Origin of the sequence: Micromonospora sp. WMMD967 (assembly GCF_029626165.1) — a bacterium.
GTDB classification, from domain to species: domain Bacteria; phylum Actinomycetota; class Actinomycetes; order Mycobacteriales; family Micromonosporaceae; genus Micromonospora; species Micromonospora taraxaci.
The window spans coordinates 7060869-7117191 of the sequence record NZ_JARUBK010000001.1 but is presented as its reverse complement, the minus strand read 5'-3'; the positions used below and the strand labels follow the sequence as shown (position 1 = coordinate 7117191).

Genomic DNA, 56323 nt, shown 5'->3' with positions numbered 1-56323 from the left:
GCCGAGCGTGACCGAGCATCCGAGTAACCGCCCACCGGGCGGCACCGACTCCAGACGGAACGGCACGACGCAGCGGTGAGCACTGTCGAACCGGACCCTGGCCGCAGTGCCGGTCGCCTCGTCCTGGCTGGTCGCGTAGATGTCCAGCTGGGCCCAGAGCCCGTCGGCGGGCTGCCACCGCACGAACCACAGTTTGCGGTCACCGGACGGGTCGAACCAGGCGACCCCCGAGCGCTCGCCGACCCGTGCCTCGGTGCGTGGCTGCGGTCGCCCGGCCGAGGACAGCGTCTGCTGCAACCCGTCCAACGCCGTCGTGCTGCGCGCCAACGCGAAACGGGCCTGCCCCTTCGGGCCCCGGAACTCGACGCTCTCGGTGCCGCGCCCGGCGCTCCACGTCGCCCACTCGGCGCCGTCGACCAGGGCCTCGGTCGAGAAGTGCACAGTTGCCGGATCGGCGCCGACCGCCTCGGGGCGTGCGATGGCACCGCTCTGCCCCGACGCCTCCGGCAGCATGAGCGCCGCCGCCGGCAAGATCGGGTCGTCGGCGCTCCGGCCGGTCGGGAACGCCAGGACGACCGACGTGACGGCGACGCATACCGCCGCCACGCCCCCGGCGATCAACCCACGGCGACGCAGCCTGAGCCGGCGACCGCGATGACGGGCCTGCTCCACGATCGGAGTGGGGTCGACGTCGCCGCCTGCGCGGTGCTGGAGAGTCGCGGTGAGCCGCTGATCGAGATCGCTGAACATCAGAACTCTCCTGTCCGTGCGGGGGTCAGTGCTTCCTGCCGCTTGCGCAGCGTCGCCAGGGCGCGCTTCGCGTGCGTACGAACGGTGCCGGCCGAACAGGCGAGGATCTCGGCGATCGACGTGTCGTCGAGATCCTCGTAGTAGCGCAGAACGATCACCGTGCGCTGGCTCCTCGGCAGCTCACGGACGAGCCGCCACAACGCGTCGCGCTCGGCCACCACAGCAGCCTCGTCCGCAGCGCCCGCCCGGTCGGTCACCGCCGCGACCGAGACCTCCCGACTGCTCCGCCGCCGCCACCACGAGTGGTGGGCGTTGACGAGCATCCGACGGACGTAAGCGTCGGGTCGGTCCGTCCGGGAGATCCGCCCCCAACGGGCGTACGCCTTGGCGAGGACCTCCTGAACCAGGTCCTCGGCTCGATGCTCGTCATCGGTCAGCAGCCGGGCGAGCCGCACCAGCGCCGAAGTGCGAGCGAACGCGTACTCCTCGAACGTCACGCCCTATTAACGCCGTCGGTCGGCCGGCCCGTAGACAGCGGCCGGGCGGTTCCTGCCCCGGCCGCTGCATTCAGGGGTAGCAGGTTCTGCGGCAGGCCGGGTGTAACCGGTCCACGTGGCACCTGTAGAGCTGCCCCACGAATGGGGCGGCGCCGTCGCGGGGACCGCGCTGCACTCCTGTTGAAGTCCTACGTCGGGCGCTCGTCGGGGCCGGTGGTCATGACCCTGCCGAACAGGTTGACCAGGCGGTACCTCAACACTCGGGCTTGCCCGAGGGAGAGCAGGAGCCCGGCTGCGGCATCACCCTCCACGCTCGTCAAGCTCACCATCGGCGAGGTTGCGGGGTGCAGCGGTTGCTCCAAGGCCACGTCAACGATGGAGGTCTCCGGTCGATTGGTGTCCAGGATCAGCGTTGGCGAGCGGTGCCGTCCCCTACGGTTGCAGCCACCCCGATCGCACCAGCGAGGGTGGCTCAGGTCGGCGGATCCGGTGGCAAGGGTGCCAGTCGGGAACACGTGTACGTAGCCGCAGGGCCGCTCGACGTCGGGGGCCATGCCGACCGGGTGGGCGTACATCCCGGCCCTGGTCGCCACGCCGTCACGTAGACGGTGTGAGCAGGGCAGGTGTACGCGCAGGCGTCGAGGGAGTCTGCCGTGTACAGCTCGATCCGTACCGTCGCAGGCTCTCCGCAGGCGGGCGGGGTGGGTAGGGTTCGCACGGGTCGCCTCCTAGCTAGGCGATCAGGCCCTCGGCTAGCGGCGCAATCGCTGGTCGGGGGCCGCTTTGCTCTGGCCATGACAAACGTACAGTCCATAGACGTCTAGTGAGTAGACGTCTAGAGCCTGTACAACCCTGATCACGTACAGATCATGTGCGTGTCTACGCTCCGGCCATGACGAGCCCGCTGTCCAATGTGCCGATCTACCGGCAGTTGGCGGACCTGCTCGCGAAGCAGATAGAGGAAGGCAAGCTGCGCCCCGGGCAGCCGTTGCCGAGCGAGCTGCATCTACAGCAGACCTACGGCGTGGCGCGGGGCACGGTACGGATGGCCATGCGCGAACTACGTGACAGAGGCCTGGTAGTCACCGTCCACGCGAAGGGCACCTTCGTTGCCGAACAGAGCTGACCTCGGCTGACGTGGGGTGTTCCGGGTGAGGCCCGCTTGGCTGTCGGGTGGCGTCGTCAGAGCCGCTGGACGATCTGGATCGGGTTGCCGTCCGGGTCGGCCACCCAGGCGATCAGCAGGCGATCGAGCCACCGATGCGGTGCGACCAGGGCGGGGGCACCGTTCGCCGTGAGTTCGGCGTACGCGGCGGCGGTGTCGTCGGTCCAGAGGATCACCGCAGCCCGTTGACCCTGGGGTACGGGGTCGAGCCCGTGGTCGTCGCGGGTGGAGGCCACCGAGGCGATGCCGATCTTGTAGCCGTCAAGCACGAGATCGATGTAAATGGGCTCGCCCTCGGTGGGAACCCGGAAGGTCTCGGTGAAGCCGAGGCCCGCGTAGAACCCGGCCGCGCGCGAGACGTCCTCGCTGAAGAGGATCACCTGAGGAGAGCGGAACATCGACACTGTTTGACGCTATCAGCGGAGCGGCCACCTGCCTGCTCGCGCTGGCACCGAGCAGGAGGACAACGGGTGGCGCTCAAGAAGCGGGGCAGTAGGCCGATCGTCGTCGACAAGATCGGTTACCGCTGGTTCGTGCGCCCGAAGCCGACGTACGGCCAGGGTTTGACGTGGTCGCCGCTGAGTTTCGCCGTTGAACGGGCGGACCCGCCTGGCTGTGCCACCCTCAACGTCCGGCTGGCGTCCCCTCATCCCGGCAACTGGATGAACGCTCCGGCACGGCCGGCGCTGCCCTCCGCGGTCGCCAGCGCCATACGACAAGCGCTCCACTGTGGTTGGCAGCCGGATCGTCCGGGATCGCCGTTCATTCTGGATCTCGGTGATGAGGACCAGATCCCGTAGCCGGATTCGCATCAACGTGGGGCGCGGCGATGGACCTGCGGCCTCGGGATGGGAAGGAGATTCGTGCCGGCTGGTCGAGTGGGATCAGTGCTGCTCGGCACGTCCGTTATCGTCCCGCGTTGTTCGAGCGCATTGGCTGTGCAAGTGGAGCGGGGGACAGGGTGAGTTGGGTCGCCAACGTGATGCTGTCGGTTGGTCCGGAGGACGGCCCCAACGCGGAGGCGTTCAGCGGATGGCTCGACAACGAGTGCCCCCGTCGCGAGCCAGGTATGAGCCCGGGCGGCTGCGGCCACCTGCGCCTGATCACCGCTGCGGACAACCAGTGGGGCGGACGTAAGAACCCCGAATGTGAGGTGTTCGCTGGGGCGCTCAACCACGCCGACCTCGCCGCTGTCGTGGAACACTTTGGGTCTGTAGCCTGGCGCAATCCCAATGCGGTGCAGCTCTTCCTGGTGGACCAGGAGGATTTCTTCTTCCGCCTCTGGATGATCCGCGACGGTGCTCCGCGGCAGTACGCCCCGTCGTCGCCGGACGAGGAGGACGACGAGTTCTGGCCCACCGCCGGGTCGTAGTCCCCGTAGTTCGGAAGGCCGCGCCTACGGGCTGTGATGCCGAAAACCTCTGCGCCTGGCGATGGGTCCGAATTCGTCCACGGTTACTGACCCGCGGATGGCCCGTCGTGGTCTACGGCGGGTTCCTTCATGTCGAGGGCCTCCAGCCAGCCGTAGTCGTAGCCGAGCTGGTCCAAGCGACTCCGGAGCCAGTTGCGTCTACGTCCTGGCGAGACCCGCCACACGTACCGCAACCCCTCCGCAGCCCGATGCCGCCGCTCGGGAGCGAGGTAGCCGGGCAGATTGTGGCAGAGGTCGGCGAGTTCATTGATCCGGCCAGCTCGCCTGGCCAGCGCCTCTGGCGACTGGTCGTCGGTCAAGGGCGATGTCTGGAGACGAATCTCCATGAACGCGAGATGCAGCAACATCGCCACCGCTTCCTGGGTTGCCGCCTCTGGTGGTTGCTGTGCAGGCATGGGCCCTCTTCGGGTGAGGAATGGCTGGGCTGAACGCCTCGACCGCGAGCAGAAGCCGCTGGACTGCGGCTGAAAAGGTGCGCCCGGCAGGATTCGAACCTGCGGCCTTGGGATTAGAAGTCCCCTGCTCTATCCGCTGAGCTACGGGCGCGTGCGGCGTGGGTGTCGCGCCCAGAGGGTACCGCCGTCCGGCTGCCCGGCGGCGTAAAGGGTGCCCGCGTCCACGTTGCCGAGCAGGGTCTCACGTCGGCCGTGCGGCGGGCATCCGGGTTACCCGGAACGGACGTGACCTTGGACCGTACCGTTGCCTGGTGTTGCTGGATTCCGACTCCGAGAGCGACGTCGCCTACGAGCTGTGCCAGGTCGTCGGCCGCGCCATCCTGCCGTACCGGTCGGGCGACGCCTTCGGCACCGCATTCTTCTTCCGGGACGGCGACGACCCGCTGGGGGAGTCGCTGCTGACGGCGGCCGACCTGGTCGGCGCGTCGGGTGGTGAGCTGGGGTTGCGGGCGAGCGTCACCGAGCCGGCGGGGGTCGCCCCGGCGGTGGTGTCCGAGGCCGAGATCGTGCCCGGTTGGGCCCGTTTCCCGGGTGACGGGGTCGCGGTGTTGCCGACAGGCGGCCTGCACCGCTACGCCGGCGACGGCGGCTGGCGCTGGCGCGTCCAGCCGGTGCCGGCGGGGATCGCCGCCGGGCCCGAGGTCGTCGCCCGCCTCGGCGTCGACGCCGGTTCCGCTTTCGTGCTGGCCCTGGGGGTACGCGAAGACGGCTCCCGGCCGCTCGAGGTCGCGATCGAGCGCGTGGTCCGCGACGCCGACGCCGTGCGGATCACGACCGAACTGCCACCTGGGTACGTCGGCGCGCCGGTCTTCGTCGTCCAGCCCGACGCGACGGGGGAGATCTCGCTGTACTGCCTCGGGATGGTGCTACCCGGCGTCGACGGTCACCCGGTGGCGACCTTCGACCGGATCCGCGCGGTCCTCCCCGTGACACCCGGCGACGTCTGAGCCGCGTCCCGGACCGCCGCCCACTCTGCTCAGCCGCGCTGGTTGGGCACACGCTTCTGGTCGGCGGGGGCGGTGGGGCCGGCGGCGAGGAACGCCTCGGCCCAACGGCCCACCTCGTCGAAGACCTTCTTCCGTACGGCGGGGCCGGAGAGGGTGAGGTCGTGCAGCCCGCCGTCGAAGCGGGCGAGGGTGACGTGGCGGCCGAGGCGGGGCGCGTACCGGACCATGTGTTCGACGTCCAGCACGGCGTCGGCCAGTGTCGCGTTGTCGTGCCAGCGGGTGCCCCGGAAAGAGCGGGTCGAGCAGGCCAGCAGGACCGGCACCTGAATGTCCAGACCGGCGCGGAGGCGGCGTTGACCGGTGCGGATCGCGTTCAGCCAGCCGGCCCGGACCGGGAACCCGGCGAGCGGCTTCCACGCCAGGTCATAGGTCCACTCGCCGCGGTGGTCGGAGTGGATGCTCTCGCCGTACACAGTGCCGAGCCCGAACGGCAGGATGCGGTGCGGCGCCCTGCGGCCCAGCCGGGAGACGGCGGCCGCGAGGGGTCGACGGACCGCCCAGGGTGCGTTCAGGTCGAAGAAGGGGCTGTTGAGGACCAGGCCATCGACGGTGCCGGAGTCGCGGCGGGCGTCCGCCCAGAGCGAGAGGATCAGGCCGCCGGTGGAGTGGCCCATCGCCAACAGGGTGTCGTGGCCGTCGTCCTTGCGGATGATCTCGGCGGCGGCATCCAGCTCGGGGAAGTAGTCGCTGATGTCGCGGCAGAAGTTCGGAGTCTGGCCCGGGAGCAGGCTGCGGCCGTATTTGCGCAGGTCGAGCGCGTAGAAATCCCAGCCGCGCTCGGCGAAGAAGTCAGCCAGGTGGGTCTGGAAGAAGTAGTCGACGAACCCGTGCACGTAGAGCACCGCCCGCCCGGTGGGGCGCTCGGCGCGCCGCCGGACCACTGTCGCGACGACCGGGCCCTCGTCGTCGGTGCCCAGGTCGATCGTCTGCCGCTCGTACGGCGGCCCCAACACGTCCGGTTCCACGAGCGCGACGCTACGCCGCCAACCTACCCAGCGGTAGCCCGCGGCCCGGCGTCCCGGAGCCCGTCGCTCCCTCTCCGGTCGATCATGGAGTTGTGGTGGGCCGCAAACGGGTTTAATGCGGATTTAACGCTCACCACAAGTCCATGATCGACTCGGAGGGGTCGGGTCAGACCGTTTCCGCGTCGGCGCGGCTCGGATCGGCGGCGGGAATCTGCTCCTCGTCGTCCGCCGGGTTCAGCTCGCTCTGCGGCTGCGGAATGTCGCGCAGGTGCTTGTTGTGCCGGGGCTCCTGGCGGGTCTTCGCGTCGTTGAGCCGGCGGCGCAGGTCGTCGCGGACGTCGTTGAGCGCGGCGTGCAGGTCCTCCTCGGCGGAGGTGGTGACGATCTTCTGTCGGCCGGCGATCCAGCACTCCAGGGTGACCTTCTGGCCACGGGCCTCCCGGTCCTTGACCGAGACCTCCAGCTCGGTGGCGTCAGCGTGGAAGCTGGCCAGCCGGGCGTCGAGGGTGACGAACTGCTCGGCGATCCAGTTGCGGTCGCCCTGCGAGAACCCGGCACCGACCCGCAGGCACTCGGCCACGGTGGCGGGGTTGGCCACGGCGCTCATCGCCGCGCCTCGGAAGCGTTCGCGGAGCCGATGGTAGTGATCATCATGGCGCTGACCTCTCGTCGACGTGGAGCTGTCGGTGGTGCGTTGATCAAATCCATACCCAGGTCGGGCAGCCCCGGAAACCGCCGACCTTCATTCGGGCGGGTCGGCCGTACCACATCCGGCCATGATCAGGGCTTTGTCCACAGCTGGGTTCGTCGTCCACAGGTCGCGGATGCGAGCTGGCGGCGGCCGTCCCGAGCACACAGGCTCGGTGTCGAGTCGACTCGCGCTGGCAGGCCCCGATCCCCTGGAGGGACGATGTTCGACACTTATGTAACTATCGTCGGTAATGTGCTGACCGTTCCCGAATGGCGGCGCACGACCCAGAGCAACACGCTGGTGGCCAACTTCAAGGTCGCCTCGACCGCCCGGCGGCTCGACCGCGACACCGGCCGGTGGGTGGACGGCAATTCGCTGCGTGTCCGCGTCAACTGCTGGCGCAAACTCGCCGAAGGGGTGGCCGCCTCGGTCATGGTCGGCGATCCGGTGGTGGTCTGCGGCCGGCTCTACACCCGCGACTGGACCGACGACGCCGGCAACCACCGCACCCTCTACGAGTTGGAGGCGGTCGCCGTCGGCCATGACCTGTCGCGAGGTCGGGCCCGGTTCCTGCGCAACCGGCCCAGCGTCACGACCAGCACCGTGGAGGACGCGGAGGCCGAGCGCCGGGTGCACGGCGAACCGACCGAGCCGGTGCCCACCGAGCAGGCACCCGTGCTGCCCGACGACCGTGCGCTGGACGACGAGTTCGAGCTGCCCGACTACGTCGCGGTGCGCACCAGCCCCTTCCTCGACGCCGATGTCGCCGTGACCGGCGGCCAGATCGGGCAGGCCAGCATCACGCCGGATCTCGACGACGAGTTCGCCCCTCCCCCGGGAGAGGACGACGACCACACCGACGACGACGCGGACGACGAGTTGGGCTCGGCACCCGACGAGGGCCAGCCGGAGCCGGCGCCGACCGGTCGGGGGCGGCGTGGCCGGGGTCGGGTGCCGCAGCCGGCCTGACCGGCTGGCGGGCGCGCGGCACGACGGGGGCGGGGTGGCGGCGCGAGCGGCGTCGTCACCCCGCGTGGCGGCAGCCGCGAAGCTGATCCGGCTTCGGCGCTGCACGGGCCGCTCAGGGTGGTGAAGCATCGCGGGCCGGGCTGGTTCACGGGATGCTCGTCTAGGCTGGCCGGCCGGAGGTGGTGCGGGTGCGACGGACAGCGCCGGTGGCGAACGCGGTGGGGCTGGTGGCCGGGTACGCGCTGGACCGGCTGGTCGGTGACCCGCGCCGGTGGCACCCGGTGGCCGGCTTCGGTCAGGCTGCCAGCGCCCTGGAGCGTCGCCTCTACCGACCGGACCGGGCGGCGGGTACGGCGTTCACCGCGCTGGCCGTCGGTGCTCCGGTTCTGCTCGGTGCCGCTGCCGTGGCGGCTACCCGGCATCGGCCGGTGACCCGCGCGGTGCTCGTGGCCGCCGGCACGTGGAGCGTGCTGGGTGGGCGCACGCTGCGCCACGAAGCCACCGTCATGGGTCGGACGCTGCGCGCCGGTGACCTGCCCGCCGCGCGCCGACGTCTCGGTCACCTCTGCGGGCGCGACCCGTCGACGCTGGACGAGTCCGAGCTGGCCCGCGCCACTGTCGAATCCGTCGCCGAGAACACCTCCGACGCGGTCGTCGCCCCGCTGGTCTGGGGTGCGGTCGCCGGCCTACCCGGGCTGCTGGGCTACCGCGCGGCGAACACCCTCGACGCGATGGTCGGGCACCGGTCGGCGCGCTACGCGCGGTTCGGCACCCCGGCCGCGCGCCTGGACGACGCACTCAACCTGGTGCCGTCCCGGCTGACCGGGCTGCTCACCATCGCCGTCGCGCCCGTCGCACACGGGGATCGGCAGCGGGCCTGGCGGGTGTGGCAGCGCGACCGCAACGACCACCCGAGCCCCAACGCCGGTCAGTGCGAGGCGGCGATGGCCGGAGCGCTCGGCGTCCGCCTCGGTGGCCGCAACGTCTACTTCGGGCGCTCGGAGGTACGGCCGTTCCTCGGTGACGGCCCCCGCCCCGAGGCGCGACACCTGAAGCGCGCCGCCCGGATCTCCGGCGCGGTCGGGCTGGCGGCGGTCGGGCTGGCCGCCGCGTACCCGGTGACCGTCGGCCGCCTGGCCGCAGCGCTGGGCCGGCACGGGCTTCGGGCCGTGCGCCGGCACGTTTCCGGTGTCGTGGGCCGACACGGGCCGGCTGCCATGGCCGATCGCGGGAGCGGGCGATGAACGGCGGCCTGCTGGTCGCCGGCACGACCTCCGACGCCGGCAAGAGCGTGCTCACCGCCGGGATCTGCCGCTGGCTGCACCGGCAAGGCGTCAAGGTCGCCCCGTACAAGGCGCAGAACATGTCGAACAACTCGGCAGTGGTCGTCGGGCCGGACGGACGCGGCGGCGAGATCGGGCGCGCCCAGGCCATGCAGGCCGCAGCCTGCGGGCTCGCACCCGACCTGCGGTTCAACCCGGTGCTGCTCAAGCCGGGCAGTGACCTGGCCAGCCAGGTGGTGCTCCTCGGCGAGGCCGTCGACACCATCACCGCCGGCACGTTCCGGCACCTGCGTCCCCGCCTCGCCGAGACCGCGTACGCGGCGCTGGCCGAGCTACGGGATGCGTACGACGTGGTGATCTGCGAGGGCGCCGGCAGCCCCGCCGAGATCAACCTGCGAGCCGGTGACTACGTCAACATGGGGCTGGCCCGGCACGCCAACCTGCCCACCATCGTGGTCGGCGACATCGATCGGGGCGGTGTCTTCGCCTCGATGTTCGGCACCGTGGCACTGCTCGACCCCGCCGACCAGGCGCTGATCGCCGGATTCGTGATCAACAAGTTCCGGGGTGACCTCGGGTTGCTCCAGCCCGGGCTGGACATGCTGCGGCACGTCACCGGCCGACCCACGTACGGAGTGGTGCCCTGGGCACTGGACCTGTGGCTCGACGCGGAGGACTCGCTCGCCTACGGCCGGGTGCTCGGCCGTCCCGCCGCCCCCCACGGCACCGACTGGCTGGACGTGGCCGTCGTCCGACTGCCCCGGATCAGCAACGCCACCGACGTCGAGGCGTTGGCCACCGAGCCGGGTGTCCGCGTACGCCTCACCATCGAACCAGCCGAACTCGCCGCCGCCGACCTGGTCGTCCTGCCCGGCTCCAAGTCCACCGTCGCCGACCTCGCCTGGCTGCGGGAGACCGGCCTCGCCGACGCGGTGACCGCGCACGTGGCGGCCGGCAAACCGGTGCTCGGCCTCTGCGGCGGCTTCCAGATGCTCGGCCGGGCCATCCACGACCAGGTGGAGAGCCGACGGGGCAGTGTGCCGGGGCTCGGTCTGCTGCCCATCGAGATCACCTTCGATCCGCGCAAGACCGTCCGGCAGTCCGTGGGTACCGCGTACGGCGGCCTCCCGGTGCGCGGCTACGAGATCCACCACGGGTACGTCTCGCAGACCGACCCCGATCTGACCCCGCTGCTGACCGGCGACGACGGTGTCGGCGAGGGTGCTGTGCTCGGCGCGGTGCACGGCACGCACTGGCACGGGGCGTTCGAGTCCGACGGGTTCCGCCGGTGGTTCATCACCGAGGCGGCGCGCCTGGCCGGCCGCACCGGCTTCCGGGTCGCACCGGCCACCAGCTTCGCCGCCGCCCGGGAACGCTCACTCGACCTGCTCGGCGACCTGGTCGAGGAACACCTGGACACCGACGCGCTCTGGCAGCTCATCGAGACCGGTCCACCCGCAGGTCTCCCGTTCATCCCACCAGGCCCGCCACCGACCTGACCGCGCGATATCCGGCCCGGCCAGGGTCTGACTGCGCGTTGTCCTGTCCGGCCCTGCGTTGTCCTGCCCGGCTGCGGTCTTGGGGGCATTCCGTCCCGCCTGGCCGCGCACCACCCTGACGGCCCGCTGTCCTGTCCAGGTTGCCGCCGTCCGGGTGGCGCTCCGTCCCATGCGGAGTGTGAGGCGGGGCAGCAAGGCATGATCGTGCTCGATCCTTGTCGTAGTGGCCTCGTCGCAACGGGAGGGGACTCTTCCCTGGATCGAGCACGATCTTGACCCGGTCGCCCGGCGGATGAGCCTGATCAGGTGGGCGATGGGAGTCCGAATCGGCCGCCACCGGACCGAGGAGACGCGGCCCTGCCCGACCTGTCCGGTTCGGCACCAGCGCAACGCCACCAGGTGGGGCGTACGCCCGGCGCGGTCGAGCAAAGGGGCATGATCTGCACACTTTCCGGGATGGTGCTGCCTCCTCCGGTCGTGACGCAGCAACTTCGGGGAAAGTGCGCGGCGCTACCTGCGTCGGCAGGCCCGACGTGCCTGCGCGGCGCGACGTGCGTCGGCAGGTGTGGCGCGACGTGCGGCGGCAGGGGTGGTGGGGCTTGGGCCGTGTGCGAGGGTTGAGCACGCCAGCCCTTGGGCGTTGCCAAATGCCGCCGTGGATCCGACCGGCTGGGTGCGGCGGAGGAATCAGGGGCGGACGTCGGCGGGGCGATCGGTTGTCGGAAGACCGGCGGCGAGCCAGGCGTCGACACCGCCGATCATGTCGGTGGCGCGGCGTAGCCCCAGGGTCTGGAGGCTGGCGGCGGCCAGGCTGGAGCTGTAGCCCTGCCGGCACACCAGCACGATCTCCCGGTCGTAGCCGGTGGCCTCGGGGATCCGCCAGGCGCTGGCCGGATCGAGTCGCCATTCCAACACGGTCCGGTCGATGACGACCGCGCCCGGCAGGTCGCCCTGTTCGCGGCGCTGTTGTTCGGTGCGGGTGTCGACCAGCAGCGCACCGCCGCGGACCGCCTCGACGGTCTGCTGCGGAGTCAGTCGGTGCAGCCCGGCTCGGGCCTGTTCGAGCAGGGCGTCGATACCGGGGCTCATCACGTCTCGGAGCACCACCCGATGATGCCGATTCGGTAGCAGCCACGACGGCGAACGGGCCGCCCGTCACCCGTCGCCGCCCCAATTCCCCCGGACGTGACGGTGGCCGGTCAGGGGCGGTCAGCCGGACGTGTCAGTCCGGGCTCCCAGGCCCCGAACACCGCATGATCCGTCCGGAATCCACAGGTATCGCGGTGCCCCGGTGAGAGGGATGCCGCGACGTCGATGATTCGGAGTCGACCCTCCTGCGCATCGGCCGTGACGGCATACTGCGCTCATGCACCACGCGACCCCGCACAACCCGGGGCTTCGCCACGCGAGGCCGCGCTGAACCCGGAACCTGGCCGGCCGACCGTGGCAGTTGTCGAGGCGTACGCCGAATTGGCTCGTCGGATCCTCGCGGGCCCGGCGCGGTTGGGGCGGACCCGGCTGGTCGCTGTCGACGGGCCGAGCGGCGCGGGCAAGAGCCGGTTCGCCGCGCGCCTCGCGGACGCCCTGGCGGCGTTGCCCGGCGGCCGGCCGCCGGTGGTGCACACGGACGACCTGCTCGACGGGTGGGACGACCAGGTCAGCTTCTGGCCTCGGCTCGACGAGTGGGTGCTGTCCCCGCTGCGGGCGGGGAGGCCGGGGGCCTACCAGCGGTACAGCTGGGTGCGGCACCGCTTCCTGCCCCGGCCGGTTCCGGTTCCGGTGGCACCGGTGCTGGTGCTGGAGGGGGTCAGCGCCGCGCGTGCGGTGATCGGGCCGGAGCTGACCCTGGCCGTCTTCGTCACCGCGCCCGCGCCGTTGCGGCTGGCTCGCGCGGTCGCCCGGGACGGGCCGGAGATCCTGCCCGAGCTACGTCGGTGGCACGCCGGGGAGCGGGCGCACTTCGCCGCCGACGACACGGCTTCCCGGGCGGACCTGCTGGTGGACGGCGCGCCGGCATTGCCGCACGACGCGGACCGGTACTACGTGCGCGTTCGCTGAGCGGGGCATGGACGTCCGCCATCGGCTACGGCACGATGCGAGATGGCCGCCATCGGCACGGCCCGGTGGGCACGGCACGGGAACACCCAGGGCACGGCGATCGGGGGACTCATCATGTCGGCAACGGACACGCCCGCGCGGCGCCGGATCACTCTCACCGGCATCAGCTCACGGGCCTGGGAGCATCCCGCCGACCGGGGTGCCCTGGTCGCGTTGCGGGAGCTGCGCGGCTTCGACGACGTGCTGCGGTCGTTCTTCGGCATGTGGAACGAGCGGGGCTTCCGACTGTCCGTGCTGGCCTCGGGGATCCGGGTCGACCACCGGCAGTACCCGGCGGTGTGGCAGCGCTACACCGAGGCCGCAGCGGCGTTGGACGTGGCCGAACTGCCCGAGCTGTACGTGACCCAGTCGCCCTGGTTGGGTGCCGAGGCGGTCGGCCTGGAACGGCCGTTCATCGTGCTGAACTCCGCGTGCGTGCAGCAACTCGACGAGGACGAGCTGCGCTGCCTGCTCGGCCACGAGTTGGGGCACGTGGGCAGCGGGCACGCGGTCTACAAGACCATGCTCATGATCCTCACCCGGTGGGCGGCCAACCTGAGCTGGTTGCCGGTGGGCGCGATCGCGTTGCGGGCGATCATCGCAGCGATGCTGGAGTGGTGGCGCAAGGCGGAACTCTCCGCCGACCGGGCCGGCCTGCTCGCCGGGCAGGACCCGGCCGCCGCGCTGCGGCTGCTGATGAAGCTCGCCGGCGGCGGCGACCTGTCCCAGGTCGACACGACCGCGTTCCTGGAGCAGGCCGCCGAGTACGCCGGCGGCGGCGACCTGCGCGACAGCCTGCACAAGATCCGGATGACGGCGTGGAGCACCCACCCGGTGCCGGTGGCCCGCGCGGCGCAGCTGCGGCAGTGGATCGACTCCGGGGCGTACGGGCAGGTGCTGGCCGGGGACTATCCGCGCCGCGACGACGACGACTCGACACGCCTCACCGAGGAGATCAAGGCGGCTGCCGATTCGTACCGGGAGGAGTTCAGCCGATCCACCGACCCGCTGGTCGGGTTGCTGCGTCGGCTCGGCGACGGCGCCAGCGACGTCGGGGAGTGGGTGGGCGGCACCGCAGGGCGGGCCCGCTCGTGGGTGGACGCCGCCACCGAGGCCGCCGGCCGCGCACACCGCGCCGCCCCCGGCACGCGGGCAGGCACCGGGACGGCGGGCGGCGGTGACGGTACGGGCTCCGGCGGCGCACCCCGGTAAGGCCGGCATACGATGCCGGTCATGACCTCACCGATCATGTCCGAGTCCGAGGTGCGGGCCGCCGTCGAGCGGGAGATGCCCGGGGTACGCGCCGACCTGGAACGCCTCGTCCGCATTCCCGGCATCGCCTTCGAGGGTTTCGACCACTCGCACGTGGAACGTTCCGCCGAGGCGGTCGCCGAGCTGCTGCGCGGCTGCGGCCTGGACGTCGAGATCGTGCGTTCCGGCGGCCAGCCCGCGGTGATCGGCCGTCGGGCGGCCCCGCCCGGTGCGCCCACCGTCCTGCTCTACGCCCACCACGACGTGCAGCCGGTCGGCGACCGGTCGCTGTGGGAGTCCGACCCGTTCGAGCCGGTCGAGCGCGACGGCCGGCTCTACGCCCGGGGTGCCGCCGACGACAAGGCCGGCATCATGGCGCACGTCGCCGCACTGCGGGCGTACGGGGACGCGCTGCCGGTCGGCGTGGTGCTCTTCATCGAGGGTGAGGAGGAGTACGGCTCAGACTCGCTGGAGCAACTGCTGATCGATCACCGCGACGAGATCGCGTCGGACGTCATCGTGATCGCCGACTCCGGCAACTGGGACATCGGCGTACCGGCGTTGACCACCTCGCTGCGCGGCATCGTCAACTGCTTCGTCGAGGTGCGCACGCTGGACCACGCCGTGCACAGCGGCATGTTCGGCGGTGCCGTGCCGGACGCGCTCACCGCGCTGGTCCGGCTCCTGGCGACCCTGCACGACGACGCCGGTGACGTGGCCGTGGAAGGGCTGGTCGCCAAGGTGGGCGCCACCGTCGACTACCCCGAGGACCGGGTACGGGCCGAGGCCGGGCTGGCCGACGGCGTGCAGTTCATCGGCACCGGCCGGATCACCGACCGGATCTGGACCAAGCCCGCGCTGGCGGTGCTCGGCATCGACGCGCCGTCCACCGGCGAGGCGCCGAACGCCCTGGTGCCGGCCGCGAAGGCGAAGCTCAGCATCCGCCTGGCCCCGGGCGACGACCCCAAGCGGGCGTACGCAGCGGTGCGCGCGCACCTGGAGAAGCACGCGCCGTGGGGCGCCCAGGTGACTGTCAGCTTCGAACACGACGGCAACCCGTGCGTGATCGACGCGTCCGGGCCGATGTTCGACGCCGCCCGTTCGGCCTTCCGGGCCGCCTGGGACGGCACCGACCCGGTGGACATCGGCATCGGTGGTTCGATCCCGTTCATCGCCACGTTCCAGGAGATGTTCCCGAAGGCGGCGATCCTGGTGACCGGTGTCGAGGACCCGCACGCCCGCGCACACGGTCCGAACGAGAGCCTGCACCTGGGGGAGTTCGCCCGGGTCTGCCTCGCCGAGGCCCTGCTGCTGGGCAACGTCGCCGCTGCGGGAGACGCGGGCCGCTAGGCAAGCCCCGCACCCGATCCACCCGACCCACCCGATTCCACCCGTCCCCACGCCCCACCCGCCCGCACGCCCCACCCGCCCGCACGCCCCACCCGCCCCCACGCCCCGCCCCGCCCCGACCCGGCCCCAAGATCCGCGCAACATCCCGGATGGTGCTGCCTCAGACAAGCGGGAGGCACCAACAACAGTGATGTTGCGCGGATCTTGGCATCGGGGCGGGGCGGGGCGGGGCGGGGCGGGGTGGGGCGGGGTGGGGCCCGTGTGGGCAGGTTGGGTACCGACACGGCAACTTTGCGCCTGATCTGGCGCTTTACGGCGTGTCGGACGGTCATCTGTTGTAGGTTTTCGAACATGAGTACGAACGAGGTGATGGCCCGGTTGGGGGCCGCTGTCAGCGCACTGGGGGACGTCGATGTCTCCGCATGGTCCGAGGACACGCTCAACGAGCAGCTCGGTGAGCTCTCCGCCGCACTGGTCGCCCTCGACTCGGTGCTCTCCCGCGTCGCCGGCGAGGTCCGCGCCCGGGGGTTGCGCATCGAGGAGCCCGTCTCCGCGTAGGGCCTGTTCCAGGAGGAGTGGCGGGTCCGGACGACGACCGGCGGCGTTGCGGTCCGTCCGGATACCGGTGTGGTATCCGAACGGACCGCCCCTTGCCGGATCGCCGCCCGGGACTCCGCCCGGGACTCCGCCCGGGACTCCGCCCGGGACTCCGCCCGGGACTCCGCCCGGGACTCCGCCCGGGACTCCGCCCGGGACTCCGCCCGGGACTCCGCCCGGGACTCCGCCCGGGACTCCGCCCGGGACTCCGCCCGGGACTCCGCCCGGGACTCCGCCCGGGACTCCGCCCGGGACTCCGCCCGGGCTCGACCGCCCTCGGGAGGCCGGCCCTGATCGTCGTCCGCGTCCGCGGACGGCACCCTCCCGACACCGCCCGGGCACGGCAATGCCCGGGCGGTGTCGGAGGTGACTGGCAGGATGAGCTGCGTGCTGTTCCTCGACCTGGCAGCCACCTCCGCCGCCGTCGCCGCCACCAGCGGCCGGCGCGCCAAGGTGGAGCTGCTCGCTGATGCGCTGCGCCGGCTCGACCCGGGTGAGGTCGAGCCCGGTGCCGGCTATCTCGCCGGTGAGTTGCGCCAACGGCAGACCGGGGTGGGCTACGCGAGCCTGCGTGACCTGCCGGCGCCGGCCGCCGAGCCGACGTTGACGGTAGCGGGCGTGGACGCGGCCATCGAGCAGATCTCCGCCGCGCGGGGTTCGGGTTCGCAGTCCCGGCGGCGGGCGCTGCTCGGGGCTCTCTACGCGGCGGCTACCGCCGACGAGCAGCGACTCCTCACCGGTCTGTTCAGCGGTGAGCTGCGCCAGGGCGCCCAGGCGGGGCTGCTCGCCGACGCGGTGGCCCGGGCCGCCGAGGTGCCGGTGGCGACCGTCCGGCGGGCCCTGCTGCTCGCCGGTGACCTGCGCGTCGTCGCGGTGGCCGCGCTCACCGGGGGAGCCGCCGAGTTGGCCGGGTTCGGCCTCCAGGTCGGCCGTCCGCTGGCACCGATGCTCGCGCAGAGCGCCTCCTCGGTCGACGAGGCGCTCGCCGCGACCGGCACGCCGGCGGTGGTCGACGTGAAGCTCGACGGCATCCGCATCCAGGTGCACCGTTCCGGCGCCGACATCGCCGTCTTCACCCGCAGCCTCGACGAGATCACCGAACGGGTGCCCGAGGTGGTCGCCGCGGTCCGCGCCCTGCCGGGCCGCGAGTTGGTGCTCGACGGCGAGGCGATCGGCCTGGACGAGACGGGCCGGCCACTGCCGTTCCAGCAGACGTCGAGCCGGGCCGCCCGACGCACCACCCCCAGCACCACCGGGCGCACACCTGTCGCCCCGGCGGTGCTCGCGGCAGCCGCCACCACCGGCGCGACGGTGCTCACCCCGTACTTCTTCGACCTGCTGCACCTCGACGGCGAGGATCTGATCGACCTGCCCGGTCGGGAGCGGTGGGCTGCCCTCGCCGGGGCGGTGGACTCCTCACTGCTGGTCGGCCGGATGGAGGTCGACGGCCCTGAGCAGGCCGCCGCCGCGTTCGCCGCCGCACTCGACGCCGGGCAGGAGGGCGTGGTGGTCAAGGCCCCGGACGCCCCCTACGACGCCGGCCGCCGTGGTGCGGCCTGGGTCAAGGTCAAGCCCCGGCACACCCTCGACCTGGTGGTACTCGCCGTCGAGTGGGGCAGTGGCCGGCGCAAGGGATGGTTGTCCAACCTGCACCTGGGCGCACGCGACCCGCAGACCGGCGGCTTCGTCATGCTCGGCAAGACGTTCAAGGGGCTCACCGACGAGGTGCTGCGCTGGCAGACTGAGCGCTTCCTCGACCTGGCGGTGGAGCGCGGCGACTGGGTGGTGCGGGTCCGACCCGAGCAGGTTGTGGAAATCGCCTTCGACGGGGTGCAGACCAGCTCCCGCTATCCCGGCGGCATGGCGCTGCGCTTCGCCCGGGTGGTGCGCTACCGCGACGACAAGTCCGCCGCCGAGGCGGACACCATCGACGCCGTAAGGGCCATCCACGCCGGCCGTCCCACCGGTTGACTGGAAACGCCCACCCGATTCACCTGACGGACAGCGACCTTGCGTAGTTCACCTGGTTGTTCAGGTGCTGCACCTGCATCTGATCGCTGACCGGGATCCGCGCCACGTACTGCTGCGCGCCGCTGGTGACCGTCACCTGCACCGTGCCGTGGTGCCGGGTCTCCTTCACCAGCAGGAACAGGAGACTGAAGAACGCCAGGCAGAAGAAGCCGACGATGGCGCAGACCAGCGCCCAGGTCGCCACCTTCTCCTCGCGCTGCCAGTAGTCGGCCACGTGCCAGGTGGCGCCGGCCAGCGGCAGCACCCCGGCAGGGGTACGGATAAGCGGTGGGCACACGGCGATCTCGGCGATCTGCACCGCCACCACCTCCGGCCCGCCCGGGTAGCCGGCCAGGGCCGGGTTCGAAGTCATCGGGGTCGGTGGGTACGGCCCGACCGCCGGCCACGCCCCAGCCGGCAACGCTGGTGGCCCGGAGAACGGCGCGGGCGGGCCGGAGAACGGCGCTGGTGGCCCGGACAGCGGCGCGGGCGGGCCGGACAGCGGGGCGGGCGGGCCGGACAGTGGTGCGGCCGGGAACGGTGTCGTGGGCGGTGGCGTGGCGAACGGCGCGGTCGGCTGCTCGGCGGCCCACGGGTCGGTCGGCGGCTGCGTCTGGTGACCCGGAACCGGCTCGGGCAGTGGCGCCGTGGGATCCACGCTCATCGGCACCCCCAACGTGACGTGATCACCCGGCGGAGACTACCGGCTGCCGTGGTGTCCCGGGTGCCCCCGAGTGTCCGGTCGAGACGCCGGCACGGGCCCGGTCAGACGGACGCGCTCGGCGCGGGCTCGGCCGCCCGGTCCAGCGGTGCCTCGGCAGCGCCGAGACCGGCGGCTCGACGTGCCTCGCGGCGGGCCACCCAGCCGTAGCCGAACAGGGCCATCACCGCGAAGAGCCACCACTGCACGACGTAGCCGAAGTTCTGCCAGTTGTTGGCGTGGCCGACCGGCACCGCCTTGAACACCGGGTCGGCCGCCGGCGTCTGTTCGTCCAACAGGAGGTACGCGCCGTAGACGGGGTAGGGCAGCTCGGCGGCCAGCCGCGACACCCCGATCCGTCGGATTTCCAGTCGCCCGTCACGCCGCTCGGCGGCGCGGGCCCCGCTCTCGGTCTCGTGCACCCGGCCGACCACCGTCACGTCGCCGGTCGGCACCGCCGGCACCGTCGGCTGGGCGGTGGCCGCCCCACCCGGCGCCGGGGGGATCCAACCCTGGTCCACCAGCAGCGCCGTGCCGTCGGCGAGCACCAACGGGGTGAGCACCTCGAAGCCGACCCGGCTGTCCACCGTCCGGCCGCGGACCAGCACGGTGTTCGCCGGGTCGTACCTGCCGGTGACGGTGACCCGGGTCCAGACCTTCTCCTCGGCGGGGGCCGGGCCGACCGTCCCCGCCCCGCCGGTGGGGGCGGACAGTGCGTCGGCGAGCGGCCTCGGAGCCATCCGCTGGCCCGCGTCGATGCGCTCGTTGACCTCGGTACGCCCCCGGTAGCGGTCCAGCTGCCAGTTGCCGAGGAACACCATGACGGCGGCCGCGACCAGGGTCAGCGCGAGAGCGCCCAGCCAGCGTGGGCTCAGCAGGAACCGGTACACGGCACCGAGGCTACCCGTATGACGGACGCCACTGACCTGCACCGGGCCGGATCGGCGGCACGGTCGCGTCGCCGGCCCCGGTTGGCGGTGCTCGCGTCCGCAGCCGGGCGGGTATCGTCACGCCGACGGATCGGCCCCGGTCGTCCCGTCGCGTACCCGCCGCCGCTCGCGAGGAGTCGATGATGACCGTCGTGCCGCGCCTGGTGCTCAGCGCGCCGTCCTCCGGGCACGGTAAGAACGCGCTGGCGATCGGGCTGCTCGCCGCCCTGGCCGAGCGGGGGGTCGACGTCGCCGGATTCAAGCTCGGGCCGGACCCTGTCGACGCCGCGTACCTCGGTCTCGCCGCCGGTCGCCCGGGTCGGGTGATCGACCCCAGGCTGGTCGGCGTGGACCGACTCGCCCCGCTGGTGGCGCACGGCGCCGCCGGTGCCGGGCTCGCCGTGGTCCAGGGCAGCATGGGGCTGTACGACGCGGTCGGTGGTCGCCCCGAGCAGGAGTCCACCGCCGCTGCCGCCGCCGCGCTGCGCAGCCCGGTCGTGCTCGTCGTCGACGTGGCCGCCATGGGTCAGTCGGTGGCGGCCCTGGTGCACGGTTTCCGCTCGTACGACGAGCAGTTGTGGCTCGGCGGGGTGATCCTCAACCGGGTGGCGTCGTCGCGGCACGAAGCGTTGTTGCGCGAGGCGTTGGACGACGTGGGAGTCCCGGTCTACGGGGCGTTGCGCCGTCAGGACCTGCCGGCGGTGTTGCCGTCGCGTCGGCACGGTGTGGCACCGGTGGTGGACGGGTCCGCCGATGCCGCTCGTGCGGTCCGTCGGCTGGGCGAGGCGGTCGCCGCCACCGTCGACCTGGAACGTCTGCTCGGGCTGGCCCGTTCCGCTCCGCCGCTACCCGCCCCGGCCTGGTCTCCCGAGGAGGCCCTCGGTGCGTTCACCGCCCCGGTGGACCGTCCGCTGGTGGCGCTGGCCGGTGGACCGGGCGGCAGCTTCAGTTACCCGGAGACCGCCGAGTTGCTCCGGGCCGCCGGTGCCGAGGTCGTCGTCGTCGATCCGCTGCGTGACGAGACGTTGCCGGTCGGCACCCGCGCGCTGGTCGTCGGTGGCGCGCTTCCCGAGGCGTACGCCGAGCAGTTGTCGGCCAACCGGCGGCTCTGCATCGCGGTGGCCGAGTTGGCGCGGACCGGGCGGCCGGTGGTCGCCGAGGGCGCCGGGCTGCTGTGGCTGGCCCGGGAGTTGGACGGGTTGCCGATGTGCGGCGTCCTGGACGCGGTGGGTGTCAGCCGGGACGGCCTGGTGGCCGGCTACCGGGAGGCCACCGCCCAGACCGACAGCGTGGTCGCCGCCCAGGGCACGGTGTTGGTGGGTCACAAGGCGCACCGGGCGATCCTCACCCCGCGCGCTGGTCAGCGCCCGGCGTGGAGTTGGGACGGCGGCACGCCCGAGGGTTTCGTCTGGCGCAACGTGCACGCCTCACAGCTCACTCTGCACTGGGCGGCTCACCCGGCGACGGCGGCCCGGTTGGTCGCCGCCGCGGCGGCCGATCCGACGGCCGAGGCGGTGCCCGCGCAACCCGGGGTGCCGGTGTGATCGGTCAGGTGGCGGTACGCCGCTTTCCGGCGTTGACCGTTTCCACGCCGCGCACCGAGGTGCGTGGGCTCACCGCGGCGGACGCGGAGGCGGCCGGGGAGATCTTCGCCGACAAGCTGACCCGCCGCTGGTTGCCGTTGCCCGACGGTTCCGGCCCGATCGACGGGCACGCGTGGTGCACGGAGTTGGCCCGGCAGCGGCGGGACAGCGGCGACGGTGACCACTACGCGGTGCTCCGCCGCGAGGACGACCAGATGGTGGGCTCGCTCTGGACTCGGCGTACCGACTGGGGTGCCCGTCTCACCGAGATCTCCTACGCGATGGCGCCGCACGCGCGGGGCTTCGGTTTCGCCGCCGAGGCCGTCGACGCGGTGGCCATCGCGCTGATCCTGGAGCACGGGTTCCAGCGGGTGGAGCTGCGGGTGGCGCCCGGCAACCTGGCCTCGCGTCGGGTCGCCGAGAAGGCCGGGTTCAGCTACGAGGGTCTGCTGCGTAACGCCGGGCTGGTCGGCGGCAGCCGCGTGGACCTCGAACTCTGGTCGTTCGTCGCCGCCGACCTGCGCTGACCCGATCTGACCCGCGGGACCTGCGCCGGCCTGCGCCGGCCCGCGCGCGGTCAGCCGACGATCGCGTCCGACGGTGGGGTGAACTGGCGGGTCGGTGTGCCCTTCAGACCGTCGCGCAGGGTCTCGGCGACCGCCGCGATGGGGATCTGGGACTGACCGTCACCGACCGCGTTGAACGGGTTGTCCGGGTCGGAGATGAAGCTCGCCGCGGCCAACTCCGGGGTGTAGCCGACGAACCAGGCGGACCGGGTGCTGTCCGTGGTACCGGTCTTGCCGGCCACCGGGCGTCCGACGGTGCCCCGCACGCTGTCGGCGGTGGACCAGCCGCCGCAGCTCCCGCGCGCCGGGGTGTCCCCGGTGGGACAGCGGGCCGCGTCGGTGGCCGCCCGGGCGGCGTCCGCGCTGACCACCTGCCGGCACCGTGGCTTGGCCACCTCACGGTGGATGCCGCCCGGGGTGGCGTACGTGGCCGGTGTGCCGTCCCGGTTCATGATCGCCGAGACGGGGATCGCCTCGCAGTAACGGCCGTCGGCCGCGATGGCGGCGTACGCGTTCGCCATCTCCAGCGGTGTGGCGTCGGAGACGCCCAGGGTGAACGCACCCCACTTCTTCGCCTTGTCCGGGGACGCGTGGTCCCGGTCCACGTCGGTACGCCAGCGCAGCCCGAGCTGCTCGGCCAACCGGACCGCCCGGTCCGCGCCGACCTTCTCCTCCAGCCACACGAAGTACGTGTTGACCGACTTGCCGAAGCCGGACCACATCGTCTGCTGGCCGGTCATCGCGCCGCTGGCGTTGGAGGGCGACCAGCCGTCGTAGACCTCGGACCGGTAGCGGTGCGGGGCGTTGAACGTGGTGGAGAGCGGCATCCCCGCGTCGAGCGCGGCGAGCATCGGGAACATCTTGAACGTCGACCCCGCCTGGTAGCCCGCCAGGTCACCGCCGCCGAGCAGCGGGGCCACCGTGTTCGGGTAGTTGGCCTTCACCTTCGGCCCGGCCTCGGGGTTGGAGCTGGGTGGGTTCTCGGCCAGGTCCAGTGAGTACGTCCGGTTCACCGCCATCGCCTTGACCCGACCGGTGCCCGGCTCGGAGACGACGATCCCGTTGGCGAACGGGCTGCCGGTGGCCTCCTTGGCCCCGACGTTCTTCTCCGCCGCCGCCTGGATCTTCGGGTCGAGGCTGAGCACGATCCGGTAGCCGCCCCGACGGAGCTTGTCCATCCGTTCGAGCCGGTTCGCCCCGAACGCGGGCTGCGCGCTCCACCAGTTCTTCAGGTAGTCGCAGGCGAAGCCCCAGCTGTTGTACTTCTCCGACACGGCGGCGCAGTCGTGCGGCGGGGTCGTCAGCTTCAGCCGGATGGGCTCGGACTTGGCGGCGGCGGCCGAGTCGGGTGAGAGGTACCCGAGTCGGCTCATCTGGTCCAGCACGTAGTTGCGTCGCCCGGTGGCCTCCTTCTGGTCGGAGTCCGCCGGGTCGTACTCGGACGGGGACTTGACCAGGCCGGCGAGGGTGGCGGCCTCGACCGGGGTGAGGTTCTTCGGGGTCTTGGAGAAGAAGATCTCGCTGGCGGCGTAGATGCCGTACGCCCGGTGCCCGAAGTACGCCGAGTTGAGGTAGCGCTCCAGGATCTGGTCCTTGCTCATCTCCTTCTCCAGGTCCAGCGCCATCCGCATTTCCTTGACCTTGCGCAGGCTGGTCTGCTGGGTGGCCTCCTGGACCTCCTTGGGGGTGGTCGCGCTGTCGCGCAGGGCCATCCGGACGTACTGCATGGTCAGGGTGGACGCGCCCTGGGAGACGCCGCTGGACCGGGCGTTCGCCACGAAGGCGCGCGCCACGCCCTTCGGGTCGACGCCGTGGTGCTGGTAGAAGCGGTTGTCCTCGGCGGCGACGATCGCCTGGAGGATGTTCGGCGACATGTCCGACAGCTTCGTGTACTGCCGGTACTCCTCGTAGAACATGGTCAGCACGGTCTTGCCGTCCGGCGCGTAGACGTACGAGGTCTCGGCGGGCAGGGCGGTGGTGAGGATCTTGGTCTTCTGCTCCACGGCGTGCGCGGTGGCCTTTGCGCCGAGCCCGGTGAGGGCGACCAGTGGGTACGCGGCGGCGGCGATCACGATTCCGGCGATCAGCCCGGCGCGGAGGAGAGGGACGAGTCGACCTGCGGCAGTAAGGGGTCGGTTACTCACATGGCCAAGTTATGACATTTCCGATTCGTACCTGAGAAGAACTCATAAACCGACGAGTGGTGACGTGGCTTACGTCGAGATCGTCTGTCCCACCGGCCGCCTTCCCGGAAGGATCGCGGACATGCCCGAGCCGATCGCCGCTTCCGAGCCCGACCTGGCGCACCACGGTGACGTCGAGGTCGGCGACGGCCTGATCGACCTCGCCGTCAACGTCCGCCAGGCACGGCCGCCCGCCTGGCTGGCCGACCCGATCGCCGCCACCCTGTCCGACCTGGCCCGCTACCCGGACCCGGCGCCGGCCCGGGCCGCGGTCGCCGCCCGACACCGCCGTCACCCGAACGAGGTGCTGCTCACCGCCGGTGCCGCCGAGGGCTTCGTACTGATCGCGCAGGCACTTCGCGGCGTACGCCGGCCGGTGGTGGTGCACCCGCAGTTCACCGAGCCGGAGGCGGCACTACGGGCCGCCGGGCACCCGGTCGAGCGCGTCCTGCTGGACCCTGCCGACGACTTCCGGCTCGACCCGTCCCGGGTGCCCGCCGACGCGGACCTGGTGATGATCGGCAACCCGACGAACCCGACCTCGGTGCTGCACCCCGCGCAGACGCTCGCCGCGCTGGCCCGCCCCGGCCGGGTGCTGGTCGTCGACGAGGCGTTCGCCGACACCACCCTCGCCACCGGGCACCCGGGCGAACCGGAGTCGTTGGCCGAGCGGCGCGACCTGCCGGGGCTGCTCGTGCTGCGCAGCCTCACCAAGACGTGGGGCCTGGCCGGCCTGCGGATCGGCTACCTGCTCGGTGCGCCGGAGTTGCTGTCCCGGCTGGCCGCCGTCCAGCCGCTCTGGGCCGTCTCCACACCGGCGTTGGCCGCCGCGTCGGCCTGCGCCACCACCGTCGCGGTCCAGGCCGAACGCGCGATCGCCGCCGACCTCGCCGCCGACCGCGACCACCTGGTCGCCCGCCTGCAAGAGCTGCCCGGTGTACGCGTCGTCGGCCGTCCCGCCAGCGCGTTCGTCCTGCTGCACCTGCCGGGCGCGAGCGCGGTCCGAGCCGCCCTGCGTGAGCGCGGCTGGGCGGTCCGCCGAGGCGACACGTTCCCGGGCCTCGGGCCGGACTGGCTGCGCGTGGCGGTACGCGACCGAAACACCACCGACGCTTTCACCGAGGTGCTGCGCGAGATCATGGAGGCATGATGTTGGAGACCACGATCGCGGCGATCCGCCCGGCTGACGAGACGGCCATGGCCGCCGCCCGTGAGCTGCACGGCCGGCTCACCAAACCGGCGGGCTCGCTGGGGGCCCTGGAGGACCTCTCGGTACGCCTCGCCGGCCTGGCCGGGGCCTGCCCGCCGCCGTTGCCCGAGCCGGCCGCGGTGGCGATCTTCGCCGGTGACCACGGGGTGCACGCCCAGGGGGTCAGCCCGTGGCCGCAGGAGGTCACCGCGCAGATGATCGGCAACTTCCTGGCCGGCGGGGCAGTGGTCAACGCGTTCGCCCGGCAGGCCGGCGCGTCGGTCACAGTTGTCGACGTCGGGGTGGCCACCCCGCTGTCCGCCGGACCGGTGTCCGACCCGGCTGTGCTGGACCCGGCCGTGCCCCGGTTGGTCGTCGCGTCGGTCCGCCGGGGCACCCGCGACCTCGCGGTGACCGCCGCGCTGACCCGGGACGAGGCGCTGGCGGCGGTGCAGACCGGCGTCCGGATCGCGGACGAGCTGATCGACGCGGGTGCCCGGATCCTGCTCACCGGTGACATGGGTATCGGCAACACCACCCCGGCCGCCGCCCTGATCGCCGCGTTCACAGGTGTCGACGCGTTGGACGCCACCGGTCGGGGCACCGGGGTCGACGACCCGACGTACGCCCGCAAGGTGGGAGTGGTGCGGGCGGCGTTGGCCCGACACGCACCCGACCCGAGCGACCCGCTCGGTGTGCTGGCCGCTGTCGGTGGCCTGGAGCACGCCGCCCTGGCCGGGCTGATCCTGGGCGCGGCGGCCCGCCGTACCCCGGTGCTGCTGGACGGCGTGATCGCGGTGTCCGCCGCGCTGGCCGCCGCCGCGTTCGCCCCGGACGCGGTCGGCGCCATGGTCGCCGGCCACCGTTCGGCCGAGCCGGGTGCGACGGTCGCACTGCGGCACCTGGGTCTCGTACCCCTCGTCGACCTGGGGCTGCGCCTCGGCGAGGGCACCGGTGCGCTACTGGCGTTGCCAGTGGTCACCGGTGCCGTCCGGGTGCTGCACGAGGTCGCCACCTTCGACTCCGCCGGTGTGGCCGAGAAGTGACGACGCGCAGCGGACGAGCCGCCCGCCCCGGTGGTGCGGCGTGACCTCCAACCCGTACCCCCTCGGTCTGCGGCTCGACGGGCGGCGGGTGGTCGTGGTGGGTGGCGGCGCGGTCGCCACCCGACGCGTACCCGCGCTGCTGGACGCCGGTGCGGACGTCCTGCTGGTGGCACCGGAGCTGACTCCGGCGCTGCGTGCCCGGGCCGACGCGGGTCGGCTGCACTGGGTGCCGCGCCGGTTCGCGCCCGAGGACCTGGACGGCGCCTGGCTGGTCCAGGTCGCCATCGACGACCCGGTCGCGGCGGCCTCGGTGAGCGCCCTCGCCGCCGAGCGACGGATCTTCTGCGTCCGGGCCGATGACCGGTCGGCCGCCACCGCCTGGACTCCGGCGGTGACCCGCCACGGCCCGGTCACGGTGGCGGTGCTCGGCGGCGGTGACCCCCGTCGGGCGATGACCGTCCGCGACGCGATCCGCGACCTGCTCGCCGCCCGCCTCGCGCCGGGCGGGAGTGCTCGGCCGCAGAGCCAGTCCGACACCGAGGTGACGAGCGCGGCGATCGGCGCTACTGCGGCCGGGACGCCCGGCGCGACCGGTGCCCCCGGTGACATCGGGGCGCCCGCTGGGCGGCAGGTCGGGCGGGTGGCGCTGGTCGGGGCGGGGCCGGGGGACCCGGAGCTGATCACCGTGCAGGGCTGGCGGTTGCTCACCGAGGCGGACGTGGTGGTCGCCGACCGGCTGGTGCCCGGGCTGCTCCTGGACGAGTTGCGCCCCGACGTGGAGCTGGTGGACGCCTCGAAGATCCCCTATGGGCCGTCCCGGGCGCAGGAGGAGATCAACCAGATCCTGGTCGACCGTGCCCTGGCGGGCGCCTTCGTGGTGCGGCTCAAGGGCGGCGACCCGTACGTCTTCGGTCGGGGCGGTGAGGAGCTGCTGGCCTGCGCGGAAGCCGGTGTGCCGGTGACCGTCGTGCCCGGGGTGACCAGCTCGATCGCCGCCCCGGCGGCCGCCGGGATCCCGGTCACCCACCGTGGGGTGGCGCACGAGTTCACGGTGGTCTCGGGGCACCTGGCACCCGACGCGCCGGCGTCGCTGGTGCGCTGGGACGCCCTCGCCGGTCTACGCGGCACGTTGGTGATCCTGATGGGATTGAAGAACCTCGCCGCCATCAGCGAGACCCTGATCGCCCACGGCCGGCCGCCGCAGACGCCGGCCGCGGTGGTGCAGGAGGCCACGACGGGCGCCCAGCGGGTGCTGCGGTCCACGCTCGACGCGGTGGCCGCCGATGTGCTCGCCGCCGACCTACGCCCGCCCGCCGTCGTCGTGGTGGGCGACGTGGTGCACACCCTCGACGAGGGCCCGCGCCCCTCATGATCAAGTGATGAAAAGTAGCTACCCGGGCAGATTCTGAGCTACTTCTCATCACTTGATCATGGAAAGTGCAGAGGGGCTGGAGCGCTCGCGCTCCAGCCCCTCTGTCACGTCAACTACTGCTTGAGCATGTTGTCCAGCAGCAGGGCACAGCGGATCAGCCCGAGGTGGCTGTACGCCTGCGGGTGGTTGCCCAGGCCGCGCTCGGCGAGCGGGTCGTACTGCTCGGGGAGCAGGCCGGTCGGGCCGGCGGTGAGCACCATCTGCGCGAACAACTCCTCGGCGTCGGTGCGGCGCCCGGTGCGCAGGTACGCCTCGATCAGCCACGCCGTGCAGATGTGGAAGCCGCCCTCGCGGCCGGGCAGGCCGTCATCCCAGTGGTAGCGGTAGACGACCGGGCCGCTGCGCAGGTCCGCCTCGATCCGCAGGACCGTGGACAGGAAGCGCGGGTCGTCACCCGGGAGCAGGCCGGAGAGCCCGATCCAGAGCGACGAGGCGTCCATGTCCTCATCCCCGTACGCGACGCTGTACGCCTCGACGTCTTCGTGCCAGCCGTGCTCCAGCACGTTGGCGCCGATCCGGTCGCGCAGGTCCTTCCACTCGGGCCGGTCCTCGCCACCGTGCTCGCGCATCACGTGCAACGCACGGTCGACGGTCATCCAGCACATCACCTTGGAGAACACGTGGTGCCGGGGTGGCAGCCGCGCCTCCCAGATGCCGTGGTCGGGTTCGTGCCAGCGCCGACGGACCGCCTCGACCATGTTCTCCAGGACGCGCCACTCGTCGTCGCGTACCGAGCCGCGAGCGTCGGCGACGGCCGCGATCAGGTCGGCGATCGGCCCGAAGACGTCCAGTTGGAGCTGGTGGTTGGCGAGGTTGCCGACCCGGACCGGCCGGGAGCCGGCGTACCCGGGCAGCGTGTCGATGACCGCTTCCGCGCCCAGCTCGTACCCGTCGATGGTGTAGAGCGGGTGCAGCCGTTCGGGGTGACCGCCGGTGCGCTCGATGCAGCCGTCCACCCAGCGCAGGAACGCCTCGGCCTCCTCGATGGAGCCCAGGTCGACGAGCGAGCGGGCGGTCAGCGCGGCGTCGCGCAGCCAGCAGTAGCGGTAGTCCCAGTTGCGGACGCCACCCAGCTCCTCGGGGAGCGAGGTGGTCGCCGCGGCCAGGATCGAGCCGGTGGCCTCGTGGCAGAGCCCGCGCAGGGTGAGGGCGCTGCGCGCGACCAGCTCGCGGGAGGTGGACGGCAGCCGCAGCGAGGCCACCCAGTCCTTCCACGGCTGTTCGGCGGCGGCCTGCCGCTCGTGGATCGGCACCCGGTGGTGCTCCAGGCTGTGCGTGCCGAAGCGCAGCTCCAGCACGACCTGCCCGCCGGCGGCGGAGAGGTCGACGACCGCCTTGGCGGTCTCGTACCCACCGTCGTTGCGGACCTCCCACTGCAGGCCGGGAGCGTAGAGCGCGACCGGCTCGTTGGAGCCGAGCACCAACAGGCCGTCGCCGATCGGCTGCAACTGCACGGCGACCTGCCCGAACTCGGGCCGGGGCGCGAACTCGACCAGGGCCTTGCCGCTGCCGGTGAGCACCCGGACCAGTGTCGAGTCGCCGGTGATGACCGCCGGGCTGTCGTCCGGGGTGGTCTCCCGGGCCGGCTTGTCCAGCCAGTCGGTGACGGTGAGCCCGGACCACCGGGTCTCCACCGTCATCGTGCCGGAGCGGTAGCGCTGGCCCAGCGGGATGCCGCCGCGCTCCGGGGCGACGCTGAAGTGACCGGCCGGGCTGCCGCCGACCAGGTCGGCGAAGATCGCCGCCGAGTCCGGCTTGGGGTGGCAGAGCCAGCTCACCTTGGCTTCGGGGGTGAGCAGGGCGACGGTACGACCGTTGGACAGCATCGAGTGCCGTTCGATCGGCACCGCCCGCTCGCCGAACAGCCAGTGCCGGCGGGTCTCCAGCAGCAGCGCCAACGCCCGCGCGGCCTCCAGCGGGTCGCCGACCCGGTAACCGGCCTGGGTGTCCCCGGGACCGATCTTGATGCCGAGGTCGGGGCCGTGCAGGTGGCCGAACGCGTTCTCGTCGGTGATGTCGTCACCGATGAACAGCACCGCGCTGGCGGCGAGCTGGGTCCGTAGCTGGTCGACGGCGGTGCCCTTGTGGGTGGCCACGACGGAGAGCTCGATGACCTCCTTGCCCTGGGTCACCGTGACACCGTCGAAGGTGGCCGGGCCGTTGCGGACCGCCTCGATGGCGGCGGCGGCCACCTCCGGGTCGATGCCGCGGGTGTGCATCGCGACGCTTGCCGGTTTGCGTTCCAACCGGATGCCCGGGTGGTCGGCGGCGATGTCGCGGAGCGCATTACGGACCCGGGTACGCACCGCGACCAGCTCGGGGGAGAGCCGCTCGACGAAGCCGATGTCGAACTCGGAGCCGTGGCTGCCGACGAGGTGCACCTCGCTGGGCAGCCGGGAGAGTGCGGCCAGGTCCCGCAGTGCCCGGCCGGAGACCACCGCCACGGTGGTCTGCGGCAGCGCGGCCAGCGCGCGGACGGCGGCGACCGCCTCGGGCAGTGGGACGGCGGTGCTCGGGTCCTCCACGATCGGCGCGAGTGTGCCGTCGTAGTCGCAGGCGACCAGGAGTTGGGGGACCCGGGCGATCCGCCCGATGGCGGCGCGCAGCTCGGGGTCCATCACCCCGGTGGCGATCGCCGCCCCATCGTTGACGGACGTGTTCACTCGGCCTCCGCCTCCGGAACTCCGAGTTCGGAGAGGAAGGACTTGGCCCAGTGGCCCACGTCGTGGGTACGCAGGTGACGTTGCATTGTCCGCATCCGGCGGCGCGCCTCGGTTTTCTCCACGTGCACTGCCCGGAGCAGGGCGTCTTTGACCGCGTCCGGGTCGTGCGGGTTGCACAAAAATGCCTGGCGAAGCTCGGTGGCGGCGCCGGCGAACTCACTGAGCACGAGCGCGCCACCCTGGTCGGCACGTGATGCTACGTATTCCTTCGCCACGAGGTTCATCCCGTCTCGCAGCGGGGTCACCATCATGACGTCGGCAGCAACATACATCGCGGCCAGTTCACTGCGACTGTACGACTGATGCAGGTAATGCACGGCCGGCACGCCGACCCTGCCGAACTCGCCGTTGATGCGACCGACCTCGCGTTCCACCTTCACGCGAAGTGCCTGGTAGTGCTCCACGCGCTCGCGACTGGGTGTGGCCACCTGGACCATGACCGCGTCGGGGACTGTCAACTTTCCGTCAGCCAGCAGCTCGCGGAAGGCCTTGAGTCGCAACTCGATGCCCTTGGTGTAGTCCAGCCGGTCCACCCCGAGGATGATCGTCTTCGGGTCGCCCAGCTCGGCGCGGATCTGCTTGGCCCGCGCCTGGATGGCCGGGTCGGCGGCCATCCGCTCCATCTCCTGGGTGTCGATCGAGATGGGGAAGGCGCCGGCCTTCACCTGCCGACCGTCGACCTGGATCATCTGCCCCTCGTAGCGCAGCCCGAGCAGGTGCCGGGCCAGCCGGACGAAGTTCTGCGCGGCCAACCGCTGTTGGAAGCCGACCAGGTCGGCGCCGAGCAGGCCGCGCAGGATTTCGGTACGGAACGGCATCTGCATGAACAGCTCGATCGGCGGGAACGGGATGTGCAGGAAGAACCCGATCCGCAGGTCCGGACGCAGCTCACGGAGCATCGCCGGGACCAGTTGCAGCTGGTAGTCCTGCACCCAGACCGTGGCGCCCTCGGCCGCGACGTCCGCCGCGGCCTCCGCGAACCGGGCGTTGACCAGGCGGTACGCCTCCCGCCACCGGCGCTTGTAGGCAGGTGTCTCCACCGCGTCGTGGTAGAGCGGCCAGATCGTCGCGTTGGACTGGCCCTCGTAGTAGCGCTCCAGCTCCTCGGCGCTGAGCGGAACCGGGTGCAGCCGGATCCCCTCCAGGTCGAACGGGTCGGGGGCCGGGCCGGTGCCGCCGGCCCAGCCGACCCAGGTGCCCTGGTGCTCGGCGAGTACGGGATGCAGGGCGGTGACCAGCCCACCAGGGCTACGCCGCCACTGCCGTCCCTCGGGTGTGCTCACCTCGTCGACCGGCAGACGGTTCGCCACTACGACAAAGGAGCTACGGACGGTCACGATCGGCCACCTCCAGGTACTGACGGGTCCACCGCGATGAGCGTACTGAGCGTAGCTGCGGCGTCTTGTGCCTAGTGCCGGAGTCTCCTACCCGCCTCGGTCTGACCGAACCCCTAAGGTGATCTTCTCGACAGCCGAGCTGGTCAGAGGTCGATGATCGGCCACTCCTTGGGCAGCACCTCGCCCAGCAGTTCCCGCCGATCCGTCATGATCGGCGTGATCGCCCGAGCGGCCTCCATCGCAACCTGGGCCAGGTCCATGGCCGGCACATCGCGCAACCACAGACCCAAGGCGGCCGAGCAGTCCGCGCTCAGGGCTCTGGTAACCGTCGGACGTAGGGCGGCGAGGAGATCCAGCGCCCACCAGCCCTCCTGAGGAGTTTGCCGATAGTAGGTGGCCAGGCAGGCGGCCGGAATGATCACCGTGAGTCGGCGATCGGAGGCCGCCGAGATGCCAGCGGCGACCTCCTCATTGCCGCTGGCGAAGGCCAGTAGCGCCGGTGTGTCCAGCACGAATGCCGATCCGGTGCATGCCGACGCGGATGCGTCCGGTGTGCCCGCCCTGGATCCTGCGACGAGGGCACGCAGCTTCGTTGTGATCTGCGCCAGCGCCCTGTCCAATACCCGCTCGGCCTCCAGCAACCGAGCCGGCGAGAGCGCGAAACCCACCTGCCGAAGTGTGTGCAGGGTGCGCTCGCTGGCCATGTTCTCTCGTACGCACTCCACCACGAAGGTCGAGATATCCGGTTTCTCGGCCAGCCAGTCGGCCAGCTCGTCCGGCACTTCGATGTCGAACTCGGTGGACATCGAGCCACGGTAGAAAACGGACTGTTGAGGGGCAACGCGGCGCGCCCGCGTACTCCTGGGGCGGGGTGATGTGGGCGAAGCGCGCCGTACCTGTCAGGATTGACGATGGCGTGCGCGCGGCCGGCTCCCGGCCGGCGGCGGCGGGCGGTCCTCGCAGCCCGCGCCGCGCCGCCGATCAGCGACAGCAACCGACGGAGGTAGCCCGCACCGTGGCCCAGTTCATCTACGTCCTGGAAAAGGCGCGCAAGGCGCACGGCGACAAGGTCGTGCTCGACAACGTGACGCTGAACTTCCTGCCGGGGGCCAAGATCGGTGTGGTCGGCCCGAACGGCGCCGGTAAGTCCAGCCTCCTCAAGATCATGGCAGGGCTGGACAAGCCGAGCAACGGCGAGGCCCGGCTCATGCCCGGCTACACCGTCGGCATGCTGGCTCAGGAGCCCCCGCTCAACGAGGCCAAGACCGTGCTCGGCAACGTCGAGGAGGCGGTTGCCGAGACCAAGGCCAAGCTGGAGCGGTTCAACAAGATCGCCGAGCAGATGGCGACCGACTACTCCGACGAGCTGATGGAGGAGATGGGCAAGCTCCAGGAGGAGCTCGACCACCTCGACGCCTGGGACGTCGACTCCAAGCTCGAACTGGCCATGGACGCGCTGCGGTGCCCGCCGCCGGACGCCGACGTGACCCAGCTCTCCGGTGGTGAGCGCCGCCGGGTCGCGCTCTGCAAGCTGCTGCTGGAGGCGCCCGACCTGCTGCTGCTCGACGAGCCCACCAACCACCTGGACGCGGAGAGCGTCTCCTGGCTGGAGCAGCACCTGGCGAAGTACGCGGGCACCGTCATGGCGATCACCCACGACCGGTACTTCCTCGACAACGTCGCCAACTGGATCCTCGAACTGGACCGTGGCCGGACCTATCCGTACGAGGGCAACTACTCCACCTACCTGGAGAAGAAGGCCGCCCGTCTGGCTGTCGAGGGCCGCCGCGACGCCAAGATGAAGAAGCGCCTCACCGAGGAGCTGGAGTGGGTCCGCTCCAACGCCAAGGCCCGGCAGACCAAGTCGAAGGCACGCCTCGACCGGTACGACGAGATGGCCAGCGAGGCGGAGAAGACCCGCAAGCTCGACTTCGAGGAGATCCAGATCCCGCCGGGCCCGCGCCTGGGCAGCACGGTGATCGAGGCGCAGAACCTCAGCAAGGGCTTCGGCGACCGGCTGCTGATCGACAACCTGTCGTTCTCGCTGCCGCGCAACGGCATCGTCGGCATCATCGGCCCCAACGGCGTCGGTAAGACCACGCTGTTCAAGACCATCGTCGGGCTGGAGGAGCCGACCAGCGGCGAGGTCCGGGTCGGCCCCACCGTCTCACTGTCGTACGTCGACCAGAACCGCGAGGGTCTCAACGGCGACAAGACCGTCTGGGAGGTCGTCTCCGACGGCCTGGACTACCTGATGGTGGGCAAGGTCGAGATGCCGTCGCGGGCGTACATCGCCGCGTTCGGCTTCAAGGGACCGGACCAGCAGAAGCCGACGAAGGTGCTCTCCGGTGGTGAGCGCAACCGGCTCAACCTGGCGCTGACCCTGAAGATCGGCGGCAACGTGATCCTGCTCGACGAGCCGACGAACGACCTGGACGTGGAGACGCTGTCCAGCCTGGAGAACGCCCTGCTGGAGTTCCCCGGCTGCGCCGTGGTCATCTCCCACGACCGGATGTTCCTGGACCGGGTCGCCACGCACATCCTGGCCTGGGAGGGTGACGACCAGAACCCGTCCAAGTGGTTCTGGTTCGAGGGCAACTTCGAGGCGTACGAGAAGAACAAGATCGACCGCCTCGGCGCGGAGGCCGCCCGGCCGCACCGGGTGACCTACCGCAAGCTGACCCGCGACTGACCGGCGGAAACGGTGTCCGACCGGTTCGTCTACCACTGCACGCTGCGCTGGTCCGACCTGGACGCGTACGGCCACGTCAACAACTCGCGCTTCCTCACCCTCTACGAGGAGGCGCGGGTGGCGTTGATGTTCGCCGGCGGCCGGGCCTGGGGGGTCGGCTCGTTCGCCGACGGGGTGGTGATCCGTCGGCACGAGGTCGACTACCTGCGCCCGGTCGACTACGCGTTGGGTCGGGCCACGGCCGAGGCCGCGCCGACCGTCCGGATCGAGCTGTGGGTGGAGGAGATCCGGGCTTCCCGGTTCACCGTCGCCTACGAGCTGTACGACGGTGAGGTGCTGGCCAGCCGTGCCCGCTCGGTGCTGGTGCCGTTCGACCTGACCCGACAGGTGCCCCGGCGGATCACTCCGGAGGAGCGGGACTTCCTGCTCACGTACGCCCCGCAGGGCGGAGGTCCGGTGTGACCCGGCCGGGCACGGCGGAGCCGGGCCGGGCGGGGGTGACTCCGACACACGGGGTCGCCGGGGTGGCGGACGCCGGCGCCTTCCTGGCCCGTCTGGTCCGCTTGGATCCGCTCGCACCGGTCCGGCTGCGGCCGGCCGGCGGCCCGGCCCGGGTCGCCCTCTGGGCCCGGCTGCCCTGGCAGGTCCTGGTGGTCCGCACGGTGACCGGCGGGCCGGCCGAGGACGTCACGGTGGCCGCCACCGAGTTGCTGGCCGAGTTGGAACGTGGTGGCACGGCTCTGCCGACGCGTCGGGACGCGCAGTGGCGGTGGCCGCTGCCCCCGGCGCGGAGCAGGCAGGTGGAGGTGCTGCCCGTCGGCGAGCTGCGCCGGATCGCGCAGGCGGCGGCGGGCACCCTGCGGACGGCCAGCGAGCAGGGGGTCGCGGGCCGCGCGGTGGGCCAGCGTGCCCTACGCGACGCGCTGCTCGACCATGTGGCGGTGCTGGTCACTCCGGAAGACGCACCCGCCGTCCCGGTGGAGGTGCCGCAGCGGCTGGTGCAGGCGGTGGTCCGGATGGGCTTCCTCGGCGCCGCTGACGGCCTGTCCGCAGGCTCCGGCGAGCCCAACGTTCAGGTGCGGGTGGCGGGTCGCTGGGTGGGCCTGGTGGGACCATACGGAGCCGCATGGTCGCAGAAGGCCACGGATCTTGCCGTAACACCCCTGGGTACTCGTCCGAACGGATGACCCCTGGTCATTCTTCTGGGCTGGGGCGGTCGTTGGGGGGGTGCCTCAACTCGGCTGTCCGGGTACCGTCCATCCTCGGATCCAACGCACCGTAGGCGGCTGGATCCGCTGGGGAGTGAGGTGCGCGAGCGATGCCGTGGTGGTCATGGCGCCCCGGTCCCGCCGACGGCGGCGATCCGGAAACCCGAAGCGGGATCACGATGGAGAGCGCGGTCCGAATCGGGCCGCCCAGCCCTCGCCAACCGGGCGACGACTGCCCGGCCAACGAGCGGCCCCTACTGACCGAGATGCCCGCCACCGTCGAGCCGGTGAGTCTGCGCCGGGTCTGCGACGCACTCGACCTGCTCGACGTGCGCTATCTGGCCGATGGCGACGGCAACCTGCTGGCCATGTGGGAGCGGCACGCCGTGCTGGTCACCCTCGAAGGGCCGGAGGACGAGATCCTGGTCATGCGGGCACGCCCGCACGCCACGGTTCCGCCGGACTGGGCTGACCGGGCGTACCGGGTGGTGAACGAGTGGAACCACACCCGCCGGTTCTGCAAGGCGTACATCGGCGACCCGACCGAGCGAGGGCAGCTGCCGATCTACGCCGAGCTCCAGGTTCCGCTCGGTGCCGGCACCCACGACGCGCTGTTGGTCGAGATGCTCGACTGCGGCGCGGCGGTGGCCACCAGCTTCGTGGACTGGCTGCACGACGAGGGCGCGCTGCTCTGACGGAGGGGGCGCGCCGGCCGGGTCAGACCCCGTTGGCCGGGTCGTCCTCGACGTTGACCATGAAGTACGCGGCCCGCTCCAGGTAGTCCCAGAGCGTGGCGTCGATCTCCGGCTCCAGGTCGAGCCGGTCCACCGCACGGCGCATGTTCCGCAACCAGGCGTCCCGCTCGGCCGCGCCGATCCGGAAGGGCGCGTGCCGCATCCGCAACCGCGGATGGCCGCGCTGCGCGGAGTACGTGTTGGGGCCGCCCCAGTACTGCATCAGGAACAGGGTCATCCGATCCGCGGCCGGCCCCAGGTCTTCCTCCGGATACATGGGCCGCAGCAGGGGATCGGTGGCGATACCGGCGTAGAACTCGTCGACCAGCCTGCGGAAGGTGGGCTCGCCGCCGACCGCTTCGAAGAGGGTCATCGACGCACCAGGACGGTCGGATTCACCTGCGGGGTTCACCGTTCCATCCTGCCAGGTGCGCTCCGAGCCGACCCGACCCGCACGGCGTGCGTCGGATCACGCCTGTCGACGGATTCGGATGCCCGGGACCGCTGACCCGGCCGGCTCGCCTCGGCCCGGCGGATCAGGTGACCGCGTGGCGGCGGTGTCCGTCGCCGGAACGCGGCTCGGGAGCGCCGGTCGTGCCACCGTTGCCGGGGCGCCCCGTGCTGTGAGGTGCTTCGGTGTTGGCCGCCGACGCCTCGGCGATCGCGTCGTCCACGGTCTGCCGGTCCGGCCACCTCAGCGTGGCCACCGCCATGAGCACGACACCGGCCGCACTCCAGAGCCCGACCACCACCGGGATGGGGAACCGATCGGCGAGCAGCCCGGTGGCCAGCACCGCGAAACCTTGGATGACCTGCACGCCGGTGGCCATCACACCGAAGGCGCGGGCGCGGAAGCCATTGGGCAGTGCCTGGACGAACAGCCCGTTGGCCATCGGCAGCATGCCGGCGACCGCGAAGCCGCAGAGGGCGGCCAGCAACGCCACCACCAGCGGTGGCGGGTTCAACAGCGCCGGCACCAGCGCCAGCGGGGCGAAGACCGCGAGCGGCCGCATCAGCTTCATCCGGCGTGTCGGCCCGAAGAGCCGGCTCACCAGCAACCCGCCGAGGATGAAACCGACCGGGTTGGCCACCATGATCACCGCTTGGGCCGCACCCGTGCTCAGACCACCCTTGGCGCCCTCGTTGGCCCAGGCTGCGGCGAGGCCCTCGGGGACGATCGAGAAGAGCATGGCGCTGAACACCAGCACCGCAATCGACCGCAGCACCGGAGTGCCGAACACGATGGTGAAACCCTGGCGGGTCTCCCGCAGCAGATGGGTGCGGTGTGCGGGGGCCATGGACGCCGGCCGGTCCCGAACACCGAGGCGCACCAGCAGCGCCGACAGCGCGAACGTCGCCGCGTTGAACAGCAACGCGACCTCCGGGTCGATCGAGGCGACGGCGGCGCCGAACACGTACCCGACGACCTGGGCGGCCTGCCCGATGCTGCTGTTGAGGGACAGCCCGAGCACCAGCCGGTCACCGCTGAGCATCTGCGGCATCAGGGCGGACTTCGCCGCCTGGCTCGGCGGATTGGCCAACGTCGCCGCGAAGATCAGCGCCAGCACCACCTGGTAGGGCAGGGCGGGGATGGCGATGAGCAGCATCAACGCCATCCGGATGACGTCACACGTCACCATCACCCGTCGGTACGGGTACCGCTCCGCGAGCGCGGCGAGCACGGGACCACCGAGCAACCAGGGCAGGAAACTGACGGCGAAGGCGGTCGCGGAGAGCGCGACGGACCGGGTCTGCTGGTAGACCAGCAGGGTGACGGCCGCCTTCGCGACGTAGTCGCCGACCCAGGAGAGCGCGCCAGCAACGAAGACGGCCCGGAACTCGTGCTGGGCGAACACCTCGCGAAATGTGGCGGGGCCTTCCGCGGAAGGTCGCTCGTCGGGCACCGTCGCCTCCATCGGCCCCGGTTGGCCGCTCGTGGCAGCCCGGCCGGAAGCACTCGTCAGATCTGCGGATCAGCGAGGATGTGATCACGCCCCGGCGGGAACGCGTGCCCCGGATTCTGCCCGATCGTCTGACAACTAGCTAGGGCGAACGGATCGATCGTCGCTTCCCCGACTGAACGAACGGACGATACCTGAGGGGCCGGGCGGCTCGCGACCCCTGCATCGGCGGCCAGTATCGCCTGGGTCAGGTGGCGCCGCCCTGACCGGTCTCGTTGTCGGACAACGGCCGGGGCGGCAGCCCGGGAAAGATGCGGGCGGCGGCGATCTGCGCGGTGATCCCCGAGTTCTCCAGCGCCTCCGCGAGCCGCCGACGCAGCTCCCGGCCCACCGCGAACTGCCCGTCCGCTGTCGTCTTCACCACCGTCCGGATCAACGCCCCGTCGACGGTCACCTGCTCGACACCCAGCACCTCCGGCGCCTCGACGATCTCCGGCGAGAGCTCCGGGTCCACCGCGACCGAGGCCGCGGCGGTCCGCAGGACGGCGGTCGCCTCCTCGGTGCTGTTGAACCCGATCGGCAGGTCCACCACCACCAGGGCCCAGCCCTGGCTCTTGTTGCCCACCCGGATGATCTCGCCGTTGCGGATGTACCAGAGCACCCCGCGTCCGTCGCGGACGGTGGTGACGCGCAGACCGACCGCCTCGACCACGCCCATCGCCTCACCCAGGTCGACGTTGTCGCCCACGCCGTACTGGTCCTCGATCAGCATGAAGAGGCCGGCGATCAGGTCCTTGACCAGGCTCTGCGCGCCGAAGCCCAGTGCCACGCCGGCAATCCCCGCGCTGGCCAGCAACGGAGCCAGGTCGAAGCTGAACTCGCGCAGGATCATCAGCAGGGCGATGCCGAAGACGAACGCGGTGGTCAGGCTGCGCAGCACGGACCCGATCGCCTCGGCCCGCTGCCGTCGCCGTTCGGGCACGAATTCGGCCGGGTCGACCGCCGCGCTGGGCACCCGTTCGCGCAGCGGGCGCAGCATCGTCGGCACCGCACCGTCGGTGGTCGTCCGGACCAGCCGGTTGATTGTCCGGTGCACCGCCCAGCGGGCCACCATCGCCAGCGCCAGGATCAGCAGCACCCGTAGCGGCTTGAGCAGGATCCAGTAACTGCCCTCGGCGAACCACGCCGACCTGGTCAACTCGTACAGGAACTCGCAGGAGGAACTGCCCTGACAGTTCACCGAAACGGTGTCGGGCAGGGCAAGGGGCGTCACGCTGGCGGCACTCACCCTGTCTTCGTACCGCAAGGGGCCGGAGGGTCCGTCGCCGACCCACCGGCCGGACGACCTGTCGCCGTGGTCGGCATGCCGCCGCCAGTGCGGCGCGGTTGGCGGTCGTTGCTCACCCTCTCGCGGACAACTCGGCGAGAAGCCGTTCGTACTCGGTGTGACTGCCGATCGCCGCCCGGTGTTCGGGATGATCGACGTAGTGCCCGATGACGGCAGCGAGGAAGCCAGGGTCGACGTTGTCCGCCCGTAACACCCCGCGACGCGGCGGGATGCCCCTCCGTCGAACCCGCTGGGGTTCGGTGATCCTCATCCTGAGCCACGAGCGCCGGTCGGCAGCTGAGGGGGCCTGCGGAGCCAGGACGACCTCCCACGGCACTGTGGTCGAGCCCAGAGCCCAGGTCTGGCGTACCCCGAACGGATGAATCCGCACCCCGTGTCCTCTCCACGCCCAGGTCACCACCAGCACGGTCAGTCCGACCCAGAGGACGTCGAAGACGACGTCGAACGTCGAACGACTGCCACCCCTGGTCGCGCCTAGAAGTCCGTCGACGTGGAGTGATGCGGGCCCGAGGTAGCCCAGGGCGAAGAAGACCGTCCACGCGGGCCCGGGTGCGACGAAGGCCGGAGTCTGCGGCTGCACCACGAAGGCGGCCGGCCGGACTCCCATGACGACGGCCGCCAGGACCAGGGCCACCAGGGAGAGTGCGAACAGCAGGCGCTGTCCCACGGTGTGCGTGGACCCCGTGGTGGCGGCGTTCACGCCGACCATCAGTAGCCCCAGTACGAGGACGACGTGCCGGTGCCGCACTGTGGCGGCCGCGAGCTTGCCGATCATGCCCGTGACAGTAGGGCCCGGTGTCACGCCGTTCTGGTTCGCGCAGCAGCCATCGATGCGGTCCGGTGCCCGAGGTTCGGCGCTACGAGGCCGACCAGAGGTCTCGGAAAGTGCCCGGCAACGCCGGACTTCTCCCAGCTCGGCATGGCGATGGGGTCCAACGCGGATGATCCTCATACCTCATGCGGGATTAGTACGTGCAATCCGGGGTCCGATCAGGGACTATTGGCGCAACGGACGTCGGTGATCGGCCCGACGTCGACCGGTTGGGCCGTCGTGTCCTGCCCCGGTCGGCGGCGGTTCCCAGCAGCCGCTGAACCGGGAGGGTGATCGCGATGCCTGACATACGACCCACGGTGGGCTCCGGCGCGTTGGTCCTCAACGCCACCTACGAGCCGCTGTGTGTCGTGTCGGTGCGCCGCGCCGCGATCCTCGTCCTCTCCGCCAAGGCGGTCTGCGTCGCCGACGGCGACGGCATCCTGCACAGTGCGCGCGACGCGCTGCCGGTGCCGTCAGTGGTCCGGTTGACGCGCTTCGTCCGGGTGCCCTACCGCACGCACGTCGGGCTGTCGCGACGTGCGATCTTCGCCCGGGACGGGTGGCGGTGCGCCTACTGCCGAGGTCCGGCCGAGACCATCGACCACGTCTTCCCGCGCAGCCGGGGTGGCCGGCACGCCTGGGAGAACGTGGTCGCCGCGTGCGCCCGCTGCAACCACACCAAGGGTGACAAGACCCCGGCCGAGATGGGTTGGCGGTTACACGCGTCGCCGGCCGCGCCGAAGGGCACCGCCTGGCGGGTCCTCGGGCACCGCGCGCCCGACCCCCGCTGGGCCGACTGGCTCGACCTGCGCGAGCCCGAAGCCGCCGCCTGATCCCTCGTCGCGGCCCGGATCGAAGCGAATACCCACTGCCTCACTCCTGCCGGTCGGCCGTCCGGCCTGCCGCGCGTTCGTGCCGCTCTGCCGCGCGTGCGTGCCGCTCTGTCGCGCGGGCGTGCGCGATGGCGAGCAGCCGGTCGATCTCGGGCAGCATCTGCGGGCCGGGCATGACGACGCTGCCGAAGGCGTACAGGGCGTAGGAGGGGTGCGGGAGGAGCGTGTCCAGCCGGGCGAAGTCGAACGCGTCCCGGTGGTCCTCGAACGCCTTGGGCGCAAAGCCGAACAGCCGCTCGAACTCGGCTCGGCCCAGGTCCAGGTTGAGCCGGAAGACCCCCGGTCGGTCCAGCTCGGAGGCCTCGTCGAAGCCGGGCACGTCGTGCTCGACGATGGTGGCGAACGGCTGGCGTCGGTCCGGACCGACGTAGAAGAACCGGTCGCCCCAGGCGCCCTCCGGCGAGCCGTTCTCGTCGCTCGCCACCACCTGCTCGACGCCGGGGAGCGCGAGGATGCGAGCGGCGAGCACGCTCGGGTCGACGCCGGTCGGGATGTGCAGGACGGCGTCGGCGTTCTCGACGGCTGCCTGATCCAGTGGGAAGTAGCGGTAGTCGTGCTCCCGCCGATCCGCTGGACCGATGTCGGAGGCTCGGACATAGCCGGGGAGACTGACCGTCTGCTGGAGCCTGCCCTCATAGGTCGACGCGGCGGGTGCCGCGATGTCGAGCGCGGGGCTCACGCCGACGCTGCCGACGATCACCGCGTACCGGTCACCCAGCAGCGACGCGACGATCGCCCCGGCACCCGCCCACGACATCTCCGTTCCGCCCATCGTCATCGTGCTCCCGTGACGTTGGAGGTGCGTGTTGTGCGCGAAGACCAGCGTCGGCCCACGGTCTGCCTCGGCCGCCCGGATCGCGAGCAGGTTCTCGGCCATCAGCGCGTCCCGTACCCCGGCAAGGCGGGCGAAGCGCTCCTCCGGCGGCAGTGGCGCGGCGGCCGCGGCGTGGTAGCGCAGCAGGGCGACCGCGGACGTGGCGTGGACGAATGCGGCCCGCCAGCCCTCGGCTCGCCGGGGCGCCTGGAGGTACAGCTCGGTCAGCAGGTCGTCGGCGATCACCCGCAGGCGCTGGGCGTCGGTCGAGCGCCCGACCGACCTGCCCGGCTCCCAGATCGCGGCAGTGTCGCTCCACCGCGCCTCGTCCCCGACCAGGGCATCGATCTCCTCTTCCCGGTCGATGTCGAGGAAGTGGCACAAGCGGGTGAGGTGGCGTCGCGGACTCGGGGCGCCCTCGATCTCCAGCGGGGCGTCGAAGCCGTGGAACCTCAGGCGCTCACGGTCCGGCCGCCCGGCGTTCCACTCGCGCATACGCAGCAGCAGGTCACGGTTGGCCGGGGCGCTGCCGAACCCGTGGCTGAAACCCTCGGTGAGCGCGCGGTCGAGCGGCACTGCCGCGCCCTGGACGAACTCGTCCGCGACCAGTCCCGCCGCCCGGTCGCTCTCCAGCGCTATCGACCGGTAGCCATGCTCGGCCAGCGTCAGGAAGGCCTCGTTGCGGAGCTGGAGGAAGGCGGACTCGCCGTGCGTCGGCTCGCCGAGCGCCAGCAGGGACGGTGACCCGACGAGCAGGTCGAGAAGGGTGGTCATTGCATCAACCGTATCGTTGAACTACCCATTTAAACTTTCCGGCGAAGGAGCACGGTGGAGGCTGCCAAACCTTCAAACGGCAGGATGTACCGGCCGGTCGACCTGGCGCGTCGGCACGGACTCTCCGCGCAGGCGGTCCGCAACTACGAGCGGGAGGGTGTCCTGCCGCCCGCCGAACGCACCCCGAACGGCTACCGCCGGTTCACCGAGGTGCACGCCAAGGCGTTGAGCGCCTACCTGGCGCTGATCGTGGGCCACGGTCATGCGGCGAGCGGCGACATCATGCGCGCCGTCAACCGGGGCGAGATCGACACGGCTCTGCGCACGATCGACCAGAGTCATCGCCTGCTGCACCGGGACCGGGAGACCCTGGACGCCGTGGAGACGGCGGTCGCGACGATCGTCGGGGCAGAGCCCTCACCGCAGAATCGAGCTGCCGTACCGATCAGCGTGGTGGCACACCGGCTCGGCCTGCGACCCGCGACCCTGCGCAAGTGGGAGCTGGCCGGCGTCCTGCGCCCGCAGCGTGACCCCGGGACCCGGCACCGCGTCTACGCACCCGACGACGTCCGGGACGCGGAACTCGCCCACCTGCTCCGCAGGGGCGGCTACCGGCTCGACCACATCGCCACAGTGCTGCGTCGGGTACGCGACGCCGGCGGCGCCGAGGCACTCGCCGGATCGCTGAGCCAGTGGCGGAAACGACTCACCGAGCGCGGTCAGGCAATGCTCACCGGCGCCGGACGGCTCGCCGAGTACCTCGACGGCAGGCCTCAGCCATTCCGTGCCTTGACCAGCGACGCGAAGACCACCACGTTGTCCGAGTAGCCGGTCTCACCGCCGACCCACTGACCACCGCAGGTGATCAGCCGCAGGCTCGGGCGGCTGAAGTCGCCGTACACCTCGTCCACCGGCAGTCGCCCCTTGTCGAACCGTTCCACCGAATCCACCTCGAAGACCGCCACGCTCTGGTCGGTGCGGGTGACCTCGATCTCGTCACCGGAGCGCAGTTCGCGGAGCTGGTGGAAGACCGCCGGCCCGCTGGTGGTGTCGACGTGCCCGACGATCACCGCGGGGCCGTACTGACCGGGGGTGGGCCCCTGGTCGTACCAGCCGGCCTCCTGCGCGCGGGTGGCGTCCGGTACGGCGATGGTGCCGTCCGGGGCGATGCCCACGTCGTGCACCGGCGCCCGCAGGTCGATCTTCTCGATGGCGAGGCTGGTCGGACGGCTCGACGACAGCACCGGGAACTTCTTCGGCGGCTGTCGCAGGCCGGCGCTGATCCGGTCCGGCAACAGACTCATGCCGGTCACCTGCTCGACGCCGAGCATCGCCACGATCAGCACCATCAGCGTGGCGACGGCAAGCACCGGCAGCCCCGGGCCCGTACCGAAGCGGCGTCGGGTCAACGGCGACGGTGCTCCGGCCGGACGCCTCGGTGGCAGCGGCCGGGCGGCCGGATCGGTGGTGGTGACGCTGGCCAACCCGGCCTGCCCGGCGACCCGACGCAGCCGGCGGGAGGCACGGGCCACCAGCCGGCCGGACGCGCGTAGCGCCGGCCCGGCCCGGAGGCGGGCGCGGCGGTCCGGCCGCGCACGCGCGGATCTGCGGGTCATGGGTCGTCCGGCTCAGGAGCCGGCTCCGGTCCGACGCCGACCGCCGGCCATGCCGAGCGCGATGGCGGTGCCCACCAGTGCCACGCCGCCGAGCACCAGCAGGGAGCCGGTGCCGCGACCGCCGGCCGTCCCGCCGCCCCCGGTCGCCGGTCCCTTGCTCGGCGAGGCCATGTTCAGCACGGTCAGCGTGGTCGAGGCCGTCTGCCCGTTCTCGCAGCGCAGGTCGACCGGGTAGTCACCGGCCTGCTTGTCCCGCGGAATGGAGGCCTGCGCGGTCAGGAAGCCCTTGTCCGGCCTGAGCGTGACCGACCCGAACGCGTCGGAGTGGACGCTCGCCTGCCGGCTGTTGTTGTCGTTGTCGCAGTTCGCCCGGACGGTGACCCGACTGCCGGCTTGGGCGCTGTTCGGTGTCACCTCGACGAAGGTGTTCTCACCGGCACGAGCCGGTGCGGCCGACATCAGGACGAACGCCCCGATCAGCCCCACCAGTGTCAGTACGGACGAGAGCGCACGGTTGACAGTGCGGATTCCCTGCATGATTACCCCCCAACCGGCGACGACCGCCGGAACCCTCCCCTGGGCACGCGCGCTGCTTTCCCGCTGGCGCGGGGGCAAACCCGCAGGCGGGCAGGGGTGGGGTCAGCGTTGGCGCGGGGTGGCCGGGGCCGAGGGGAGTGGGGTGATCGGCTGCCAGCCCAGCGGGGAGGAGAGGACCATCGTGCTCGACGGCTGGCCGTACGGGGCGAGCCGGTCGATCACTCCCTCGAACGCGCCGATCGACCCGGCGGCCACCTTCAGCACGCTGCACGCGTCCCCGGTGATCCGGTGGATCTCCAGGATCTCCGGCCAGCCCGCGACGGACGGGTCGTGCAGGATGCACCGCGCGCCGTAGCAGGACATGCGGATCAGGGCGACCACAGTGCGACCGGCCCGGCTCAGGTCGACGTGCGCGTGGTAGCCGGTGATGACGCCGGACTCCTCCAACCGGCGGACCCGCTCCGCGACGGACGGTGGCGACAGGTGCACCCGCCGGGACAGCTCGCTGAAGGAGAGCCGCGCGTCGGCCTGCAACTCGCGCAGCAGTGCCCAGTCCATGTCGTCCACGCTCAGACCTTACTTTCGTGAACCGACTTCGCCTAGTTGCCTTTGGTTCGCCAGAAGATAGCGGTGAGAGCCGTTGATTCGGCATTCCACAGGCCGTTCCGACCGCGGGATCATGACGTCGGCCAGTCCGGGGGAGGGAGACGAGATGGTGGATCAGACGGAGCGGCGGGCGCCGAACCGCCGCGCCACGGTGCGACCGGTGACCCCTGTGCAGCGTGCGCAGCAGGCGGAACGCACCGGCGGCGAGCCCACGCTGGAGTTCGCCGACATGGTGCCGTACGACGCGTACGTGCAGGCCAGCGCCCTGCACCAGATGCAGCACCCGCTCAGCAGCGACCCGGGCGAGATGTCCTTCCTCATGGTCAGTCAGATCATGGAGCTGTACTTCGGGTTGACCTGCCACGAGCTGCGGGAGACCCAACGGTTGATCCGCGCCGACCAGGTCTGGGAGGCGATGGCCCCGTTGCGTCGGGCCAAGCTGCACCTGGAAGGGCTCAACGCCGCCTGGCAGGGCCTGCGCTGGATGAGCCCGGCCGACTTCAACCGGTTCCGCAACCTGCTCGGCGAGGCCTCCGGCTTCCAGTCGGCCATGTACCGGCAGTTGGAGTTCCTCCTCGGGCTGCGCGACCCGACGCTGATCCGTCCGTTCCGTCGGCAGACCGAGGTGTACGCCGCGTTGACCACCGCGCTGGCCGCCCCGAGCCTCTGGGACGACGTGGTCGCGCTGCTCGCCCGGCGCGGCTTCGACCTCCCCGCCGACCTGCTGGACCGGGACGTGGCCGTCGAGCACGATCCCCAGCCGTCGGTCGAGGCGGCCTGGGTGCGGATCTACGACGACGCCGCCCCGGACAACCACCTGCGCATGCTCGGCGAGGCGCTGAGCGCGGTGGCCGAGGAGTTCGGCGACTGGCGCTGGAACCACGTCAAGGCGGTGCAGCGGACGATGGGTGCGAAGGTCGGCAGCGGAGGCTCCGCCGGCCTGGCGTGGCTGCAACGCAGCATGGCCCGGGTGGTCTTCCCGGAGCTGTGGTCGGCCCGTACCGCGATGTGACCGGAGAGCGAGACATGCACACCCCTGTACAAGAAGCGCACCGCCTGGACGAGGCCGACCCGGGCCACCGGCACCTGTTCCACGTGCCGCCCGCCGACGGAGGCGACCACAGCGAGGCGGCGTACCTCGCCGGCAACTCGCTCGGCCTGCAACCCCGGGCCACCCGCGACGAACTCCTCGCCGACCTGGACGCCTGGGGACGGCTCGGTGTCGAGGGGCACCTGGAGGCGGAGCGCGCCTGGTTGCCGTACCACGAGCTGTTGACCGCGCCGGCCGCGCGACTGGTCGGCGGCCGGCCCGCGGAGACCGTGGTGATGAACTCGCTCACCGTCAATCTGCACCTGCTGATGGTGAGTTTCTACCGCCCGGCCGGCGCTCGCACCCGCATCGTCATCGAGGACGCCGCGTTCCCGTCGGACAGCTACGCGGTGCGCAGCCAGGCCCGGTTCCACGGCCTGGACCCGGACGACACAGTGGTCCGGCTGCGCCCGCGCGACGGCGAGACGTCGCTGCGCACCGAGGACGTCACCGACTATCTGGCCGCCGAGGGCGACCGGGTGGCACTGGTGCTGCTCGGCGGGGTCAACTACCTCACCGGTGAGCTGCTGGACATCCCGGCGATCACGGCGGCCGGGCGGGCCGCCGGCGCGGTGGTGGGGTGGGACCTGGCCCACGCGGTCGGAAACGTGCCGCTGGCCCTGCACGACTGGGACGTCGACTTCGCCGCCTGGTGCTCCTACAAGTACCTGAACTCCGGCCCGGGCGCCCTGGCGGGTGTCTTCGTGCACGAGCGGCACCTCGGCGATCCGGATCTGCCCCGCTTCGAGGGTTGGTGGAGCACCGCGGCGGCCACCCGGTTCGAGATGACGCCGGTCTCCCGCCCGCCGGCCACCGTGGAGGCGTGGCAGATCTCCAACCCGCCGATCTTCGCGATGGGCCCGGTGCGCACCTCGCTGGAGCTGTTCGACAGCGTCGGCATGCCGGCGTTGCGGGCCCGCAGCCTGCGACTCACCGGCTGGTTGGAGTCGCTGCTGGACGAGGTCGTCGTCGACCGGCCGCTGCGCGTGGTCACCCCGCGCGACCCGGCCCGGCGGGGCTGCCAACTCTCGGTGCGTATCGGCGCCGGCAGCGCCGCCGAGCTGACCAAACGCCTGCGGTACGAGCACGGCGTCATCGCCGACGCCCGCGAACCGGACATCGTCCGGTTCGCCCCGGTGCCGCTGTACTCCACGTACCTCGACTGCTGGCGTGCCGCCACCGCGCTCGCCGCGACCGTCGGGCAGGTCAACCCGTGACCGCGCGACGCGACGAGGTCGCGATCATCGGCGCCGGGCTGGCCGGTTGTCTGGCCGCGTGCTTCCTGGCCCGGCGGGGTTACCCGGTGGCCCTCTACGAGCGCCGCTCCGACCCACGCGACGGCACTGCCGAGCGGGGCCGTTCGATCAACCTGGCGCTCTCCGAGCGCGGCCTGGACGCGTTGCGCCGCATCGGGCTCGCCGAGCAGGTCATGACCGACGCGCTGCCGATGCGCGGCCGGATGATCCACCCGGTCGAGGGGGAGCAGCAGTTCCAGTCGTACAGCGCCGCCGGTGACCGGGCGATCAACTCGATCAGTCGGGGCGCGTTGAACAACGCCCTGCTGGACGAGGCCGCCGCGCTGCCCGGTGTGCGGGTCGTCTTCGACCACCGGCTCGTCGGGCTCGACCCGACCGACGGCTCGCTGAGCTTCGACACCCCGCAGGGCACCGTCGCGGCCAAGGCGTCGGTGGTGCTGGGCGCCGACGGGGCCGGCTCCGCGGTGCGAGGGCAGTTGCTCGCGTACGGGCTGCTGGACGAGCGCGTGGACTTCCTCGACTACGGCTACAAGGAGCTGACGATCCCGCCGCTGGGCGGTGACTTCGCCCTGGACCCGGACGCCCTGCACATCTGGCCGCGGGGCACCTCGATGATGATCGCGCTCCCCAACCCGGACCGCTCCTTCACCTGCACGCTGTTCTGGCCCAACGACGGCGCCGGCAGCTTCGCCTCGCTGACCGGCCCGGCAGAGATCGAACGGCACTTCGCCGAGCACTACCCGGACGTCGTTCCGCTGGCCCCGAACCTGGTCGACGACTACCAGCAGAACCCGGTGGGCGTGCTCGGCACGGTCCGCTGCACGCCCTGGCAGGTCAACGGGACCGTCGCTCTGCTGGGAGACGCGGCGCACGCGATAGTGCCCTTCTACGGTCAGGGTGCCAACTGCGCGTTCGAGGACGTGGTCGAGCTGGACCGCTGCCTGGACGAGTGCGCCGACGACTGGGCGGCGGCGCTGCCGTTGTTCCAGCGACGCCGGCAGGAGAACGCCGAGGCCATCGCGACGATGGCGCTGACCAACTTCGTGGAGATGCGGGACAAGGTCGCCTCGCCGGTCTTCCAGGCCCGGCGGCGGGTGGAGCACGCGTTGGAACGGGCCCTGCCCGGCCGGTACGTTTCGCAGTACGAACTGGTGTCGTTCTCCACCACCCCGTACGCGGAGGTGCGCCGCCGGGTGCGCCGACAACACCGGGTGCTCGGCGCGGTCGTCGGCGGAGCCGCGGTGCTGCTGGTCGGTGCGGTCGGCGCGGCACTGAGTCGAGGGAGGCGAGCATGACCGGCAACTGGGATCCGCGACTGATGGCCGGCCACGGGCACGGTGACCCGCAGCGGCTGCGCAACTTCGTCGCCGGTGAGTTCGTCGACGGGGGGCCGACGTTCACGAAGGCCAGCCCGGTGACCGGCGAGCAGGTCTTCGAGGTGGTCGAGGCGTCGAAGTCCACAGTGGACGACGCGGTGGCCGCCGCCCGGGCGGCGCTCCGCGGGCCGTGGGGCCGGATGGGCGAACGGGAACGCGCCGAGGTGCTGCGCCGGGTCGCCGACGAGCTGGAGCGCCGCTTCGACGACCTGGTCACCGCCGAGGTCGCCGACACCGGCAAGTCCATCTCGCAGGCCCGCACCCTGGACATCCCCCGTGGGGCGGCGAACTTCCGGGCGTTCGCGGAGATCGTGGCGACCGCGCCCACCGAGTCGTTCACGACAGTCACCCTGACCGGCGGGCGGGCGCTCAACTACGCGCTGCGGAAGCCGGTCGGCGTGGTCGCCGTCATCGTGCCGTGGAACCTGCCGCTGCTGCTGCTCACCTGGAAGGTGGCGCCGGCGTTGGCGTGCGGCAACGCCGTGGTGGTCAAGCCCAGCGAGGAGACGCCCGCCTCGGCGACGCTGCTCGCCGAGGTGATGGCCGCCGCAGGCGTACCGGAGGGCGTGTTCAACCTGGTGCACGGGTTCGGACCGGACTCGGCGGGCGAGTTCCTCACCCGCCACCCGGGCGTGGACGCGATCACCTTCACCGGCGAGTCGGCCACCGGCGGCGCGATCATGCGGGCCGCCGCCGACGGCGTGAAGGCGGTGAGCTTCGAGCTGGGCGGCAAGAACGCCGGCCTGGTCTTCGCCGACGCCGACCTGGACGCCGCGGTGGCCGGCTCGGTGCGGTCCAGCTTCACCAACGGCGGTCAGGTGTGCCTCTGCACCGAGCGCATCTACGTGCAGCGGCCGGTCTTCGAGGAGTTCACCGCCCGCCTGGCGAAGCAGGCCGGCGAACTGGCGTACGGCTGGCCGACCGACGAGGCGACCGCCACCATGCCGCTGATCTCCCACCAGCACCGGGCGAAGGTGCTCGGCGCGTACGACCTGGCCCGGGCCGAGGGCGCCGAGGTGCTGACCGGCGGCGGCTCGCCCACCTTCGGCGACACCCGCGACGGCGGGTCCTACGTGCAGCCGACGGTGCTCACCGGGCTCGGCCCGGACACCCGCACCAACCGTGAGGAGATCTTCGGCCCGGTGGTGCACGTCGCGCCGTTCGACACCGAGGACGAGGCGTACGCCCTCGCCAACGGCACCGAGTACGGCCTCGCGGCGACCGTGTGGACCCGGGACGTGGGTGTCGCGCACCGGGCCGGTGCCCGGCTGGACGCCGGCATCGTCTGGGTCAACACGTGGTTCCTGCGTGACCTGCGTACCCCGTTCGGTGGGGTGAAGGCGTCCGGCATCGGTCGGGAGGGCGGCGTGCACTCGCTGAACTTCTATTCCGAACTCACGAACGTCTGCGTGGACCTGTCGTGAGCCGTAGCGAGGGAGCGGGCATGGAAGCTGACATCGAGGCCGCCAACCGGGAGCTTGCCGACGCGCGCAGCACCGGCAAGCCGTGCCCACCACTGCGCGGGCGGCTGCTGCCGGAGGGCGACGTCGAGTCCGCGTACCGCGTGCAGCAACTCCAGGCGCGGGCCTGGCAGGGCCGGGGTGAACGCCGGGTCGGCGCGAAGATCGGGCTGACCTCCCGGGCGGTGCAGGAGACCTTCGGGGTGTTCCAACCGGACTTCGGCATGCTGACCGACGCCATGGCGGTCGGCGACGGGGTCGAGGTGCCCATCGACCGGCTGCTCCAGCCCCGGGTGGAGGCGGAGATCGCGTTCGTGCTCGACAGGGACCTCCCGGACCCGCAGATCACGACGGTCGACCTGATCCGCGCTGTCGACCACGTGCTGCCGGCGATCGAGATCGTCGACTCGCGGATCGCCGCCTGGGACATCTCCATCGTGGACACCGTCGCCGACAACGCCTCCAGCGGGCTCTTCGTTCTCGGCACCACCCCGCGCCGGCTCGCCGACGTCGACCTGCGGCTGTGCGGCATGGTGCTGGAGCACGCCGGTGAGCCGGTCTCGGTCGGCGCGGGCGCGGCCTGCCTCGGCAACCCGCTGCACGCCCTGCTCTGGCTGGCCGACACCCTCGCCCGCGCCGGTGACCCGCTGCGGGCCGGGGACGTGGTGCTCTCCGGGGCGCTCGGCCCGATGGTGCCGGTCACCCCCGGTGCCGCGTACGAGGCCCGGATCTCCGGGCTCGGCTCGGTGCGCACCTGCTTCAGCAAGGAGGTCGCCGCATGAGCGAGCGTCAGCGAGCGAATCATCGGCGCAGGTTTGTCAGTGGTCAGGGCGGCACGGAGCGAAGCGGAGTGTCGTCATGACCACAGGTGTGGCGGTGCTCGGTTCCGGGAACATCGGCACCGACCTGATGATCAAGGTGTTGCGGCTGAGTGACAGCCTGCGGATGGTGGCGATGGCCGGCATCGACCCGGCCTCCGACGGCCTCGCGCGGGCCCGCCGCCTCGGCGTCGCCACCACCGCCGACGGTGTGGACGGGCTCGTCGCGATGCCCGAGTTCGCCGACGTCGAGCTGGTCTTCGACGCCACCTCGGCCGGCGCGCACCGACGCCACGACGAGGTGTTGCGGGCGCACGGCCGCACCGTTGTCGACCTGACCCCGGCCGCGATCGGTCCCTACGTGGTGCCGCCGGTCAACCTCGACGAGCACCTGCACGAGCCGAACGTCAACATGGTGACCTGCGGCGGACAGGCCACCGTGCCGATCGTCGCCGCCGTCCGCCGGGTCACCCCGGTGGCGTACGGGGAGATCGTCGCCTCGATCTCGTCCCGCTCGGCCGGCCCGGGCACCCGGGCCAACATCGACGAGTTCACCGAGACCACGGCCCGGGCCATAGAGGTGGTCGGCGGAGCCGAGCGGGGCAAGGCGATCATCGTGCTGAACCCGGCGGACCCGCCGCTGCTCATGCGGGACACCGTCTACTGCCTCTGCCCGGACGCCGACGCCGACACCGCCGCCATCGCCGCCTCGGTGGCGGACATGGTGGCGACGGTGCAGGAGTACGTCCCCGGTTACCGGCTCAAGCAGGACGTGCAGTTCGACACTGTCGAGGCGTACCTGCCGACGCTCGGGCGTCAGCTCACCGCCCTGCAGGTGTCGGTCTTCCTGGAGGTCTCCGGCGCCGGGCACTACCTGCCCGCGTACGCCGGCAACCTGGACATCATGACCTCCGCCGCGCTGCGTACCGCGGAGCGGCTGGTCGCCCTGCGTTCGACGGGAGCGGTGGCATGACCGATCTGTACATCCAGGACGTGACGCTGCGCGACGGCATGCACGCCATCGCCCACCGGTACACGGTCGCCCAGGTGCGGACGATCGCCGCCGCGCTGGACGCCGCCGGGGTGGCCGCCATCGAGGTGGCGCACGGTGACGGACTCGCCGGTTCCAGCGTCAACTACGGCCACGGCGCGGCCAGCGACGCCGAGTGGATCTCCGCCGCCGCCGAGGTGCTGACCACGGCGAAGCTGACCACGCTGCTGCTGCCCGGCATCGGCACCATCGCCGATCTGAAGGCGGCGAAGGCGCTCGGGGTGACCAGCGTGCGCATCGCCACGCACTGCACCGAGGCGGACATCAGCGCCCAGCACATCTCGTGGGCCCGGGAGAACGGCATGGACGTCGCCGGGTTCCTGATGATGTCGCACATGTTCGATCCGGCCGGGTTGGCCGGGCAGGCCAAGCTGATGGAGTCGTACGGGGCGCACTGCGTCTACGTCACCGACTCCGGTGGTCGGCTGCTGATGTCCGACGTGGCGCAGCGGGTCGACGCGTACCGGCAGGTCCTCGCCCCGGAGACGCAGATCGGCATCCACGCGCACCACAACCTGTCGCTCGGGGTCGCCAACAGCGTGCTCGCCGTCGAGCACGGCCGGATCCTCGGCGACGGTCCACTCGGGTCGCCGTCGGGTCGGACCGTCCGCGTCGACGCGTCGCTCGCCGGCATGGGCGCGGGCGCCGGCAACGCGCCGCTGGAGGTCTTCGTCGCGGTCGCCGAGCTGCACGGCTGGAAGCACGGCTGCGACGTGTTCGCGCTGATGGACGCGGCCGACGACATCGTCCGCCCGTTGCAGGACCGGCCGGTCCAGGTGGACCGGGAGACGCTCTCCCTGGGGTACGCGGGTGTCTACTCCAGCTTCCTGCGGCACGCCGAGCGGGCGTCCGCGAAGTACGGCGTGGACGTCCGGTCGATCCTGGTCGAGCTGGGCCGGCGTCGGATGGTCGGCGGCCAGGAGGACATGATCGTGGACGTCGCACTCGACCTGGCCGGCACGGAGCGTTCGCGTGACCCGCGGTCGCGGACGGAGGATGAGGCAGCATGATCGGACCGGACATCGTCGGGATCGCCGACAAGCTGGGCGCGGCGGCCGACACCGCCACCGCGATCCCGCAGCTCGCCGCCGAAACCGGCCTGGACGTGGACGCCGCGTACGCCGTGCAGGCCGCGCTGCTCCAGCGTCGTGTCGACGCCGGTGAGCGGCTGGTCGGTCTGAAGATGGGGCTGACCAGCAGGGCGAAAATGGCCCAGGTCGGCGTGGACGAGGTGATCTGGGGGCGGCTCACCGACGCGATGCGGGTGCCCGACGGTGGCGTGGTGGACCCGGCCGCGTACATCCACCCCCGGGTCGAGCCGGAGGTGGCGTTCCTGCTGGACCGGTTGCCCGAGCCGGGCGAGCCGGTCGGCGACTTCGCCGACGCGGTCCGCGCGGTCGCCCCGGCCATCGAGCTGATCGACTCCCGGTACGCCGACTTCCGCTTCTCGCTGCCGGACGTGATCGCCGACAACACCTCCGCCGCCGCGTTCGTGATCGGGGCGTGGTCGCCGGTGCCGGCCGGCCTGGACAACCTGGGCGTGCTGCTGGAGGTCGACGGCCGGGTGGCGCAGGTCGGCTCGACGGCCGCCATCCTCGGTGACCCGCGCCGGGCGCTCGACGAGGGCATCCGGCTGGCCGGTCGGCACGGGGTGCGGTTGGAGTCCGGCTGGGTCTTCCTGGCCGGCGCCGCGACCGCGGCCGTTCCGCTGCGTCCCGGCGCACACGTCCGCGCCGTCGTCGAGAAGCTCGGCACCGCGTCGATGCGGGCGTCGTCGTGACCGCGCGGGTCGTCGCGGGAAAAGCCGTCCCTCGTGGGGCCTTCCCGCACGTCAAGGTGGCCGGCGGGTTCGTCTTCGTCTCGGGTACGTCGTCGCGGCGGCCGGACAACAGTTTCGCCGGTGTCGAGGTGGACGATCTCGGCACCACCAACCTGGACATCCGGGCCCAGACGCGGGCCGTCATCGAAAATGTGCGGGACCTGCTGCGCTCGGTCGGCGCGGACCTCACCGACCTCGTCCAGGTGACGTCGTACCTGGTCAACATGAACGACTTCGGTGGTTACAACGAGGTCTGGGCGGAGTTCTTCGACGCGTCCGGGCCGACCCGTACGACGGTCGCGGTGCACCAGTTGCCGCACCCGCACCTGCTCATCGAGATCCAGGCCGTGGCCCTTCTTCCCTCAGGAGGTCAGTCGTGAGTGAGATCGCCGAACCGTTCAGCTTTCCGGGCTGGATCGCTGACAACCAGCACCTGTTGAAGCCGCCGGTGGGCAACAAGGAGATGTTCCCCGGCGGGGACGACTTCATCGTGATGGTGGTGGGCGGGCCCAACCAGCGCACCGACTTCCACGTGGACCCGTACGAGGAGTTCTTCTACCAGGTCAAGGGCAACATGCACATCAACCTGATGACCCCGGACGGGCCGCGTACGGTGTACGTGCGCGAGGGTCAGATGTGGATGCTGCCGCGCAACACCCCGCACTCCCCGCAGCGGCCGGAGGCCGGCTCGATCGGTGTGGTGGTCGAGCGGGTCCGTGAGGAGGGCACGCTGGAGACCTTCCAGTGGTACTGCCCGGAGTGCGGCAACAAGGTGCACGAGGTGGAGTTGCAGGTCCGCGACATCGCCGCCGACCTCCCGCCGGTGTTCCAGGCGTTCTACACCGACGAGGCGGCGCGTACGTGCGCCGACTGCGGCACCCTGCACCCGGGCAAGGGCTGATGCCCGCAGGTGTGGTCGACGTGCACACGCACGTCGTACCGAAGGGGTGGCCGGACCTCGGCGCGGCGTGCGGTGGGTCCGACTGGCCGTGGCTGCGGGTCGACTCCGAGCGCGCCGCCATGATCATGGTGGGGGAGACGGAGTTCCGTCCGGTCGGCGCCGAGTGCTGGGACGCGTCCCAGCGGCTGGCCGACATGGACGCCGACGGGGTGGACGTGCAGGTGGTCTCGCCCACACCGGTGTTCTTCAGCTACGACCGTCCGGCCGACCAGGCGGTGAAGGTCGCCCGGATCTTCAACGACCTGACCCTGGAGGTCACCGCCGCCGGTGGCGACCGGCTGGTGCCGTTCTGTCAGGTGCCGCTCCAGGACCCGGACGCCGCCTGCGCCGAGTTGGATCGCAGCCTCGCCGCCGGCCACGTGGGTGTGGAGATCGGCAACCACGTCGGCGACCGGGATCTGGACGACGCCGGTGTGGTGACCTTCCTCCAGCATTGCGCAGAGGTCGGGGCACCCGTCTTCGTCCACCCGTGGGACATGCCGGACGGTCCACGGCTGGGCCGCTGGATGGCCCGTTGGCTCACCGGGATGCCCGCCGAGACGCACCTGTCGGTGCTGGCGATGATCCTGGGCGGTGTGTTCGACCGGGTGCCCGAGACGCTGCGGATCTGCTTCGCGCACGGCGGTGGCAGCTTCCCGTTCTGGCTCGGCCGCGCCGACAACGCCTGGCACCGCCGGGGCGACCTGGTGCGGGGCGCGTCCGTCGCCCCGCCCAGCAGTTACGTCGACCGGTTCCTGGTCGACTCGGTGGTCTTCGCGGCGCCCGCGCTGCGGCTGCTGGTCGACACGATGGGGGAGGACCGGGTGCTGGTGGGCAGCGACTACCCGTACCCGCTGGGCGAACGGCCGG

At 71.7% G+C, this 56323-nt stretch carries 55 protein-coding genes and 1 tRNA gene (2 of these 56 only partly in view); 34 read left to right on the top strand and 22 right to left on the bottom strand.

Annotated features, from left to right (window positions below):
* Nucleotides 1-750: the 5' portion of a hypothetical protein gene (locus tag O7631_RS32095; RefSeq protein ID WP_278147654.1), read on the bottom strand. It extends 300 nt beyond the left edge of the window; the window shows 750 of its 1050 coding nt (coding positions 1-750); the start codon lies at nucleotides 748-750; its stop codon lies off the left edge, out of view.
* Nucleotides 750-1247 carry a SigE family RNA polymerase sigma factor gene (locus O7631_RS32090; protein WP_278147653.1) on the bottom strand — a complete coding sequence of 166 codons (498 nt, stop codon included), beginning with the start codon at nucleotides 1245-1247 and terminating at the stop codon, nucleotides 750-752. Before O7631_RS32090 ends, O7631_RS32095 begins: the two co-directional genes overlap by 1 nt.
* An 892-nt stretch (nucleotides 1248-2139) precedes the next feature.
* Here O7631_RS32090 and O7631_RS32085 point away from each other — a divergent pair.
* Complete coding sequence (locus tag O7631_RS32085) at nucleotides 2140-2373, top strand: GntR family transcriptional regulator (RefSeq protein ID WP_278147652.1); 234 nt, start codon at nucleotides 2140-2142, stop codon at nucleotides 2371-2373.
* 56 nt (nucleotides 2374-2429) lie between these two features.
* Here O7631_RS32085 and O7631_RS32080 read toward each other — a convergent pair whose 3' ends face one another.
* A complete protein-coding gene (locus O7631_RS32080) occupies nucleotides 2430-2810 on the bottom strand; it encodes a VOC family protein (protein WP_278148087.1) in 381 nt (126 codons plus the stop codon).
* Nucleotides 2811-2882: 72 nt separating this feature from the next.
* Between O7631_RS32080 and O7631_RS32075 the strand changes: the two genes are divergently transcribed.
* Nucleotides 2883-3212, top strand: a complete 330-nt coding sequence (locus O7631_RS32075; RefSeq protein WP_278147651.1) for a hypothetical protein — start codon at nucleotides 2883-2885, stop codon at nucleotides 3210-3212.
* Between the two features lie 161 nt (nucleotides 3213-3373).
* Nucleotides 3374-3784, top strand: a complete 411-nt coding sequence (locus O7631_RS32070; protein WP_278147650.1) for a squamosa promoter-binding protein 15 — start codon at nucleotides 3374-3376, stop codon at nucleotides 3782-3784.
* 83 nt (nucleotides 3785-3867) lie between these two features.
* Here O7631_RS32070 and O7631_RS32065 read toward each other — a convergent pair whose 3' ends face one another.
* Both O7631_RS32065 and O7631_RS32060 read right to left on the bottom strand, forming a co-directional pair.
* Nucleotides 3868-4239, bottom strand: coding sequence for a hypothetical protein (locus tag O7631_RS32065; protein ID WP_278147649.1), 372 nt, complete (start codon nucleotides 4237-4239; stop codon nucleotides 3868-3870).
* A 78-nt stretch (nucleotides 4240-4317) separates the two neighbouring features.
* A tRNA-Arg gene (locus tag O7631_RS32060) sits at nucleotides 4318-4390 on the bottom strand.
* Nucleotides 4391-4550: 160 nt separating this feature from the next.
* On the opposite strand from O7631_RS32060, the gene O7631_RS32055 reads away from it, so the two are divergent.
* The gene (locus O7631_RS32055) at nucleotides 4551-5246 is read left to right on the top strand and encodes a hypothetical protein (RefSeq protein ID WP_278147648.1); all 696 of its coding nucleotides are present in this window, start codon (nucleotides 4551-4553) and stop codon (nucleotides 5244-5246) included.
* 29 nt (nucleotides 5247-5275) lie between these two features.
* Here the strand turns inward: O7631_RS32055 and O7631_RS32050 are convergent, their stop codons facing one another.
* Both O7631_RS32050 and O7631_RS32045 read right to left on the bottom strand, forming a co-directional pair.
* Nucleotides 5276-6271, bottom strand: coding sequence for an alpha/beta hydrolase (locus O7631_RS32050; protein WP_278147647.1), 996 nt, complete (start codon nucleotides 6269-6271; stop codon nucleotides 5276-5278).
* A gap of 166 nt (nucleotides 6272-6437) precedes the next feature.
* On the bottom strand, nucleotides 6438-6878 hold the full coding sequence (locus O7631_RS32045) for an HPF/RaiA family ribosome-associated protein (RefSeq protein WP_278147646.1): 441 nt from the start codon (nucleotides 6876-6878) through the stop codon (nucleotides 6438-6440).
* Nucleotides 6879-7181: 303 nt separating this feature from the next.
* On the opposite strand from O7631_RS32045, the gene O7631_RS32040 reads away from it, so the two are divergent.
* From O7631_RS32040 to O7631_RS32030, 3 genes are all read left to right on the top strand, one after another.
* On the top strand, nucleotides 7182-7931 hold the full coding sequence (locus O7631_RS32040; protein WP_278147645.1) for a single-stranded DNA-binding protein: 750 nt from the start codon (nucleotides 7182-7184) through the stop codon (nucleotides 7929-7931).
* A gap of 188 nt (nucleotides 7932-8119) precedes the next feature.
* The gene (locus tag O7631_RS32035) at nucleotides 8120-9175 is read left to right on the top strand and encodes a cobalamin biosynthesis protein (protein ID WP_278147644.1); all 1056 of its coding nucleotides are present in this window, start codon (nucleotides 8120-8122) and stop codon (nucleotides 9173-9175) included.
* Nucleotides 9172-10713 carry a cobyric acid synthase gene (locus tag O7631_RS32030; protein ID WP_278147643.1) on the top strand — a complete coding sequence of 514 codons (1542 nt, stop codon included), beginning with the start codon at nucleotides 9172-9174 and terminating at the stop codon, nucleotides 10711-10713. The genes O7631_RS32035 and O7631_RS32030 overlap by 4 nt, the downstream gene beginning before the upstream one ends.
* Before the next feature lie 687 nt (nucleotides 10714-11400).
* Here the strand turns inward: O7631_RS32030 and O7631_RS32025 are convergent.
* Nucleotides 11401-11802 (bottom strand): rhodanese-like domain-containing protein, encoded by a 402-nt coding sequence (locus tag O7631_RS32025; protein WP_278148086.1) that lies wholly within the window; start codon nucleotides 11800-11802, stop codon nucleotides 11401-11403.
* Nucleotides 11803-12027: 225 nt separating this feature from the next.
* Here O7631_RS32025 and O7631_RS32020 point away from each other — a divergent pair, with 225 nt between their 5' ends.
* The 5 genes from O7631_RS32020 (at nucleotide 12028) to O7631_RS32000 (ending at nucleotide 17979) form a co-directional block, all read left to right on the top strand.
* Entirely contained in the window at nucleotides 12028-12771 is a 744-nt protein-coding gene (locus O7631_RS32020; protein WP_278147642.1) for a hypothetical protein, read from the top strand.
* A gap of 114 nt (nucleotides 12772-12885) precedes the next feature.
* Nucleotides 12886-14022, top strand: a complete 1137-nt coding sequence (locus O7631_RS32015; protein ID WP_278147641.1) for a M48 family metallopeptidase — start codon at nucleotides 12886-12888, stop codon at nucleotides 14020-14022.
* 36 nt (nucleotides 14023-14058) lie between these two features.
* Nucleotides 14059-15411, top strand: coding sequence for a dipeptidase (locus O7631_RS32010; RefSeq protein WP_278148085.1), 1353 nt, complete (start codon nucleotides 14059-14061; stop codon nucleotides 15409-15411).
* A gap of 351 nt (nucleotides 15412-15762) precedes the next feature.
* The gene (locus O7631_RS32005) at nucleotides 15763-15969 is read left to right on the top strand and encodes a hypothetical protein (protein WP_030333429.1); all 207 of its coding nucleotides are present in this window, start codon (nucleotides 15763-15765) and stop codon (nucleotides 15967-15969) included.
* Nucleotides 15970-16386: 417 nt separating this feature from the next.
* On the top strand, nucleotides 16387-17979 hold the full coding sequence (locus O7631_RS32000) for an ATP-dependent DNA ligase (RefSeq protein ID WP_278147640.1): 1593 nt from the start codon (nucleotides 16387-16389) through the stop codon (nucleotides 17977-17979).
* 19 nt (nucleotides 17980-17998) lie between these two features.
* Here the strand turns inward: O7631_RS32000 and O7631_RS31995 are convergent, their stop codons facing one another.
* Both O7631_RS31995 and O7631_RS31990 read right to left on the bottom strand, forming a co-directional pair.
* Complete coding sequence (locus tag O7631_RS31995) at nucleotides 17999-18682, bottom strand: hypothetical protein (protein WP_278147639.1); 684 nt, start codon at nucleotides 18680-18682, stop codon at nucleotides 17999-18001.
* 101 nt (nucleotides 18683-18783) lie between these two features.
* Nucleotides 18784-19608: an SURF1 family protein gene (locus O7631_RS31990; RefSeq protein ID WP_278147637.1), complete on the bottom strand. Its 825-nt coding sequence runs from the start codon at nucleotides 19606-19608 to the stop codon at nucleotides 18784-18786.
* A 182-nt stretch (nucleotides 19609-19790) separates the two neighbouring features.
* On the opposite strand from O7631_RS31990, the gene O7631_RS31985 reads away from it, so the two are divergent.
* Both O7631_RS31985 and O7631_RS31980 read left to right on the top strand, forming a co-directional pair.
* Nucleotides 19791-21191 (top strand): cobyrinate a,c-diamide synthase, encoded by a 1401-nt coding sequence (locus O7631_RS31985; protein WP_278147636.1) that lies wholly within the window; start codon nucleotides 19791-19793, stop codon nucleotides 21189-21191.
* Nucleotides 21188-21757: a GNAT family protein gene (locus tag O7631_RS31980; protein ID WP_278147635.1), complete on the top strand. Its 570-nt coding sequence runs from the start codon at nucleotides 21188-21190 to the stop codon at nucleotides 21755-21757. The genes O7631_RS31985 and O7631_RS31980 overlap by 4 nt, the downstream gene beginning before the upstream one ends.
* 50 nt (nucleotides 21758-21807) lie before the next feature.
* Here O7631_RS31980 and O7631_RS31975 read toward each other — a convergent pair whose 3' ends face one another.
* Nucleotides 21808-23940, bottom strand: coding sequence for a transglycosylase domain-containing protein (locus tag O7631_RS31975; RefSeq protein ID WP_278147634.1), 2133 nt, complete (start codon nucleotides 23938-23940; stop codon nucleotides 21808-21810).
* A 121-nt stretch (nucleotides 23941-24061) separates the two neighbouring features.
* On the opposite strand from O7631_RS31975, the gene cobC reads away from it, so the two are divergent.
* Genes cobC through cobA form a run of 3 tightly spaced genes read left to right on the top strand, consistent with a single transcriptional unit; the run spans nucleotide 24062 to nucleotide 27586 of the window.
* Entirely contained in the window at nucleotides 24062-25129 is a 1068-nt protein-coding gene (cobC, locus tag O7631_RS31970) for an Rv2231c family pyridoxal phosphate-dependent protein CobC (RefSeq protein ID WP_278147633.1), read from the top strand.
* Nucleotides 25129-26214 (top strand): nicotinate-nucleotide--dimethylbenzimidazole phosphoribosyltransferase, encoded by a 1086-nt coding sequence (cobT, locus tag O7631_RS31965; RefSeq protein WP_278148084.1) that lies wholly within the window; start codon nucleotides 25129-25131, stop codon nucleotides 26212-26214. The genes cobC and cobT overlap by 1 nt, the downstream gene beginning before the upstream one ends.
* Nucleotides 26215-26254: 40 nt before the next feature.
* The gene (cobA, locus tag O7631_RS31960; RefSeq protein WP_278147632.1) at nucleotides 26255-27586 is read left to right on the top strand and encodes a uroporphyrinogen-III C-methyltransferase; all 1332 of its coding nucleotides are present in this window, start codon (nucleotides 26255-26257) and stop codon (nucleotides 27584-27586) included.
* A 113-nt stretch (nucleotides 27587-27699) separates the two neighbouring features.
* Here the strand turns inward: cobA and otsB are convergent, their stop codons facing one another.
* The 3 genes from otsB to O7631_RS31945 form a co-directional block, all read right to left on the bottom strand.
* The gene (gene otsB, locus O7631_RS31955) at nucleotides 27700-30264 is read right to left on the bottom strand and encodes a trehalose-phosphatase (RefSeq protein ID WP_278148083.1); all 2565 of its coding nucleotides are present in this window, start codon (nucleotides 30262-30264) and stop codon (nucleotides 27700-27702) included.
* 41 nt (nucleotides 30265-30305) lie between these two features.
* Nucleotides 30306-31706, bottom strand: a complete 1401-nt coding sequence (locus tag O7631_RS31950) for a trehalose-6-phosphate synthase (protein WP_088987997.1) — start codon at nucleotides 31704-31706, stop codon at nucleotides 30306-30308.
* A 143-nt stretch (nucleotides 31707-31849) separates the two neighbouring features.
* A complete protein-coding gene (locus O7631_RS31945; protein WP_278147631.1) occupies nucleotides 31850-32512 on the bottom strand; it encodes a hypothetical protein in 663 nt (220 codons plus the stop codon).
* Between the two features lie 209 nt (nucleotides 32513-32721).
* On the opposite strand from O7631_RS31945, the gene ettA reads away from it, so the two are divergent.
* The 4 genes from ettA to O7631_RS31925 all read left to right on the top strand — a co-directional run bounded on the left by ettA (nucleotide 32722) and on the right by O7631_RS31925 (nucleotide 36301).
* Nucleotides 32722-34398, top strand: coding sequence for an energy-dependent translational throttle protein EttA (ettA, locus tag O7631_RS31940; RefSeq protein ID WP_278147630.1), 1677 nt, complete (start codon nucleotides 32722-32724; stop codon nucleotides 34396-34398).
* 12 nt (nucleotides 34399-34410) lie between these two features.
* Nucleotides 34411-34860, top strand: a complete 450-nt coding sequence (locus tag O7631_RS31935) for a thioesterase family protein (RefSeq protein WP_269682693.1) — start codon at nucleotides 34411-34413, stop codon at nucleotides 34858-34860.
* Nucleotides 34857-35585, top strand: coding sequence for a hypothetical protein (locus O7631_RS31930; RefSeq protein WP_278147629.1), 729 nt, complete (start codon nucleotides 34857-34859; stop codon nucleotides 35583-35585). Before O7631_RS31935 ends, O7631_RS31930 begins: the two co-directional genes overlap by 4 nt.
* 131 nt (nucleotides 35586-35716) lie before the next feature.
* Nucleotides 35717-36301, top strand: a complete 585-nt coding sequence (locus O7631_RS31925) for a YbjN domain-containing protein (RefSeq protein ID WP_269682695.1) — start codon at nucleotides 35717-35719, stop codon at nucleotides 36299-36301.
* 22 nt (nucleotides 36302-36323) lie between these two features.
* On the opposite strand, the gene O7631_RS31920 is transcribed toward O7631_RS31925, so the two are convergent.
* The 4 genes from O7631_RS31920 to O7631_RS31905 all read right to left on the bottom strand — a co-directional run bounded on the left by O7631_RS31920 (nucleotide 36324) and on the right by O7631_RS31905 (nucleotide 40364).
* Nucleotides 36324-36752 carry a globin gene (locus O7631_RS31920; protein ID WP_269682696.1) on the bottom strand — a complete coding sequence of 143 codons (429 nt, stop codon included), beginning with the start codon at nucleotides 36750-36752 and terminating at the stop codon, nucleotides 36324-36326.
* 124 nt (nucleotides 36753-36876) lie between these two features.
* Nucleotides 36877-38256 carry an MFS transporter gene (locus O7631_RS31915; protein WP_278147628.1) on the bottom strand — a complete coding sequence of 460 codons (1380 nt, stop codon included), beginning with the start codon at nucleotides 38254-38256 and terminating at the stop codon, nucleotides 36877-36879.
* 232 nt (nucleotides 38257-38488) lie between these two features.
* A complete protein-coding gene (locus O7631_RS31910; protein WP_278148082.1) occupies nucleotides 38489-39499 on the bottom strand; it encodes a mechanosensitive ion channel family protein in 1011 nt (336 codons plus the stop codon).
* A gap of 142 nt (nucleotides 39500-39641) precedes the next feature.
* The gene (locus tag O7631_RS31905) at nucleotides 39642-40364 is read right to left on the bottom strand and encodes a hypothetical protein (protein WP_278147627.1); all 723 of its coding nucleotides are present in this window, start codon (nucleotides 40362-40364) and stop codon (nucleotides 39642-39644) included.
* A gap of 335 nt (nucleotides 40365-40699) precedes the next feature.
* Here O7631_RS31905 and O7631_RS31900 point away from each other — a divergent pair, with 335 nt between their 5' ends.
* Complete coding sequence (locus O7631_RS31900) at nucleotides 40700-41236, top strand: HNH endonuclease (protein ID WP_278147626.1); 537 nt, start codon at nucleotides 40700-40702, stop codon at nucleotides 41234-41236.
* 40 nt (nucleotides 41237-41276) lie between these two features.
* Here O7631_RS31900 and O7631_RS31895 read toward each other — a convergent pair whose 3' ends face one another.
* The gene (locus tag O7631_RS31895; RefSeq protein ID WP_278147625.1) at nucleotides 41277-42884 is read right to left on the bottom strand and encodes a DUF6194 family protein; all 1608 of its coding nucleotides are present in this window, start codon (nucleotides 42882-42884) and stop codon (nucleotides 41277-41279) included.
* A gap of 84 nt (nucleotides 42885-42968) precedes the next feature.
* Between O7631_RS31895 and O7631_RS31890 the strand changes: the two genes are divergently transcribed.
* Nucleotides 42969-43712: a MerR family transcriptional regulator gene (locus tag O7631_RS31890; RefSeq protein WP_278147624.1), complete on the top strand. Its 744-nt coding sequence runs from the start codon at nucleotides 42969-42971 to the stop codon at nucleotides 43710-43712.
* Here the strand turns inward: O7631_RS31890 and O7631_RS31885 are convergent.
* From O7631_RS31885 to O7631_RS31875, 3 genes are all read right to left on the bottom strand, one after another.
* Nucleotides 43658-44500, bottom strand: a complete 843-nt coding sequence (locus O7631_RS31885; RefSeq protein WP_278147623.1) for a class F sortase — start codon at nucleotides 44498-44500, stop codon at nucleotides 43658-43660. The two genes, O7631_RS31890 and O7631_RS31885, sit on opposite strands and share 55 nt — an antisense overlap.
* Before the next feature lie 12 nt (nucleotides 44501-44512).
* A complete protein-coding gene (locus O7631_RS31880; RefSeq protein ID WP_278147622.1) occupies nucleotides 44513-45037 on the bottom strand; it encodes a hypothetical protein in 525 nt (174 codons plus the stop codon).
* A 102-nt stretch (nucleotides 45038-45139) separates the two neighbouring features.
* Entirely contained in the window at nucleotides 45140-45604 is a 465-nt protein-coding gene (locus O7631_RS31875) for an Lrp/AsnC family transcriptional regulator (RefSeq protein WP_278147621.1), read from the bottom strand.
* A 148-nt stretch (nucleotides 45605-45752) separates the two neighbouring features.
* Here O7631_RS31875 and O7631_RS31870 point away from each other — a divergent pair, with 148 nt between their 5' ends.
* From O7631_RS31870 to O7631_RS31820, 11 genes are all read left to right on the top strand, one after another.
* Nucleotides 45753-46655: a tryptophan 2,3-dioxygenase family protein gene (locus tag O7631_RS31870; RefSeq protein ID WP_278148081.1), complete on the top strand. Its 903-nt coding sequence runs from the start codon at nucleotides 45753-45755 to the stop codon at nucleotides 46653-46655.
* 14 nt (nucleotides 46656-46669) lie between these two features.
* The gene (gene kynU / locus O7631_RS31865) at nucleotides 46670-47950 is read left to right on the top strand and encodes a kynureninase (protein ID WP_278147620.1); all 1281 of its coding nucleotides are present in this window, start codon (nucleotides 46670-46672) and stop codon (nucleotides 47948-47950) included.
* Nucleotides 47947-49284, top strand: a complete 1338-nt coding sequence (locus tag O7631_RS31860) for an NAD(P)/FAD-dependent oxidoreductase (RefSeq protein ID WP_278147619.1) — start codon at nucleotides 47947-47949, stop codon at nucleotides 49282-49284. Before kynU ends, O7631_RS31860 begins: the two co-directional genes overlap by 4 nt.
* Entirely contained in the window at nucleotides 49281-50789 is a 1509-nt protein-coding gene (locus tag O7631_RS31855; RefSeq protein ID WP_278147618.1) for a 2-hydroxymuconic semialdehyde dehydrogenase, read from the top strand. The genes O7631_RS31860 and O7631_RS31855 overlap by 4 nt, the downstream gene beginning before the upstream one ends.
* Nucleotides 50790-50809: 20 nt before the next feature.
* A complete protein-coding gene (locus O7631_RS31850; protein ID WP_278147617.1) occupies nucleotides 50810-51607 on the top strand; it encodes a fumarylacetoacetate hydrolase family protein in 798 nt (265 codons plus the stop codon).
* A gap of 76 nt (nucleotides 51608-51683) precedes the next feature.
* Complete coding sequence (locus tag O7631_RS31845; RefSeq protein WP_278147616.1) at nucleotides 51684-52616, top strand: acetaldehyde dehydrogenase (acetylating); 933 nt, start codon at nucleotides 51684-51686, stop codon at nucleotides 52614-52616.
* Nucleotides 52613-53704 carry a 4-hydroxy-2-oxovalerate aldolase gene (gene dmpG, locus O7631_RS31840; protein WP_278147615.1) on the top strand — a complete coding sequence of 364 codons (1092 nt, stop codon included), beginning with the start codon at nucleotides 52613-52615 and terminating at the stop codon, nucleotides 53702-53704. Before O7631_RS31845 ends, dmpG begins: the two co-directional genes overlap by 4 nt.
* Nucleotides 53701-54474, top strand: a complete 774-nt coding sequence (locus tag O7631_RS31835; RefSeq protein ID WP_278147614.1) for a fumarylacetoacetate hydrolase family protein — start codon at nucleotides 53701-53703, stop codon at nucleotides 54472-54474. Before dmpG ends, O7631_RS31835 begins: the two co-directional genes overlap by 4 nt.
* Complete coding sequence (locus O7631_RS31830; RefSeq protein WP_278147613.1) at nucleotides 54471-54893, top strand: RidA family protein; 423 nt, start codon at nucleotides 54471-54473, stop codon at nucleotides 54891-54893. Before O7631_RS31835 ends, O7631_RS31830 begins: the two co-directional genes overlap by 4 nt.
* The gene (locus tag O7631_RS31825) at nucleotides 54890-55414 is read left to right on the top strand and encodes a 3-hydroxyanthranilate 3,4-dioxygenase (protein ID WP_278147612.1); all 525 of its coding nucleotides are present in this window, start codon (nucleotides 54890-54892) and stop codon (nucleotides 55412-55414) included. The genes O7631_RS31830 and O7631_RS31825 overlap by 4 nt, the downstream gene beginning before the upstream one ends.
* Nucleotides 55414-56323, top strand: the 5' portion of a protein-coding gene (locus O7631_RS31820) for an amidohydrolase family protein (RefSeq protein ID WP_278147611.1). It continues 92 nt past the right edge of the window; only the first 910 of its 1002 coding nucleotides appear in the window; it begins with the start codon at nucleotides 55414-55416; its stop codon lies beyond the right edge, outside the window. The genes O7631_RS31825 and O7631_RS31820 overlap by 1 nt, the downstream gene beginning before the upstream one ends.

Excerpts from the sequence above, each read along its gene's own strand:
- O7631_RS32005 (WP_030333429.1), top strand. The coding sequence starts at position 15,763 with ATGAGTACGAACGAGGTGATGGCCCGGTTGGGGGCCGCTGTCAGCGCA.
- O7631_RS32085 (WP_278147652.1), top strand. The coding sequence starts at position 2,140 with ATGACGAGCCCGCTGTCCAATGTGCCGATCTACCGGCAGTTGGCGGAC.
- O7631_RS31985 (WP_278147636.1), top strand. The coding sequence starts at position 19,791 with ATGACCGTCGTGCCGCGCCTGGTGCTCAGCGCGCCGTCCTCCGGGCAC.
- otsB (WP_278148083.1), bottom strand. The coding sequence starts at position 30,264 with ATGGACCCCGAGCTGCGCGCCGCCATCGGGCGGATCGCCCGGGTCCCC.
- O7631_RS32080 (WP_278148087.1), bottom strand. The coding sequence starts at position 2,810 with ATGTTCCGCTCTCCTCAGGTGATCCTCTTCAGCGAGGACGTCTCGCGC.
- O7631_RS31855 (WP_278147618.1), top strand. The coding sequence starts at position 49,281 with ATGACCGGCAACTGGGATCCGCGACTGATGGCCGGCCACGGGCACGGT.
- O7631_RS31945 (WP_278147631.1), bottom strand. The coding sequence starts at position 32,512 with ATGTCCACCGAGTTCGACATCGAAGTGCCGGACGAGCTGGCCGACTGG.
- O7631_RS32030 (WP_278147643.1), top strand. The coding sequence starts at position 9,172 with ATGAACGGCGGCCTGCTGGTCGCCGGCACGACCTCCGACGCCGGCAAG.
- O7631_RS31905 (WP_278147627.1), bottom strand. The coding sequence starts at position 40,364 with ATGATCGGCAAGCTCGCGGCCGCCACAGTGCGGCACCGGCACGTCGTC.
- O7631_RS31995 (WP_278147639.1), bottom strand. The coding sequence starts at position 18,682 with ATGAGCGTGGATCCCACGGCGCCACTGCCCGAGCCGGTTCCGGGTCAC.
- O7631_RS32045 (WP_278147646.1), bottom strand. The coding sequence starts at position 6,878 with ATGAGCGCCGTGGCCAACCCCGCCACCGTGGCCGAGTGCCTGCGGGTC.
- O7631_RS31850 (WP_278147617.1), top strand. The coding sequence starts at position 50,810 with ATGGAAGCTGACATCGAGGCCGCCAACCGGGAGCTTGCCGACGCGCGC.
- O7631_RS32000 (WP_278147640.1), top strand. The coding sequence starts at position 16,387 with ATGAGCTGCGTGCTGTTCCTCGACCTGGCAGCCACCTCCGCCGCCGTC.
- O7631_RS31915 (WP_278147628.1), bottom strand. The coding sequence starts at position 38,256 with ATGGAGGCGACGGTGCCCGACGAGCGACCTTCCGCGGAAGGCCCCGCC.
- kynU (WP_278147620.1), top strand. The coding sequence starts at position 46,670 with ATGCACACCCCTGTACAAGAAGCGCACCGCCTGGACGAGGCCGACCCG.
- dmpG (WP_278147615.1), top strand. The coding sequence starts at position 52,613 with ATGACCGATCTGTACATCCAGGACGTGACGCTGCGCGACGGCATGCAC.
- O7631_RS32025 (WP_278148086.1), bottom strand. The coding sequence starts at position 11,802 with ATGAGCCCCGGTATCGACGCCCTGCTCGAACAGGCCCGAGCCGGGCTG.
- O7631_RS32040 (WP_278147645.1), top strand. The coding sequence starts at position 7,182 with ATGTTCGACACTTATGTAACTATCGTCGGTAATGTGCTGACCGTTCCC.
- O7631_RS31845 (WP_278147616.1), top strand. The coding sequence starts at position 51,684 with ATGACCACAGGTGTGGCGGTGCTCGGTTCCGGGAACATCGGCACCGAC.
- O7631_RS32020 (WP_278147642.1), top strand. The coding sequence starts at position 12,028 with ATGATTCGGAGTCGACCCTCCTGCGCATCGGCCGTGACGGCATACTGC.
- O7631_RS32015 (WP_278147641.1), top strand. The coding sequence starts at position 12,886 with ATGTCGGCAACGGACACGCCCGCGCGGCGCCGGATCACTCTCACCGGC.
- O7631_RS31835 (WP_278147614.1), top strand. The coding sequence starts at position 53,701 with ATGATCGGACCGGACATCGTCGGGATCGCCGACAAGCTGGGCGCGGCG.
- O7631_RS32065 (WP_278147649.1), bottom strand. The coding sequence starts at position 4,239 with ATGCCTGCACAGCAACCACCAGAGGCGGCAACCCAGGAAGCGGTGGCG.
- O7631_RS31885 (WP_278147623.1), bottom strand. The coding sequence starts at position 44,500 with ATGACCCGCAGATCCGCGCGTGCGCGGCCGGACCGCCGCGCCCGCCTC.
- O7631_RS31925 (WP_269682695.1), top strand. The coding sequence starts at position 35,717 with ATGCCGTGGTGGTCATGGCGCCCCGGTCCCGCCGACGGCGGCGATCCG.
- O7631_RS31890 (WP_278147624.1), top strand. The coding sequence starts at position 42,969 with ATGTACCGGCCGGTCGACCTGGCGCGTCGGCACGGACTCTCCGCGCAG.
- O7631_RS32010 (WP_278148085.1), top strand. The coding sequence starts at position 14,059 with ATGTCCGAGTCCGAGGTGCGGGCCGCCGTCGAGCGGGAGATGCCCGGG.
- cobC (WP_278147633.1), top strand. The coding sequence starts at position 24,062 with ATGCCCGAGCCGATCGCCGCTTCCGAGCCCGACCTGGCGCACCACGGT.
- O7631_RS31900 (WP_278147626.1), top strand. The coding sequence starts at position 40,700 with ATGCCTGACATACGACCCACGGTGGGCTCCGGCGCGTTGGTCCTCAAC.
- cobT (WP_278148084.1), top strand. The coding sequence starts at position 25,129 with ATGTTGGAGACCACGATCGCGGCGATCCGCCCGGCTGACGAGACGGCC.
- O7631_RS31895 (WP_278147625.1), bottom strand. The coding sequence starts at position 42,884 with ATGACCACCCTTCTCGACCTGCTCGTCGGGTCACCGTCCCTGCTGGCG.
- O7631_RS31880 (WP_278147622.1), bottom strand. The coding sequence starts at position 45,037 with ATGCAGGGAATCCGCACTGTCAACCGTGCGCTCTCGTCCGTACTGACA.